Source organism: Rhodococcus sp. APC 3903 (assembly GCF_030407755.1).
GTDB classification, from domain to species: Bacteria; Actinomycetota; Actinomycetes; order Mycobacteriales; family Mycobacteriaceae; genus Rhodococcus_F; species Rhodococcus_F erythropolis.
The window spans coordinates 56314-113984 of sequence record NZ_JASDCV010000018.1 but is presented as its reverse complement, the minus strand read 5'-3'; the positions used below and the strand labels follow the sequence as shown (position 1 = coordinate 113984).

The following is a 57671-nucleotide window of genomic DNA, read 5'->3' as shown; positions in this document are numbered from 1 at the left end:
CCATGAAAGAGGAGATGCCGTTTGCGCCCTTGTCGGGATCGGTGACAGCCATGACGGTGTACCAGGTCGACTTGCCGCCGTTGGTGATCCAGCACTTGGAACCGTTGAGGATCCAGTCGTCGCCGTCAGCCTTCGCGCGGGTACGCATCGAAGCGGCGTCGGATCCGGCTTCACGCTCGGACAGTGCGTACGACGCCATTCCGCCGTTCACGAGGTCCGGGAGCACCTTGGACTTGAGCTCTTCGGAACCCTTGAGGATCAGGCCCATGGTGCCGAGCTTGTTCACGGCGGGGATCAGCGAGGAGGAGCCACAGACGCGGGCGACTTCCTCGATGACGATGCAGGTGGCGACGGAGTCGGCGCCCTGGCCGTCGTAAGCCTCGGGAACGTGGATTGCGTTGAAGCCCGACGCGTTGAGAGCGGTGAGTGCTTCCTCGGGAAAGCGTGCGTTCTCGTCGACGTCCTTGGCGTACGGCGCGATTTCCTTCTCGGAGAGTCCGCGGATAGCAGCCCGCAGTTCGTCGTGCTCTTCGTTCAACGCGAAGAGATTGAAATCCGGGTTTCCTGCCATGGGAACGCTCCTTGGTGAAGGTGGCTTGAAGGCGGTCGGTGCGGCTCCGGCGTTACCGACGAGATTCGCGGACAGACCGGTGCCAATGACCCCAGTCAAACACGGCACTGAGTGCCAGGTCAAGGGATGGGCGTGTGAAGTTCCGGTGCACGATCGGTGTCAGCCGAGTTGTTCGTGGATTTTTCTGCTGATCTCCTCGGCGGAGGTGCCCGGGGGAAATGCCACTACCAGCACAGACTTCGATTCTGGCGTGCTGGTCTTGGACCCGGGTGCCACGCCGTACGTCCGCCGAACGTCGAGCAATGCCTGGCTCAGCGCTTCGGCTGTGGCGTCTTCGTCGCCTTTGATCATGCTTCGCAAGAGGTAGTTGTGGCACGCGGTGACAGCTGCGGCAAAACCGACAACCTCGAGGACCGGTTCGCGGGGAACAGCGCTGCGCAGGTAGTCGACGAATAGGCGCTCATAGCGGAATCCGGTGACGAGTTCGCGGTCGCGAAGAGCTGGAACATGCTGTACGACGCGGTATCGCCGCATCGAAAGGTCACGGTTCCGGCGGAAGAAATCGAAGACCAGTCCCGCGGCCTCGCACACGGACGCCCAGGGGTCGGCGGAATCGGACGCGAGGAACTCGGCGACGTGTTCGAGGAGGGACTCGTGATCGGCGAAGATCACGTCTTCCTTGGAGCGGAACTGCCGGAAGAACGTCCGGCGCGACACACCGGCGGCAGCGGCGATCTGCTCGACGGTGGTGGCTTCGTACCCGTTCTCCGAGAACAACCGGATCGCTTGAGACGCGACGTGTACCCGAAACTGTGCGGGGTCAGTTCCGGGCAGGTCTGCGCGTTCACTCATGGGGACAAGTATTGCGCCTGTTCGCGCCATCCCGGTGTGGCGGGCAGCAACCGCATGCCGATCGGTTCCATCTCAACGGTGTGCGGTGGACGTGAATTGGTAGGTTGCCGCCTCGACGATCTCGTCAGGGGTAATAGCGATCTCCTCGTTCAGCCACGCGGTGACCAATTCGGCAAGGCCCCCGACGAAGAGCAGTCCGTTGATCTGACCTTGATGAGATGGCCAAGCTCGGTCGCCGTACATTCGCGAGGCTTCGTCCGCGACCATTTGCGCGAAGCCGTGCAGTACCGCGCGCCGGTGTGCGCGAAGGGGCTCGTATGCAGCGGATTCGATCATTGCCACACGCCCCTTGCGGGGATCGTCGGTGAGGAGGGTGACGAACGACGCGATGGCATCTCGTACGCGCTGCTCGAGCGTCCCGTCGCTCGCTCGTAGTGCGGTCAGGCCGGCGTCGCGAACCTCGTCGGCAATTCCGTCCAGGATTGTTTTCAGCAGTTCGTCTCTGCTGGAAAAACTTTCGTAAAAGTAGCGTTCCGTCAACTTGGCTCGCGCACAGATCGCGGTCATCGTGGCGCCTCGACTGCCTGCGACAGCGAATAGTTCCAGCCCTGCCTCTAGCAAGCTCTCGCGCCGCAATGCTGAGCGCTGGTCGCCGCTGAGGCCGGCATACCGCCGCGGCGTCGGAGAAGTCATAGGTCGATATTGACAGACGCAACCACTGTGACGCAGACTACAGTCCATCTGACAGGATGCACTGTCAGATTGAGCGAGAGTAGAGGTCGCAGTGTCCAAGATCCTGGCTCGTCCCCCCGTGAACTCGCAGTTGCACCCGATTTCGGGCCGTTCCGGGCTGCCTCTCGTCGGGCACGCTCTTGCATACATCCGCGATCCACTCGCATTGATGCAAGAGAACTGGGATCGATACGGCGAGGTCTCTTGGTTCTCGATGGTCGGTCGGCAGTGGATCGCTGTTCTCGGACCCGACGCGTGCCAGGAAGTGCTGCAGAACAAAGATCGGGCTTTTGTGAACAGCGACGGCTGGTCGGTGCTTATCGGCCCCTTTTTTCACGGTGGGCTGATGCTTCTCGATTCGGAAGAACATCTACGGCATCGTCGAATCATGCAGCAGGCGTTCACTCGGACTCGGATCGAGAAGTCTGTCGACGTTCTCAATCCGGCAATCGACTCGGCGCTCGACACATGGACCCCCACTGACGGATTTCGTGCATACACAGCACTGAAGACACTCACCCTCGATCTTGCCACCGACATCTTCATGGGCGGTGCGGAAGGAAGTACCGAAAGCGAAATATCTTCGGTGAAAAAGGCTTTCGTGGATTGTGTGCAGGCGGCTACTTCTCTGGTCCGCTACCGCGTGCCGGGGACCAGATGGAAGCGAGGACTCGACGGCCGCCGGGTCCTGGAAGACTTCTTTCGTCGCTACCTGCCGGCGCGTCGAGCTCGCGCAACCGATGATCTGTTCTCCGTGCTCTGTCACATCGAATCCGAAGCGGGACAACGCTTCAGTGACGACGAAGTGATCGACCATATGATCTTCCTCCTGATGGCCGCACACGACACTTCGACGATCACCCTTTCCACGATGATGCAATATCTAGGTCAACATCCGAAGTGGCAGGACAGGTGCCGTGCCGAGTCGCTCGCTCTGGGGACCTCGACGCCCAGCTATGCAGATCTCGACGGCCTGAGCAGCCTTGACCTGGTGATGAAGGAATGCCTCCGACTCGTCTCTCCCGTACCGGTCATGGCGCGGCGAGCGGTCCGCGACACTCAAGTACGGGGTCACTTCGTGCCTGCGGGAACGTATGTTTCTGTCGCCCCTCACTTCACGCACCACATGGCGCAGTACTGGCCTGATCCCGAGCGTTTCGATCCCGAACGTTTCGCCGAGAATCGACGCGAAGACAAGGTTCATCGGTACGCGTGGGAACCGTTCGGAGGTGGAGTGCACAAATGCCTGGGAATGCACTTCGCCGGCGCCGAGATCAAGGCAATCATGCACCACCTCCTCATGCGCTTCGACTGGAACGTCGACGCAGATTACGTCGCTCCGCTCGACTTCACGTCCTTGCCGTTCCCTTCGGACGGGCAACCTGTCGATCTGCGCCGGCGTCACACTTCGGTGCGCTGAGACCCTACGGCCGAATTACTTCGACGCACGCAATTGGAACTTGAGAACCTTGCCGGTCGGGGTGCGAGGAAGGTCGAGTGGAAAGACGATGTCGCGGGGAACCTTGTACCCGGCCAGCAATGCACGGGTGTGCTCGACGATGTCTTCGGCGGAAGCCTGTAATCCCTTGCCCAGCACCACGAATGCCTTCGGGCGCTCGCCCCACTTCTCGTCGGGAACGCCGACGACTGCCACGTCGATCACGGCAGGATGACTCATGATCGCCTGCTCCACCTCGACGGTGGAGATGTTCTCGCCGCCCGAGATGATGATGTCCTTCGCGCGGTCCTTGAGCTGGACGTAACCGTCGGGATGCATGACGCCGAGGTCGCCGGAATGGAACCAACCACCGGCAAATGCTTCGGCGGTCGCGGCCTCGTCACGGTAGTAACCGAGCATCACGTTGTTGCCGCGGAGCACGATCTCACCCATGGTCTGGCCGTCGGCGGGAACGTCGTTCATCTCGGCATCGACAACGCGAGCATTTTCGGCCTGCACCATGCCGACTCCCTGACGGGAGAGAAGTGCGGCGCGCTCGGACTGCGGCTTGTCGTCCCAGGCTTCCTGGTACTCGCAGATCGTGTAAGGGCCGTATACCTCGGTGAGGCCGTAGACGTGGACGACGGTGACACCGATGTCTTCGAGTTTTCCGATGATCGTCGGTGACGGGGGAGCGCCGGCGGTGGTGATGTGCAGGGCGTCGACCTTGTGGGCCTGGTCCGCGTCGGCGATGGTGGAGCAGACGGTAGGAGCGCCGCACAGATGCGTCACGCCCAGATTGTCGATGGCGTCCCAGATCGCGTCGGCGCGGACCGCGCGCAGGCAGATGTGTGTGCCTGCGGCCTGAGTGACGGCCCACGGCGTGCACCACCCGTTGCAGTGGAACATCGGCAGTGTCCACAGATACTTCGTCGCTCCGTCGAAGCCGTTGTGGAATGTCTCGCCGAGCGAGTTCAGGTATGCCCCGCGGTGGGAGTACATGACGCCCTTGGGTTTTCCGGTGGTGCCAGAGGTGTAGTTGATGGCGATGCACTGCTGCTCGTCGTCGACGCCCCAGTACAGTGGCTGATCGGCGAGAGCTTCACCTTCGGCAATCAGATCGGCGTACTGCCCGGTGACGATTCCGGTGGGGACCTCCGGGTAGGGCACGGTGGAGTCCGGGATCTCGATGATCTCGCGCAGGCTCGTCACGTTCGCCTTGGACGAGGTGACCGAGCCGACGAATTCGGAGTCGACGAACAGGATCGTGGTTCCCGAGTGATCGAGGATGTACTCGAGTTCGGGACCGGCGAGGCGTGAGTTCAGGGCGATCAGGACTCCGCCGGCGAGTGGGACGGCAAAATGCGCGAACAGCATCTCGGGAACGTTCGGCGCCAGGTACGCAACGCGGTCACCGGGCTGAATGCGTTGACGCAGGACGCGGGCCAGCGCTGCGACCTCGTCACCGAACTCTCGGTACGTGTAGCTCCGGTCGCCGTGAATGACGGCGGTACGATCGGGGAACACCGCAGTGCTGCGCTCGAGAAAGCGCAGCGGACTGAGCGGGGTGTTGTTGGCTGCGAGAGCTGTCGAGACAGACACGGTTCCTCCGAAGGCGACGTGACACGGTTGGTGTCACGGTAGTTGTGATCGGCACTACAAATGGCCTGGATGCACGCTATTGCCCAGTCAAAGGTGCCGCTACCCTCTGAATTGGGTATGTGGAGGTGAGAGTGAGCAGGGTACTGAGACCGAGCGACGACGACGCGTTGCGCGCCGAACTGCGTCGACTGCACCCCCGAACCGAGTTGCCGGTTCTGTTCGGCGGTTGTGTCGACGACCGGTCGCTGACCATCACCGGCTACGTCGGGACTCGTAGCAACATCCTGCGAAATTTGAAGATCGACGCCGAATGCGGACTCGGTGGTCGTGCGATCGCAGAACAACGACCGGGCGCGGTGCAGGACTACGCGAACTCGTCGCACATCACCCACGACTACGACTACGAAGTGGGCACCGAAGCCATCGAATCCTTGATGGCAGTCCCGATCGTCGTACGCGGGGTTACTCGCGGAGCGATCTACGGAGGACTGCGCGCCAACCTGCCGATCGGCGACGTGATCGCCGAGACGATGATGCGATCGTCGTACGCGTTGGCCCGCGAATTCGAGATTCGCGACGAAGTGGATCGTCGGGTGGCGATGCTCGATACCGCTGCGGTGGAACATGGTTCGAATCGCGATGCCCTGATATCCGAAGGGTTGACCGAGAGCGTCCTGGCGCTCGGCGAGATCGCGGCGAACCTCGAGGACATGGCTCTCAGCGCGCAGGTCCTCGCCGTCGAGGCAAAGTTGCGGGCGTTGGCGTCGCCGAACCCTTCCGCGAACACTCCAGTCGCGAACACCGTTGTCCTGTCGCCCCGCGAGCGGGAGGTGATGGGCTACGTAGCTCTGGGACTGCGCAATGCCGAGATCGCCGAGAGGTTGTCCCTGAGCGTCGAAACGATCAAGACGTACATGCGGAATCTGATGGGAAAACTCGACGTCCGCAGTCGGCACGAAGCAGTTGTGGAAGCGCGGCGGCAGGGCTTGATTCTGTAAGGCTGAATCGGTGGGCCGGTCCCGCCAAGCGGAATTTCAAAGCTACGCCTTCGCCATGGTTGGTATGACGGACCTCACTATCGGCAGAGTTCGACACGAGTGATGAGGGCATCGATGCAGGATTTGTTCGACAACAACGACATGACCGGCCTGGCCGAAGCGATCAAGAGCGGCGACGTCTCCGCCAAGGAAGTTCTCGAGTTCAGCCTGGACAGACTCGACGAGCGCAACCCGGCAGTCAACGCGGTGATCAGTGAGCGTCGCGAGGAGGCACGCAACGAGGTATCAGGCGGCTTGCCGGAAGGTCCACTGCACGGCGTCCCGTTCGTGATCAAAGACCTGGGCATGGACGTCGCAGGATTGCCGAGCACCAACGGATCTCGATTGTTCGCCGATGCTGTGGCAGAGAAAGATTCGACGCTCGTGGAGCGGTACCGTGAGGCTGGTCTGGTTGTCATCGGCAAGACGAACACCCCGGAGTTCGGTAAGAATGCGAGTACCGAACCTGCGCTGTTCGGGCCTACCCACAACCCTTATGCCCTTGATCGTTCACCCGGCGGATCTTCGGGTGGCACAGCTGTAGCTGTTGCCGTCGGGATCGTGCCCGGCGGCCATGCCAGTGACGGCGGTGGATCGATCCGTATTCCCGCATCGGCCTGTGGCTTGGTAGGCCTCAAGCCCAGCCGTGGACGTACTCCGACGGCACCGGCGCGCACGCTGTTCTCGTCGCCGATGAGTGTTCATCACGCACTCACCCGAAGTGTCCGCGACACTGCACTGCTTCTCGATCTCTCCGCCGGACCGACTGTCGGCGATCCTTACGTGATCCTGGCGCCGAAGCGGCCGTACGTCGAGGAAGTTGGTGCGGATCCCGGACGGTTGCGGATCGGTCTGAGTAACACTCTTCCTGATGGCACCCCGGTGGACCCGCAGTGCTCGGCCGTCACAACCAGTGTTGCCGGCCTGCTCGAAGACCTCGGTCACGATGTGACCGAGAGTGCCCCGAACTTTCCGCTCGATGCGCTCACTGCCGGGCTTTCCGTGTTGATGGGCATTCCGATGACGATCGAGGTCGACGAACGACTCGAGGCCCTGAACCGCGCAATCCGCGACGACGACCTCGAGCCGATGGCTCGGATGATCTACGACCGCGCGAAGTCCGAAAGTGCGACGAACGTAGTCAAGGCATTGCAGGAACTCGAGCGGGCCGCCCAGGTGATCGGTGCGTTCTTTGTCGATCACGACCTGTTGCTGACGCCGACGATGGCTCGACCGGCAGCTCCGCTCGGTCTGCTCGATACGGCAAATCCCATGTCGATCTGGGAGCATTCGGCCGGGTACAGCGGTTTGACCAGTCCGTTCAACAGTTCAGGTCAGCCCGCGATTTCCTTGCCGATGGGTCATGACACGGCCGGCGTTCCTATCGGCGTGCAGTTGGTGGGTGCGTTCGGGCGTGAAGATTTGCTGATCCGGGTTGCGTCGCAGCTCGAGGTGGCGCGCCCGTGGAGCATTGCCCCAGTGTGGCCGCCCGTCCCGGCGTAGCCCCGGCACCGTCGAAGAGTCGAGAACACCGTACTTTTCACCCGTCGAGGGTGAATGTGGGCCGTCCCGAAACGCATACAGTTCGGAAGGACAGCCCTATCCGGTATCGGTGAAGGAGTCTCTCGATGAGCCAGTTCCAACCAGACAGTCCGGCGACTCCCGCCGTCAATGCAAAACGACTGTGGGCGGGCGGGGCCGCAACTGCGCTCGTCGCGGCCCTGGCCGCGGTCGTCGGACTACTGATCGTGCGGGGAATCCTCGACACTCCGGTCATCACACCGGAGCGGATGCCGGGGAATTCCCAAGCCGGCTCGCTTGCTCTCAGCGCCGCGATCGCAGCGCTGGTCGCTACCGCACTTCTGCATGCGTTGATGGTGTCGACGCCACGTGCGTCGAACTTCTTCGCGTGGATCGGAATCCTCGCAACGATCGCCACCGCGCTGTGGCCGTTCACGATCGCAGCGACTACCGCATCGCGAGTCGCCAGCGCCGCAATCTACTTCGTCGTCGGCATCGCGATCGTCTCGTTGCTCACTGGGGTCGCAGGGTCAGCGCAGACCACTCGCCGTATCGGCGTGTGACGGAGTATCGACCGTGAACGGGGTGGTTCCGCAAGCACAACGGCGCACATTGGCGGAGCTCGACGAAAAGCTCAATTTTTCGGTGGGGGACCGAGATTCGAAGCGATCCGCCTTCTGGGTGATGCTGACGCTGTCTGCCGTGATCGCCGTGGCCGGTGTCGTGGGCGATTCCACGGCAACCGTCATCGGGGCGATGATCGTCGCTCCCTTGTCGACGCCGATTCTCGGGGTCGGGCTGGGTATCACAACTGGCCAAGGCGCTTTGGTCGGGCGGAGCCTGGTCTATGTGGTCGGTGGTATCTGCCTCGTCGTCGTATTGGGTGTCGCGTTCGCTCAGGTATTGCCGAATCCCTCCAACGTGCTGACCAATTCCCAAGTGCTTGGGCGTACTTCGCCGACGTTGATGGACTTGACGGCGGCACTTGCGACCGGTTTGGTCGGGGCCATCGCGATCGCGCGCAAAGATGTCGGCGACGTACTTCCCGGTGTCGCCATTGCAATTTCGCTTGTCCCACCGTTGGCGGTGGTAGGTGTCTGTCTCGGCTCGGGGTCACCGAGTTTGGCTGTGGGCGCGTTTGTACTGTTCACATCGAACGTGGTTGCCATGATCATCACTGCGACAGGCGTGTTCGTCGCAGCTGGGTACGCGCGCGACGCCGGGATCTTGAAGACGTCGCGGCGGCGGGCATACCTCGTGCTTGCCGCTCTGTTGATCGTCGTCGCGATTCCGATGGTCGGCAACTCCCTGTCGTCGTTGTGGGCGAGGCAGATCGGGAGCGCGGCGCAACAGTGGCTCGCAGACACTCCGGGAGCCGAGGTCACCGATGTCACCTGGCAGGGCAGCACCGCCACCATAGACGTGCTCGGCCCGGAAACCCTTCCCCCACTGGATGAACTGGAGGCGTCGATCGACGCGCTGATTCCGTGGAACCCGGACGTGCAGATCGTCCATACCGTCGGGACGAGGATCGCGGCGGGGTGAGGTCAGGCGATAACGCGAATCGGCCACTGACCGTTGACGTCTCCCACATCCCGGCCCTGGCTGAGTAGGTACTCGGCGAAATCACGCTGGCGCTCGGCGTGCCAATCGGCTTGATCGACCATGAGGTCGAGCCCCAGGAGGTCGGGGAACCGCACGGCCAACTCGCGGGCCAACGCCGCCGCCGCTTTGGCATCGGCCTCGGCTTCGTGCGCCGACTCCAATGAAATTCCGTAGTGCTCGCACACAGCCGCAAGCGTTCGCTTGCCCTTGCGGAACGTATCCATCGCCCGATCGATCACGTACGGATCAATCACCAACCCGGGAACGAATGCGGGCTTGCCGATGCGCAGACCCTCGGCATGCATGACCGTCAGATCATAGGAGGCATTGAACGCCACGACGGCGTGATCGCGCGCCCAGGAATTGTGCAGAGCATCGCGAATCTCTTCGTAGCCCTCGGCGTAGTTCTGGCCGTGCCGCGCCGCGTACTCGGTGCTGATTCCGTGAATAGCCGAAGCGTCGGCGGGGATATCGACGCCGGGATCGAGTAACCACGTGCGTGTTTCGACATCCGAACCGTCGATGACCGCGACGCAGGCACTGACGATGCGAGCATTCGACGGATCCCGCCCCGTGGTTTCGAGGTCGAACGCGCAGATCGGGCGATCGGACCAGCTACTCATCGGGGGCCTTTCGGTGCAGAACGTCATGTCCGAATCACTATGCACCTCCCTACCGACAGAAACGACGAACAGCCACCTCCGCCGGGTGAAGGTGGAGGTGGCTGCTGCGTGACTGTGTGGACCTACAGAGTCTCGGTTCCGACCGTGAAGCGATCCATGACGTCTTCACGTGGAGTCACACCGAAGCCCGGTCCCTGCGGCACGGCGATGTGGCCGTCCTCGATGACAAACGGTTCGGTGATGTCTTCCTTGTAGAAGCGATCGGACGCCGAGATGTCGCCGGGCAGCGTGAACCCGTCCAGCGCCGCGAGGGCCGCGTTGGCGGCGCGGCCGATTCCGGTCTCGAGCATTCCGCCGCACCACACCGCGATACCGTGTGCCGAGGCGAGATCGTGGATGCGCTTGGCTTCCAGATATCCACCGACACGGCTCGGCTTGATGTTGATGACCGAAGCGGCACCGAGCGTGATGGCATCCGCCGCATCCTTGGCCGACTCGACCGACTCGTCGAGGCAGATCGGAGTCGAGAGGGACTGGGCGAGCTTGGCGTGCTGCACCAAATCGTCCTCGGCCAGCGGCTGTTCGATGAGGAGCAGTGCGAATTCGTCCAGGCGACGGAGCAACTGCGCGTCGACGAGGGTGTACGCGGCATTTGCGTCGACCTGCAGAGGAACGTCGTAGCCGAACTCCTTGCGCACCGCAGCCACGGGAGCGATGTCCCAGCCCGGCTTGATCTTCAGCTTGATTCGCACGTACCCCTGCGACAGATAGTTGCCGACGGTCTCGAGCAGCTGAGGGATGCTGTCCTGGATGCCGACGGACACTCCCGAGGGAACTCGCGTGCGAGTGGCACCGAGGTACCGAGCGAAAGACTGTCCACGAGCGCGCAATTCAGCATCGAGAATTGCCATTTCGATAGCCGACTTGGACATCTGGTGACCCACGATGTGGTGAAGTACGCTGCCGACCGTCTCGGCGGTGAGCGGTTGATCCGACTGCGACTTACGTAGCGTCGGAACGAGATACTCGCGAAGCATCGCCCGTGCACCAGCTGTGTATTCGGAGTTGTAGTACGGATCGCTGAGCGAGCCGCACTCGCCCCAGCCGACAGTCTCCACCGGACCGTTGGGGCCGTCGGTGGTACCGCTCACCTTCAGGACGAGGGTGTTGCGCTCGAGCTGGGTGCTGAATGACGTGGTGAAGGGGGAGACGAGAGGGATGCGCAGTTCGCGCAATTCGACGGACTCAATGTGCATGGACTTGCTCTTCTCCGGTTGTCTCGCAGATTTTCGTGAACGTGTAATAGCCGCTGGGGTCGAAGCCGGTCGATTGCCATTCCTTCGAGGCGATCAGTGGTTCGAGGTACTCGCGAAGCGCGTGTCGCCAGGCAAAGGCAGAGGCGCGGTCGACTGTTCTCAGATGCTCTATGTCTCGGGGTATTCCGACTGCGATATCGATGCAGTCGGGCGGGATCGGGAGCATTCGAGGCGTACCGTCCTCGGTGGGTTGAAGCACCTTGAATGTATCATTCACGGCCACAGCAGAACTCGGAGATCCATCGACGTCGAGATCCCAACTGACGAGCATACGATCGCTGGCGTCGCCTGCGTTGATGCCGTCTGCCATCGAACCGTAGAAATCCGGGTTGTATTCGGTCGGTGCGGCACCGAGACGCTGAATGTTGAAATATGCATTTCGTGCGACCAGTGGATCGAAGGTCCACCGGATCGTCCTGACACCGCGCTCGATGCACCAGTCTCGCTGATGATGCTTGAGGGCGCGGCCGATTCCCTTGCCTGCGTGTCCCGGTAGTACTCCGGCGATGTGTGAGTGCAGAACCTCGCCGAGAGGCTCGACGAAGAATCCGACACAACCACCGATCATTTCGCCTTCGGAAAAGGCTCCCACCACGTAGTGACCACCGTGATGAAGCGCAACCAACATCGCCGTGCCGAAATGAGCCGGTCCGGGACTGGTAGCCCAGATCTCATCGAAAACGGCAGATAGATCGGCTATTTCGCGATTGTCGACCAGCTCTCGAAACTCAACCGCTTTGCTTTTCGACACGAGGGCCCCCTTCAGACGTGATCGAACGAATAAGGCCCGCAACCAACGCCGTCCTCGGGGCGATAGCGGACACGAGCGCATGCTCGGTCTCGGCGTGTGCACCGCCGCCGACGCCACCGAGGCCGTCGAGGGTGGGGATACCGATACCGGCAGTGAAGTTTCCGTCCGAGGCTCCGCCTACGGCGAGCCCGACGGGAGGATTCAGATCATGCTCGAGCGCAACACGTTCCGCCAACGCCAGCAACGGTGCGGACATCGTCGCTTCGAGAGGTGGACGGTTGACGCCACCCGAGACCGTGACTACGGCTTCGGGGTGGATTGCCTGCAGGGCTCGGATATTCGCATCGACCCGTTCCTGCTCGGCAGCGCTGGTTGCGCGCACGTCCACATCGACAAAGGCTTCTGCCGGAACGGTGTTGGTGGTGGTTCCGGCCGAAATGACAGTCGGGGTGACGGTGGTTGCCTGCGCAGGCGAGGACAAGTCGTTGACCGCGATCACGAGACGAGCCAGTTCTACTGCAGCATTGATGCCCTTTTCCGGCTCCAGCCCGGCGTGCGCGGCGCGACCGGCAACATGGATCCGATACAGCGACACTCCCTTGCGGACAGTCTTCAGTTCGCCGCCGTCACCGCCGGCCTCGAGAACCAGTACCGCGCCCGCCGCGAGTTTCTCGATCAGTGACCGCGACGTGGGCGAACCGATTTCTTCGTCACCGGTGACCAGGAGTGTGATTCCGTCGAGTGCATCGTCGCCGTGCAACTCTCGGACGATGGCGAGGGCGTGGATTGCCTGAACGACACCAAGTTTCATGTCGAGGCCACCCGGACCTCGAAGTGCGCCGTCGGTGACCGCTGCGGGTAGGCGCGTCAGGGTTCCGATCGGCCACACGGTGTCGTGGTGACCGAGCAGCATCAGCCGCGTCGGTGAGCTGCCGAAACGGGTCACCAGATGGGTTCGGCCTTCCGTCACTATCGACTCCGGTGTCACTCCGAGTCGTTCGTGGACAAGGTCTGACGTCCACTTCGCGCTGCGGGCAACAGCTTCGAGATCGTGCGACGGCGACTCGACTTCGATGAGCGCGATGGCGTCCTCGAGGATCTGAGGAAGTTGGCGCTCGGCCAGATCGCGGAGAATGGTCATCGGTTGTTCACTCGCGGATACGCGCGGCTTCCGACGTGTAGCAATTGTGTACTCCCGGTGTCGGAGAAAGTGATCCGGATCCAACCCGCTGATTGAGGTAGTTGGGTCGCGAATACTCCAGGCTGAACTTCGATCAGGCTGAGAGAGACGGACTCTGCGCTTTCGGCGTTGACCGAAGGGTCGATGTGGTCAGTGCGGCGGGCGGTCAAGGAACTCCCGGTTCTTTCCAGGACGAAATCGGCAGCAGCATCGCGGTACAGACCGCACAGCGCATCGAGTTCCTCAGGTGAGGACGTGGTGCGGGTGGCGGGGTCTCCAGGCGAAAATGCCGGTGTCACGGCGACGCCGCCGATGGAACCGATCACCTCGGCGAGAAGGTCGCCCGAGAGAGCGTCCATCGCACCGCCGTTGGCCATCAGGACTACCGCAATGCCGCAGGACGGGACCACCCGCAAGAAGGACTGCTGTCCGAGGGTTCCACCGTTGTGACCATGCGCCAGCACCCCGTCCCAATTGTGCAGCAGCCACGTGGTTCCCATGATGTCTGCAGATGACACCTCTCCGATCTGGCGGCGCTCCTCGAGCATCGCCAGATGGGTGGACCGCTGAAGCAGAATCGGATCCTCGCGCATCGAATCCTGCGCGAACAGAAGAAGGTCCTCGGCGGTGCTGTTGATGAGACCGGCGGGGCCCATCGAGCGAGGGATGAGGAATTGTGGTGTCTGCGCGAGATTGTCGGCACCGCCGACATGCCCGACCGCAGCGCGGTGCAGTGCCGTCTCCTCGGGCAAGGTCGTGGTCTTGGTCAGGCCGAGAGGCTCGATGATCCGCTCACGCAGAACCGCGTCCCAACTCTTGCCTCGGAGAACCTCGATGATTCGTCCGGCGATGACGAAGCCGGTGTTGCAGTACGACCAATCGGTACCGGGTGCGAAGAGCTGCACCGTCGATGTCAGGGCTGCGACGTATCGCTCGACGCAGTCGTCGCCGCGTCCGCCGTCGATGAAGACGTCACCGTCGATGCCACTGGTGTGAGTCAACAGGTGGCGAGTGGTGACTGTTTCGGTGGCTACCGCGTCGGCAACTGCGAAGTCCGGCAGAACATTCCGGACAGGCGAGTCGAGGTCCAGTAATCCTTCTTCGACGAGTTGCATGATCAGCGTGGCCGTCCAGACCTTGCTGATCGAACCCATCTGGAACAACGTGTCGGGAGTGGCCGCGACACCGGTGCGGGTACTGACGACACCGGACGTCACCACGGTGCGGTCGAAACCGCTGCGGGTAGTGGTCAGAATTCCGAGCGAAGCACCGGGTACCCCGTACTTCGCGCTCAGGGTGTCGAGTCGGTACTGCCAGTAGTCGGGATCGACCGTGGTCAGTGCCGGCGTAGGCGAGAGATGACGTTCGATCCAGTCGACGAGACGGGTGCTGTAATCCAGACGGTGGGAGGGCCGACCAGTCAACACAAAGGCATGCGACGCGTCCGGGAAGACCACCAGTTCGGTCGGGGTGCCGGTCAAACGCAGTCCACCGAACCACTGTTCTGCCTGGTTGACCGGGCAGCGGACGTCGCTACCGCCGTGAAGTATCAGTGTCGGTGTCGTCACCTGGGAGACTCGCCCCAGCGGCGAAAGTTCCTGTACCCGAGATGACTGCGGGTCGAATTCGACCGTCTGCAGCAAGATGCCCTCGTCCGAGGGGCCCGCCGTGTTCGCGATGTCGCAGACAAGGCCGCCAGCGACTGCGACGGCAAACCGATCGGTGACGGACGTCAGGGCGCACGTCATGAATCCGCCGTAGCTGTAGCCCGTGAGCACCAGTTGCTTCGGATCGGCCATCCCTTCGGCGACAAGGGTTTCGACCGGCTCGAGCAGGTCTGCGCGATCCGCCTCACCCCAACCGTCACGCACACCGTCGAGGAACTCGTTGCCGTAGCCGTCGCTTCCCCGCGGATTGATCATCAAGACCGTGTATCCGAGCGCGACCAGTTCCGCGTGGTACGCGTGCATCGGGGTGGGTGTACCGGTCCAGGCATTGTGTGGTCCGCCGTGGACGTCCAGAACCAGCGGACCGGCGCCCGTGACGTTCGGGTCGCGCAAGATCCAACCCTGAACACGGGTGCCGTCGCTGATGTCGAACCAACGCTCGGAGGCGACTGGAAACGCGACGGAAGTTGTCAGTTCCGTGTTCAATTCGGTGACGGTTTCGACTGCACGAGTCTCGAGGTCGATGACGGCGACCTCACCGAAGGACGTCGCCGTTGCAAGCGCGACGACGGCCTTCTCGGACGTCAGGGCAAGACCGAAGACCACTGTCTGTTCTCCGGTGAGAAGTGGTGAGACGGAGCCTGATCCGAAATCGACCTTGTGCAGTTCGGTGGAGCCGTGGTTGCGGATGCAGAAGACGATGTCGCCGTCGGCGGTGAAACACGGTGCGCCACCGGGATAACCGGTCCCGCCAGGCATGACGTTTCGGTCGAGTGCGGATGTCAGACTGCGGTCTTCCACTCGCTGGTCGCGGTGCAGGACAAGAAGTTCGTTGTTGTGAATGATCGGCGTGTGCCAACCGACTGCTACGACGGCGTCGCCGGCAGGTGTCCACGTAAGTGGTCCGGCGATGCCGCGTGCGTGCCCCAGCATCCGCGGAGCCGAGGCGAGATCAGTCAGCGATACGGTCCACGCGGAGCTCGCCCGTGTCAGATCGGCATTGCCGTCCATCGCCGCGGTGAAAGCAAGTTCGGTGCCGTCGGGACTGTACGCGGGATGCGAAGCGTCCCAATCGCCGTCCGTCAGTTGCCGAAGCGAGCTGGCGGCCAGATCGAACTCGAACAAGTGCGCCCGAACGCTGCCCCGTACACCGGATCCGTCGACCTTGTAGTTGAGGCGTTTCGCCACCAAGAGGTGTGACGATCCGGCGGCAGTGCGGTCGACCGGGGCACTGAAGGCGATTCGAGCACCGTCGGGAGAGAACACTGGTGCCCCAGCGCCGAGCGGGAGCTGCGCCGTGGTGGTCATCTGAACGGCGGGCCCGCCGGTGGCGTCGACCTTCCACAGTTGCGGTGTGCCCGAGGAATCCGGCCGAACGAAGACCAACAGCGTGGAAACGGGATGCCATGCCGGCGAGGTGTCGGCAGGTCCCGCGGTGAGCTGTAGTTGCGGGGAAGCCAACCAGATCGAGTGCTCGTTGGTATCCGCGGCCGGATTCGCTTCGGTACGTACGTATGCAATGCGTCCCGACGCCGATACGGCAATGCTGGTCGGTGTGACCACGGACGCGTAATCCTGGATTCTCGCCGAACGACGTTCTTCGGCACGGGCTACGGCAGCGGGGGAGTCGAGAGTGGTCGGCGTTGTCATTGGAACATCGGCTCCCCGAAGGTCGGGATCGCGGACAACAGCTTTGCCGTGTACGGCTCCTTGGGCGAATCGATCACGTCGAGAACCGGCCCGTGTTCGACGATCTCGCCGCCGAGCATGACTGCGACGTGGTCACAGACATAGCGGATCACCGCCAGGTTGTGACTGACGAACAGAACCGTCAGACCTAGCTGCTTCTGCAGATCCACCAACAGATTCAGAACCGCGCCCTGCACGGACACGTCCAGTGCGGAGGTGATTTCGTCGGCAAGCAGAACTGCCGGTGCGGCTGCCAAAGCCCGCGCGAGGGCAACGCGTTGGCGCTGACCACCAGACAACGACGACGGGTATTCGTGCGCCTTCTCCACCGGCAGTTGGACGGTGGTGAGGAGTCGAGCCACCTCGGCGGCGCGGTCGCCGCGGCTGCGGCGAGCTTTGTCACGACGCTCGGTGGACCGCAGCGCCTCGGCGAGTGACTGGCCGATGGTCATTCGCGGGTCGAGGCACGAGTACGGATCTTGGAAGACCATTTGGATCCGGTGGCGCAGACGAGCGGTCGCGCCGCGGGCGTGAGCGACGTCCACACCGTCGAGAAGGATCTGGCCGGAACTGGGCTCGGCCAAGCCGACAGTTGCTCGCGCCAGTGTCGACTTTCCGGAACCCGATTCACCGACGAGACCGACCACCGATCCGGAGGGGATGTCGAGATTGATGTTCTTGACGGCGTGGAATTTTTTCGAACCGCTACCGAGGTGGACGTTGACGTCACGGAATTCGAGCCTGCTCATCGGATCTCCTCTGCAACAGCCAACAGTTCTTCCAACTCGATGTCGGCGGTGCTCTCCTCGGCGTCGAGGCTCTCCACCTGCCAGGCTTCGTCGACGGTGGCAAGCGGCTTGTCGCGATCGGTGCTCATGGTGGGGACCGCGGCGATCAGCGCGCGGGTGTACGGATGCTTTGCACGACCGGCGATCAGATCGTCGACTGCGATGTCTTCGACGATTTCGCCGGCAAACATGACCAGGACACGGGTGCACATGCCGGTGATGACGGCCATATCGTGCGAGATGAGAAGGATTGCGGCGCCGGTTTCTTCGCGAACCTCGTGGAGCAACCCGAGAACCTCACGCTGAACGGTCACATCGAGCGCAGTGGTGGGTTCGTCCGCGATGATCAGAGCGGGCTTGCCCATCAGACCCATGGCGATCATCGCGCGCTGACGCATACCGCCGGAGAACTCGTGGGGGTACTGCTTCGCACGCCTGGGCGCGTCGGGGATCTTGACGGCGTTCAGTCGCTCGACTGCCGCCTTCTTCGCGTCGACCTTGCTCATACCTTCGTGGAGCCAACCGATCTCGGCGACCTGGTATCCGACCTTGAGAGACGGATTCATGGACGACATCGGATCCTGGAACACCATCGCCATACGTGTGCCGAGTTGGCGGGCAACCTTGCGCGAAGCCGCGTTGTCCGGCCGCTTCCCGTCCTTCATCAGCACGGTGCCGTCGAACTCGATGAGCCCGGCGTCGACCACGGTGGGGTGGTCGGTCAGCTGCGCGATTGCCATGCAACTCAGTGACTTTCCGGAGCCGGATTCACCGACGATGCCCACGGTTTCGCCGCGATGAACTGTAAAACTGATGTTGTCGACGGGGCGACGCCAGTCGTCACCCGCGGGGACTGCGACGGACATGTTGCGGACGGTGAGAACTGCGTCCTCGTCGCTGGGCGCCGAATCGGCCTGAGCAGTTTTCCGGTTGATCGGCTTCCACTTCGGCAGGCGACTGCTGATCGGGCTGCGAACTCCCGCGCCGCGAGCAATGGCCTCGCCGAGCAGCGTGAAGGTCAAGCCGGCGAGCACGACGGCGATGCCGGGGGCAAGTGCGGTGGCCGGGTTGACGAAGATCTTCGACAGACCTTCGTTGAGCATCCGGCCCCAGTCGAATGCAGGTGGCTGAATGCCCAAGCCGAGGAACGAGAGTCCGGCGAAGACCACCAGGCCGCTGCCGACAGCGATGCTGGCATTGACGATGAGTGGTTCACGGATATTGGGGAGAATGTGGCGGAACAGCAGCCCCGGCTTGGTGACCCCGAGGATGCGTGCTGCGTCGATGAAGTCGCGTCCGTTGACCGACGAAGCCAGTGCGTACGTCAACCTCGCGAACGGCGAGGCCAGGGCGAGGCCGATGGCGATCACCGCGCTGCCCGCACCCTGTCCGAGAACGACCAACAGGAAGATGGCCAGAAGGAGACCGGGGAATGCGATGGCGAAGTTGAGGAATGCCACGACCATGCGTCCGACCCAGCGGGGTGCGAGCGTCGGGAGCGTACCGAGTATCAGGCCAATTGTGACACCGAGTGCGACGGCTCCGAGAGCCATGAGCACCGACAGTCTCGCGGCGGTCATCGTGCGGGCGAAGACGTCACGCCCGCCGGCGTCGGTGCCGAAGATGTGCTCGGAACTCGGTCCCTGAGAGAGTGCCTTCGGGTTGGCTGCGACAGCGGCGTCACCCCAGATCATCGGTCCGAAGATGACGAGGGCGATCAGAGCGGTCAGGAAGGTGAGGGCCAGGATTCCCAATGGGGTGCGGAACGTTCCGACGATCCAGTGTCGTCGCGGGGGCGTCTTGGGGGCCGCAGTGGGGGCCGTAGGTGAGGTGCTCAACTCAGTTCTCCCGAATTGTGGATCGTGGGTCGATGAGAGCGAGCACCACGTCGACGATGAAATTGATGAGAAGGACGATGGCGCCGTAGATCACGACCAGTGTCTGGGCGAGCGGGTAGTCCTTCTCGGTGATGGACTTGACCAGCGCCATGCCCATGCCGGGCCAGGCGAAGATGCTCTCGATGAGCACGGTGCCGGCAATCAGACCGCCCAGGAGGAGTCCGGCGAGCGTCAGCGTCGACGTCATGAGGTTGGGCATTGCATGACGGAAGTAGATTCGTGCCACGGGCATTCGCTTGGCGCGCGCCGTACGGATGTAGTCCATGTCCAACACGCCGAGTGCCTCTGCACGGACGATGCGCGACATCGAGGCGATGGCACCGATCGACATGGCCGCGACCGGGAGGATGTAGCTTTCCGGTCCACCTCGGCCGGCGACGGGCAGAACAGGGAACGTGACGGCAAAGAGGTAGACCAGCGCCGTACCGAACATGAACTCGGGGATCACGGCGATGGTGCCCGACGTTGCGGTGTAACCGATCTCGACTCCGCGTCGTCGACCGTTGCGGGTCAGTGCAGCGAAGATGAGGCCGATCGGAATGCCCAGTAGCAGCACCGTGACCACTGTGAGTACAGCCAGTTCGAGTGTTGCCGGTAGGCGGGACGCGATCACCTCGAAGACCGGAGTCCTCAAGGTGATCGAGTCACCGGGATTCCCGCTCAGCAACCCGCCGACGAATCGGAAGTACTGCTGCCACAAGGGAAGGTCGTAACCGAGCTGAGACCTCGTTGTCTCGACCAGTTCGACCGGTGCGTTCATTCCCAGAGCCAACCGAACCGGGTCGCCCGGAATCAGTTGGAGCATCAGGAACGCCGCAGTCACCAGCGCCCAGAGTGAAATCACGAAGGTGCCGAAACGACGCAGAAGATATGCGGGCCAGCTGTCGGACTCGAGCCACTTTGCTCGAGCCTGAGGCGCCGCTTCTGGTTTCGCGGCTTCAATAGTTTGACTCATGGGCTGTCTTTCCGGAGGGCGGGAACAGATGCAGGGCGGGAAGAGATGCTGAGCGGGAAAACGACTTACTGGTAGAGACGCAACGCAGAACCGGTGAGCGTCTTACCGAATGAGAGTCCGGCCTTGTTGAAGTACACGTTCATGACGGAATCTGCGAAGGGCACGGCCGCGATCGTCTTGGTGAGCTCCGACTCGGCGTCGGCCCAAGCGTCACAAGCGTCGCTACCGGTCAGACCGGAAGCCTTGGTGGCTGCTGCTTCGTAGGCGGGGTTGCTGACCGATCCGAAATTCTTGCCTGCTGCGGGAACCGGCCCGGCAAAGTACGCGGTGAACGTGCTGGGCAGCGAGGAGTTGATCTGGACCCAGGCGATGTCCCAGGCAGAGTTGTCCTTGCCGCTCAGAATGACGTCGATGATCTTGTTCGAGTCACCCCCGGTCACCTCGACGTTTGCGCCGAGTTCGGACCACGCCGACTGAGCAAGTTCTGCCGCCGCGTTGCGCGGATCGTCGGTGCCGTCGTACACGAGGCGGAGATTGAGCGGCTTGCCATCCTTGCTTCGCTTGCCGTCAGCGCCGGCAGTCCAACCAGCGCCGTCCAGTGTTGCCTTTGCAGCTGTGAGGTCGAAGTCCGGAATGTTGCCTGCGACAGAGTCGTAGACACAGGCGCGCGGTTCGACGGCGACGAGACTGGTTGCCCGGACCCCGTTTCCGGCGGTGATGACCTGAGTGAGGTCGTCGAGATTGACCGCTTGGATCAGCGCCTTGCGCACTGCCGGATCACTGGTGGGGTTGCTGGCGATCTGGTTGAAGTACATCTGGCCTGCGGGCACCGGCCGGCCAACCGAGTCCAGATTGGCTGCCGCGACGCGGTCCTTGTCCGGCCCGGCGATCGGAGCTGCATTGAGTTCACCCGAGAGAAGCTGATTTGCGGCGGTGCTCACGTTCGGTGCCATGGCGGCGATGACCGTCTTGGGGACGCCGGGGGTATCGGAAGCGGTGCCGTCGGGGCCCCAGTTGTAGCCATCACGTCGCTGGAACGTGTAGTGGTCGTTGGCGGCGACTTCGGTGACTTCGAACATGCCGGTGCCGAGCGACTTCTTGTTCGATGCTGTCGGATCTTTCAGCCCGGCCTCGCACAGGATCGGCAGTCGACCGACGTTGAGAAGCAGGAACGGACTCGGCGCCGCAGTGGTCACCGTGACGGTGCGCGCTGCCGGATCGGCGGTTGCTGTGGCACCGGTCGGAACGGAGGACCCGCGCAACTGTGAACCGTTGTCCGGATTGGCGACGAAGTTGATGTTGTCCGCGACGGTCTGGGAAGTCAGCGTCGATCCGTCGGTACAGGTCACCCCGTCACGGATGGTGAAGGACGCCGAGGTCGGAGTCTCCTCCCACTTCTCCGCCAACCACGGTCCGACTTCGCTGGTATCGGGATCCTGGTAGATCAGGTAGTCGTAGGCCAAACGAGACAACTCGGCGGTTGCCTGAGAGGCCGACATGATCGGGTTGAGTGCGCCCGGATCGGCCTGCAGGGCGAAACGGAAGGTCCCGTCCGTGGCCGGTTCACCGCCACTGGCGCCCGAGGACGTGCCTCCCGAGCCACAAGCAGACAACACAAGCGTGAGCCCTGCGGCTGCCGCAAGTGTTGGATAGGAGCGGTGTTTCATGGTGCCTCCGGGATGGAGCTGGGGCCCGAGCGAAAAACGTGAGGGCGCGATTGAGTGTTGACTGCTAAATCTTGGCGCATGACGTGACGCGCATCTCTGTCGATCCTCACGAAAATCGGGTCGATTTTCGTCCGCTCCCACGAAAACCGCCTGGATCGGTGAATACCTGTCCGTATACCGACAGCGACCGGCGAAACACGACGATTTCCCCGGTCGCTACCGGCGGTCTACTGGTACAGGCGCAGGGCCGAACCGATGAAATTGCGGCCGAATGCAAGACCCGCATTGTTGAAGTAGAGAGTCGTGATCTTGTCGGCAAAAGGTACCGCCGAGTTTGCTTTGATGATCTCGGACTCGGCGTCTGCCCAAGCGGCACAAGCGTCCTCGCCCGTCAGCCCGGAAGCCTTGGTGACGGCTGCGTCGTAGGCAGGGTTGGAGATCGACGCAAAATTCATTCCCGCAGCGGGCACAGGACCGGAGAGGAAGGGGACCAGCATGCTGGGCAGCGCGACGTTGATCGGCTCCCACACAACATCCCACGCCGTGTTGTCCTTGCCGCTGAGTGCTACATCGAGAATCTTGTTCGAGTCGCCGCTGGTGAGTTCAATGGTGGCGCCCAGGTCGTTCCACGCGTTGACCGCGACGTCGGCGGCAGCATCGGTCGCGTCACCGAACGTCTCGTAGACCATCCGAATTCGGAGCGGTGTGCCGTCCTTGCTGCGCTTACCGTCCGCGCCGACCTTCCAGCCCGCAGACTCGAGAGTTGCTGCGGCTGCACTGGTGTCGAATTCCGGCAGGTTTCCGGCGACAGAGTCGTAGATGCAGGCCCGCGGTTCGATGGACACCATCGTGGTCGATCTGGTTCCGCGACCGGCCGTGAAGATCTCGGCGAGGTCGTCGAGATTGAGAGCCTGGACCAGAGCCTTGCGGACGGCAGGATCGCTCGTCGGATTGCCGGGACTGTGGTTGAAGAACATCTCGCCCGCCGGAGCGGGCTGCTTGACGGTATCCAGGTTCGCGGCGTTCATGCGATCCTGGTCGGGGCCCGAAACTGCTGCGGCATTCAGATCACCGGACAACACCTGGTTGGCCGCTGTGCTGTTGTTCGTGATGATGGACGCGACGACATTCTTGGGTACTCCGGCCGTATCCGAGGTGGTGCCGTCCGGTCCCCAGTTGTAGCCGTCGCGCCGAACGTAGGAGTAATGATCGTTCGCGACTGCCTCTGTCATCTGGAACATGCCCGACCCGAAGGTCGTCTTGTTTGCCGCCGTCGGATCCTTCAACCCGGCCTCGCACATGATCGGTATTCGCGCCAGGTTGAGAAGCAGGAACGGAGAGGGCTCCGGAGTCGTGACCGTCACTGTCCGTGTCGCCGGGTCGGCGGTGGCGCTCGCAGTTGCCGGTGCGTACACCCCGCGGAGAGCAGATTTGTTTGCTGCGTTGGTGATGAAATTGACGTTGTCGGCGACAGTCTGGGCAGTCAGAGCGGATCCGTCGGTACAGGTGACGCCGTCGCGAATGGTGAAGGACGCGGAAGTGGTTGTCTCTTCCCATTTCTCGGCGAGCCATGGCTTGGTGACACCGGTATCGGGATCCGGGTGGAGCAGATAGTCGTAGCTCAGACGCGCCAGCTGGTGCGCCGGCGATGCGGCCGTCATCAGCGGATTCAGAGCGCCGGGGTCGGCCACGAGAGCCAATTTGAAGGTGCCGTCCGTGACGGGTTCACTCCCACCCGAACCCGAACCCGACGAGCCACCCGATGAGCACGCGGTCAGGGCAAGAACGGTGCCAGTTGCCGCAGCCAGCAGTGCGTAGGACCGTTGTTTCATGGTGCCTCCGGAAGATGTAGTCCGGCCCGAGTGACGCGAGGTCTGTCGGGTCAGGAGCAATAAACGATTGCTTGAATCCTCACCCAACAAAAGGAGGAGAACATCGTCCGGATTTACGAATGTTTCGTGAGACTTGGTAGATCGCTACAACGCTGTCGGATAGAAGAGACGAAGCTGGAGCATCAGGCTGAATCGAGTTTCCGGATCATCAAGATCGATTCCGGCAATCCCGGCAAGCTTCTTGAGGCGGTATCGAAACGTGTTGACGTGGATGTGAACCAACGACGCAGCCGCCGGAATGTCGCCGAACGTGTCGAGCCAGGCTCGAAGGGTGTCCACGAGGTTGATGTCGTGAGTGCGGTCGTACTCACGCAGTACCGCGAGCGGACCCGACGCGGTCTCGTTCTCGTCCGCCAGGGCGTCGGAGAGGCGCAGAAGTAGGGAATTGATCTGCACGTCGTCGGCGCGCGCGACGGTCCGGCCCGAGGAATTCCACGTCGACCTCAGAACGCGAAGCGCTCGGTCGGCTTCGTCGCGTGACTTCTCCAGCGTCATCACGTCGGCCACTGTCGCACCGATTCCGATGACCACCGACTTTTCCGAACGGGAACGGTCTGCAAACTCCGACGCGATCCGACGCACGTAGTCGTCGTCGGTCTGGTGCCGGGTGTGTGGGATGACGGCGTAGACGGTGCCGCCGATCGCTGCCGCCACCGACAACGGAAATACTTGGTCGAGATAGGTATTGAGTGTCAGGGCCAGTTGATCGACGTCGGCTTCGGCCTCCAACGATGCGCCGGCGCCGCTACGGAAGCCGGCCGCAAGTACGTTTGCTTTCGAGCGGCCGTAGCCCAGTCGCTCGGCCGCTTCCTTGGCCGAAGTGCCGCCGCTCAGTAGCGTGATCACCTCGCCCAACCTCAGCCGTCGTGCGGAATCGGCGGCCAGCTTGGCGCGAAGCAAGCTCATCGCGGCTACGCCCGCCGCCTCGACGAGCGTTTTGACCTGCAATTCGTTCGGCTCCTCGTCCAAGATCACCCAGATCGAACCGAGGATCTGGGATGCCGCATGTATTCGCATGCCGACCCGGGGCCTGATGCCCGGCCCGATACCCGGTAGAAATACCGGCAGGGTAGAGCCGTAGATCTTGTTGAAGTACCCCATCGACCTGAGCCGGTCGGAATAGTGCTGCGGCACTTGATGTCCGAGGACGCTCTGCTTACGTGCCTCGTCACCGAAGGCTTGATCCGCCGAAAACGCGAGGATCCGGCTCGACTGATTCTCGATGGTGACCGGGCCGTTCAATACCTGAGCGATCGAGTTGGCAAGATCGAACAGGTCGGCGTCGGCGGCGGACGTGCGGTCCCCGTTGTTGCCGGATTCGAGGATCTCGTTGATCAGCGACGCACTTTGCAGCCAGCTTGCATCCTTGACCATTCCAAGTAGTGCGATATCGGCTTCGGCGACCGCCCGTGCGACGCTTTCGTCGACGGCCAATGGCTCCCTGACGATCAGCGCGACGGCTCCGGCCGAACCGTATTCTTTTACTGCAGTGGCAATGTCGGCCGAATCGGCCAGTCCTGCGCCGAGCACGACGGCGCCCGCGCTGCCTTGCGTAACTCCGGACCCTTCGTGCAGGGTCACTCGGCTGACAGTGCGGGCGTCGTCGACGGTGTCGCCTCCGCTGAGGAACGTCATTCCCAGTCTGTCGACGATGTCGACGATCGAAACTCCCGTTGGTGTGGTCACCACCACACCTTAGGGGGAGCAGGATCGATCAGTCGGCTGGTTGCCCTGCTCAGTTGGCAGGCTGCTCGGCTACAGCTTTCTCGACGAACCGGCGGGTCTGATCGAACGCCGCGGGCACCTGGACGGAATTGGTCATGTCACTGATCTCGGACCACCGTTCGGCGACGACCTCAGGGGAGAGTGCGCCTTCGGGGATGTACACACCCTGCGACTCTTCCATGCGAGCGATCGCGAAGACACCGGCACCGGCGCTGAGGATGGTCTTGGTCGGTGCGTCATCGGAGACCATGAACAGTGCGCCGGGTGAAATCGATTCGGGCGCAAGCAGAGCGAGAGTCTTCTCGTCGAGGAGGTCTTCGGTCATGCGGGTCGCGGCGGTCGGGGCCAGCGAGTTGACGCGGATGCCCTTGCGTTCGCCCTCGATAGCGAGAACGTTCATCAGGCCGACGACGCCGGACTTCGCGGCGCCGTAATTTGCCTGGCCGAAGTTGCCGTAAATTCCCGACGCCGACGTGGTCATGAGGATGCGTCCGTAGTTCTGTTCGACCATGTGCGGCCAGACTGCCTTGGAACAGATGACGGAACCGATCAGATGCACGTCGATGACTTTGCGGAAGTCGTCGAGCTCGGCCTTGATGAAGGACTTGTCGCGCAGGATTCCGGCGTTGTTGATCAGGATGTCCACGCGGCCCCACTTGTCCACGGCCGTCGCGACCATGGCGGCAACGGCGTCGACGTCGGTGATGTCGCAGTGGTCCGCGATGGCCTCGCCACCCAACTCGACGATTTCCGCCACTACCTTGGCTGCTGCGGTATCAGCGCCGCCACTGCCGTTGACCGAGCCACCCATGTCGTTGACGACGACGCGTGCGCCGCGTGCGGCGAGGGCCAATGCATGCGAACGGCCGAGTCCGCCGCCTGCGCCTGTGATGATCGCTACCTTGCCGGAAAAATCCAACGACATTGGAAAACCTCTCTGATCTGGGATACTACTCAGTATTACTATGCGATAGCGTGGAAACAGTCAAGGGCCGGCAGGCAGTGCGAATGGGAGTGGAAGTCGAATGAGTAGTGATCTTCCGGACGTGCGATCCGCGATCATCACCAGCGCCGCCGACGCCTTTGCCGAAGACGGTTACGCGGCCACGACCATGGATTTGCTGGCCGATCGAATCGGGGCCACCAAAGGTCTTGTCTACTACCACTTTCGTTCGAAGTTCGACATCTACCTGGCAATCTACGAGCGCGGGATGAGCCTGCTCCGCGCGGAGGTCGAGTCTCGGATCGACGGGGCAGACAGCGGCCTCGCGCGTCTCGAAGCGATGTCGCACGCCCACCTGGTCAATCTCATGACACATCTCGGGTACCACCACACGATCCACCAAGGTGTCCGGGGCCAGATGAACTCCGCGCTCAAGCCGAGGCAACAGCAAGTCCTCGTGGAACTGAATTCGCTGCGACTCGACTACGAGAATCTGTTCGTCGACGTGATGACCGAAGGTGTCGCGGATGGTTCCATTCGTGCGAGCTCGCCGCGAATGGCGGCAAAAGTACTCCTCAGCAGTCTCAACGGCATCGACCTCTGGTACCGAAGGCGTGAAGGGCAGACTTTGGCGGAGACGGAGTCGTTGGCGGACCAGATCGTCGAACTCTTGATCGGCGGATTGCGCGCTGCGAACTGACTGAAAGCTGCATTCGTCGAGCGGATTTCCTCCGACCGGTTCGTGCTGTCCTGCGGCTTGTCGTTCGGTTTGTCCCGCTCTGACAGTCGGGGTAGCATGTTGGCGTCGTGCGCGGACTTGCGTAGGAATTCAGGGAAGAGGAGGTGTGGCTGTAATGCGTGGCCAACCTCCGAGTACCAACTGAAGCTGTAGCCGCCCGGGTTGTTCCGGTATTTTGCTGCAGCTTCATCGTGTGTTCATCGGCTTCGGCTTTGCTGTGAAGCAAGCGTCGTCGTTCACTCTTCCCTCGAAAGCTGTTCAGCATGCGCGAATTTCGTCGTTCACGGTCGGTACTGCCACGTCGTTCCGCGGGTCTCGGTGACTCACATCCCGGGCACTCGCGTGCCGCACGCACCGTCGTCAAGGCTGCCCCGCCCGAGGCGGTGGCGCCCGTCGAATCGACCGTCGTCAACAGTGGCGTGTACCGCGACGGCGAGCGGATAGCGTCGCCGTCCACGCTGGCGGAAGCACTGTCATGCCTTCCGGATTCGCAGTCGATGGCGTGGATCGGCATGTACCGGCCCGACGACGCCCAGTTGTATGCCGCTGCACAACATTTCGACCTCCACGAACTGGCTGTCGAGGATGCGATTGTCGCGCACCAGCGCCCCAAGCTCGAGCGCTACGGCAAGACACTGTTCGTGGTCCTGCGTGCTGCGCGGTACCGCGACGAGACCGAGCGGGTCGAATTCGGCGAGTTGCACATCTTCTGTGGTCCGAACTTCATTCTGACCGTCCGTCACAGCGAATCGCCGGATCTCTCGGCGGTGCGGACTCGCATGGAGAACGATCCTGACCTGTTGCGGTTGGGTACCGAGGCTGTTCTCTACGCCATTCTCGACGCAGTCGTCGACGGGTACGCCCCGGTGGTGGCCGGCCTGCAGAACGACATCGACGAGATCGAAACCGAAGTGTTCAGTGGCGATCCCGGAGTTTCGCGTCGCATCTACGAACTGACCCGTGAGGTGATCGAATTCCAGCGGGCGACGCGTCCGCTGCTGGGAATGCTGCGTGGGTTGTCGGCGGGGTTCGACAAGTACCACACGGACGAGGAACTCCAGCGTTACCTCCGCGACGTCACCGACCATGCGACGACTGTGGTGGAGCGGGCCGACGGCTTTCGTCAGTTGCTCGGAAACATCCTCACGGTGAACGCAACTCTGGTGTCGCAGAACCAGAACGAGGAGATGCGCAATCTGACGCAGGCGAGCTACGCGCAGAACGAGGAGATCAAGAAGGTCTCGGCTTGGGCGGCAATTCTCTTCGCGCCGACGCTTATCGGAACCGTGTACGGAATGAACTTCGACGACATGCCGGAACTGCACTGGCACTTGGGCTATCCGTTTGCGCTCTCGATGATGTTCTTGACGTGTGGAAGTCTCTACACGATCTTCAAACGTCGGGGCTGGTTGTAGAAAGCGCCGGTTGTAGAAAGCGCCGGCTGTAGAAAACACCTGTGCGCCTTGCCAGCCGAGATCGGTTGACAAGGCGCACAGGTGTTTTCGGGAGGGCGCTCGAATCAGAGCGTTGCGACGCAGACCGTGAACTTACGTTCCGGGTGCTCGAATCCCGAGTCTGCCCCCGAACCGCATTCGTCGATCGAAGTGGAGTTCTGCAGGATTTCGACGACCTCGACTACATTGGTGCCGCTGGTATCCGAGCATTCGATGCGGGCGGGCTCGTCCATTCCGCTGCCGAGGTCCATGCATCCGCCGACTACCCAGTCGACGTCGAGACAGACAGCGCCCTGCTCGTCACCCGCGAGGGTCTCGTAGTAGTACGAGTCGACATCGGAGGCACACTGATCAGAGGTGGGAACCTTGGCGACCACCTTGTAGTTGGAATCCTTGCTACCGCAGTCCGCGTTGTCGATTTCCGCGGCCGTCGTGGTACCGCCGAGCTTGACGCAATCACCGATCGACACGTCGATGTCGACGTCGCCGCCGTCGTCCGAACCCTCCTGGCCGGTGATCTTCGAGGTGGTCGGGGCTGCGGAGGTAGTGGTCGAATCGGCAACCGAGGAAGATGATTCCGCAATGGCTTTCGGCTCGATGTCGGAACCGCAACCGACGGTGAAGGCGGCGATTGCAGAAGTTGCGATCACCGCAGTGCAAAGTCGCCGGACGATTCCGGACATAAGGACCCCTTTGTTGATTCTTGGATAATTCTGTTGGTTCGTAGATTGTTCGGGACCTATTCCAATACATCGGTAGTCGAATTGCCAACCGGACTGTCAGTATGGGTAGGTGGAGCTACCCCTGATGCCGCCGCTTGCCCCGATGCTCGCGAAGGCTGCGGCCACTGTGCCGCCTCAGCCCGAGTCCGGTGACCCGACGTGGTCGTACGAGCCGAAATGGGACGGATTTCGAGCAATCATCTTTCGTGACGGTGACGAAGTGGTGCTCGGATCGCGAGGAGGAAAGGACTTGGCGCGGTACTTTCCCGAGGCGGTGGAAGCCGTCAAGTCTGAATTGCCCGAAAAATGTGTGGTGGACGGAGAACTGGTGGTTCCCCGTGAGATCGACGGTGTGACGCGCCTGAGTTGGGAAGCGCTCTCCGAGCGGATTCACCCCGCCGCGAGCCGCGTCGCATTGTTGTCGGAACAGACGCCCGCGCAATTTGTCGGGTTCGATTTACTGGCGCTCGGGGATCGCGACGTCTCGATCGAGGACTTCGGTGTGCGACGTGCGCTGCTCCTCGATTGCGTCGGTGGCGGGCCGAGTTGCCACGTCACGGCAGCGACGGCCGACAGCGCCGAAGCAATGGCCTGGTTCGAAACCTTCGAAGGCGCGGGCCTCGACGGGGTTGTCGCCAAGAAGCTGGCGGGACCGTACCTGCCGAATAAACGCGAGATGATCAAGGTGAAACACGCCAGGACCGCGGATGTCGTACTGCTGGGCTACCGTCCACACAAGAGCCAGCCGGGTATCGGGTCGATGCTTCTGGGTCTGTTCGACGGTTCCGAATTGAAGATGATCGGTGGCGCTTCGGCTTTCACCGCGGCGCGGCGGATCGAGTTGTTGGCCGAACTCGAACCTTTGCGCCTCGGGGACGACGTTGTGGCCGAGGGAGAGGCCAGCCGGTGGAGATCGGCCGCAGACCGCTCCTGGATTCCGCTTCGTCCTGAGCGGGTGCTGGAAGTGGCGTACGACCAGATGGAAGGGGAACGCTTTCGGCACGCCGCGCGGTTCCTGCGCTGGCGTCCGGACAGGGTGCCCGACGAATGCACTTTCGATCAGTTGGAGGTTCCGGTGCGATACGACTTCGCGGATGTTCTTGCAGGTGGTAAGTGATGGCGAGTCCCGCAGAGGAACTGGACGTCGACGGGATCGCGGTCCGGTTGTCGAGCCCGGACAAGATCTACTATCCGCAGTTGGGTGAGGACGGCGGAACCAAACGGCATCTTGTCCAGTACTACCGAGCGGTGGCGCTGCAGGGTGCAGCGTTGCGGGCGCTCCAAGATCGGCCAACGCATCTTCAGCGATTCCCCGACGGCATCGAGGGCGAAGAGGTTTACCAGAAGCGGCTGCCGGCAAAGCGGCCCGAGCACGTCGAATCCTGCGAGGTCACGTTCCCGTCGGGTCGCAAGGCTGACGTCCTTCGAGTGCGAAGCGCTGCGAACATCGTGTGGGCCGCCAATCTCGGGACTGTCACGTTTCATCCCTGGGCCGTGCGGTGCCCGGACACCGACCACCCGGACGAACTCCGCATCGATCTCGATCCGCAACCGGGGACCGGGTTCGACGAGGCCGTTGCCATCGCGGACGAGGTCCTTCACCCTCTGCTCGCCGAGTTGGGATTGGAAGGATTTCCCAAGACGTCCGGTGGCCGAGGCCTTCACGTCTACATCCCGCTCGAGGCGCGCTGGGATTTTGTCGAGGTCCGCCACGCGGGTATCGCCCTCGCCCGTGAAGTCGAACGTCGTAGTGCCGATCGCGCCACAACCGCGTGGTGGAAGGAAGAGCGGGGTGAACGGATCTTCATCGACTTCAATCAGAATGCCCGTGACCGGACGATCGCGGCGGCGTATTCCGCTCGTAAGACGCCGATCGCAACTGTGTCCACGCCGGTGACCTGGGACGAACTGCGCGACGTGCATCCAGACGACTGCACCATCGCCACGGTTCCCGGCTTGCTCGCCGATCGTGGTGATCCGATGGAAGCGATGCACGACAAGGCCTTTGCCCTCGACGTTCTGTTGGAGATGTGGGAGAAGGATCTGGCGGCGGGACTTGGCGATCTGCCGTACCCGCCGAACTATCCCAAAATGCCCGGTGAACCCAAACGTGTTCAACCGAGCAAGGACCGCGATCGGAAGAACAAAGACGGGTAGCGTCAGAGGCGGACATATCGGGTAATTCGATTAGACGTCGAATGTACGGTCACGTCGAATGCACTGTGGGGGTTGGATATGGATCGCCGGAAAATGCGAGCAGCAGGCTTAGCGGCGGGTGGCGTGATTCTTGCCGCCTTCGGATTGTCACTCGGTAGCGGAACAGCGTCGGCCGCGACGTTGGATTGTTCGGCGCGCGGCCAAGATCAGACGATCGTCGACGGGTCATCCGCATGCCGAGCGGTGGCAGATCCCTCCAGTTACGCGATTTCACACGTGGAGGGCGATGGCGTCGGCGTCGCCGATTCGCGAGACGGTGGCCGGTCGGCGGGCGTCGGACTCTTCGGCGGCGTTGCTGCAGCGGAGTCGCGCGGTGGGCTGCTTGCCGCCGTTGCGTACGGCCCGGGTTCGCTCGCACTCGGTCGCACAGACTCCTCACCCTTTGCCGTGGTGCTCAGCGGACCTGGCGGCAGAGCGGCGGTGGGTGACGCGGACGTCGGGGCGATCTGCTCGGGTGGTCCCACCCTTGTTTTCAACCTTGCCACAGGTCAGGGATGTGTCAGCGACGGCACTTCGACGTGGGTCACCCCGTGAGTGCACCCCGGTCCTGAGCCTCTTGCGTGACAGTGGTCACAATGGTGTCAAGCTCCTGCCACCGATCCGGTGACCGGACAACTTGAATCAGCGGGGATCGGAGGACGCGATGGCTCCCAATGCACGACGGGGTTCGCTCGCCCGGGTGGAGGTGCCGTCGCGCACCGAGCTGTATGTGGACCGGCGATTCCTTCCCTTGGCCGACCGCTTCTTCGCGATGTATCGCCAACCGCAACAAGGCGGCGGCGCGCTGGTCGTGTACCTGGGCGGCGAGAAAGTTCTCGACATCTGGGCCGGCAATGCCGACCGCGACAGGCGCTGGGACCACGACACGGTGTCGCTTTCCTTCTCGACCGGCAAGGGCGTGGCCAGCACCGTCGTTCACCGACTGGCCGAACGCGGGCTGATCGACTACGACTCTCCGGTTGCTCAGTACTGGCCCGAATTCGCAGCGGCCGGCAAGGACAAGATCACCGTCCGGGAACTGATGTCACATCGCGCGGGCCTTCACCGCGTTCGCGGGCTCATGCCGCATCCCCTCGACCTGATGGACTACGACGCGGTCGTTGCCGCCCTGGCTGCCGAGAAGCCGGATCCGCGTCGGCTTCGAGGCCCCGGCTATCACGCTGTGACCTACGGCTGGTTGGTAGCCGAACTTGTGGCCAGGGTGTCCGGTCAGCCGTTCATCGACGTCGTACAAGCTGAGGTAGCGAAGCCCCTCGGCGTCGACGAGTTCTGGTACCGCGTACCCGAAACCGAGCGTCCACGGATCGCGAAGCTGTTCCCACATATCAACCCTGCCGGCTTGAACTGGGCCTTCGCGTCTACCGTGCTCTCACACGTCGGTCCGACTCGCGGACTCGCGGAGGCCGCGATGCCGGACGGTTTCGACGTCATGGTGCGCAACCCGGCTGTCCACGACGCCGTCATGCCGGGCTGGAACGGAGTGTTCAGCGCGCGTGCTCTCGCGAAGATGTACGGCGCCATCGCGAACGGCGGCGTGATCGACGGGAAGCGGTTCCTGAAGGAATCGACCATCGACCAGATGTCGACCATCCAGACTCGCGATCGGGATTACGTGCTGGCGGTGCGGCCCAACTGGACTCTCGGTTACCACCCGCCGATCATTGCCGCGCGGCGGCAGCCGCGGAATGCGATAGGCCACTACGGAGTCGGCGGTTCAGGCGCGTATGCGGACCTGTCCAGCGGACTCTCGCTCGGTTTCACCACCAACAGGTTGGGTAGTGCTGTGACAGCTCTCGGTGATCTTCGCCTTGCGAGGCTCGGCGCCGAGGCGCAGGAGTTGGTTCGTCGAATCTGACACGAAGGGAATGCCATGAGCAGCAACGTGTACCGGGTGACCGAGATCGTCGGCTCGTCCACCGAGAGCAGTGACGCGGCAATTCGCACCGCCATCGCCCGGGCGAACGAGACGGTGCGCAACCTCGAATGGTTCGAGGTGGTGGAAACTCGCGGCCACATCGAGAACGGCGCCGTGGCGCATTTCCAGGTCACGTTGAAGGTCGGCTTCCGGCTCGACGGCGACGAATCCTGAACCGTTCTTCATGAGTGTTGATCTCACGGCAGCCGTCGGGTTCATGGCGGGACATGCCAGGACTCTCGATCGGCATCGGCTGAATTTGATTCTCGGACAGGGTGACCGGGCCGCGGCTTGTGCGGCCGTGGACGGTTATCGCAACCCGGACGGTGGGTACGGCTGGGGACTCGAACCGGATCTTCGCTCGGCAACCAGCCAACCTGGCGGAGCGCTGCATGCCTTCGAAGCCTTTGCCGACATCGGAACGCCGACGCCCAGATCGGTCGAACTGTGCGACTGGTTGCAGACCAATTCGCTGGCAGGCGGCGGTTTGCCCTTCGCCTTCCCGATTGCCGACCCAGCCGGGTGTGCGCCCTTCTGGGTGAGCGCGGACCCGTCGGCGCCGTCGTTGCAGATCACCAGCATTGTGTGTGCTGCAGCGGCTCGCGTTGCCGAATTCGACGAGGCCGTCGCCGGACATCCGTGGTTCGCCTCTGCCGTTCGATATTGCCTCGACGCGATCGACGGGGCGGATTCTCTGCATGCCCTCGAGCTCGCCTTTGCCTTGCAGTTTCTCGACGCGGTTCACCGGAACAGTCCCGAAGCGTCGTCGTTGGTGAGCACTCTTGGTTCGCGTATCCCGGCTGACGGCTTGGTTCACGTGGACGGGGGAGCCGAGGGCGAATTCATGCGGCCCCTCGATTTCTCACCGCTTCCTGGCGGTCCGACCCGCACGTTGTTCGATGCAGCGGTGATCGACTCCGAACTGTCCGCGCTCGCTGCACGGCAAGACGACGACGGCGGTTGGGCGGTGGATTTCGACAGCTATTCGCCCGCCGCGGCGTTGGAATGGCGAGGTCACGCCACCGTGCAGGCGGTATGGCTGCTGAAGCGCAATGGGGTGATCTGAAAACGATTCTCGCGCCAAATTGGAACACGTTATAGTCTGGGAATCAGTTCGTGCTTCGTGTTTCAGGGATAGGGGAATGTCATGGCGTATGTGATCACGCAGCCGTGCTGCAACGACGCCTCGTGTGTTGACGTGTGTCCGGTCAATTGCATTCACCCGACACCGGACGAAGCTCCGTTCGCGACCACCGAAATGCTCTACATCGATCCCGACACCTGCATCGATTGTGGTGCGTGTGTGGACGAGTGCCCGGTCGAGGCGATCTTCCCGGACAACGAACTCGACGAGGACGACGCGCCGTACCTGCAGATGAACGCGTCGTACTTCGAGAAGCATCCGATGGGCCCGGATTGGCCCGAGCCGATCACGATGGCCAAGATCGATCCCGAACTGGGAACGCTGAAAGTGGCGATCATCGGCTCCGGCCCCGCAGCCTGCTATGCGGCGATGGAACTGACCGGCAAGCCTCGCGTGGAGGTCGACATGTTCGATCGGCTTCCCACTCCCTACGGATTGGTGCGCGCCGGCGTGGCGCCGGATCATCCCGGAACCAAAGGCGTCACCGACCAGTTCCGCGCCGTGGTCGCGAAAAAGACCGTGCGCTGCCACTTCAACGTCGAGGTGGGTACCCACATCTCGCATTCGGAACTCTTGGACCATCACCACGCAGTGATCTACGCGGTCGGCGCTGCCGGGGATCGCAAGCTCGAGATCCCGGGCGAGGAACTGCCGGGAAGTCACGCTGCCACCGAGTTCGTCGCCTGGTACAACGGCCACCCGGGATATGCCGATCGGACTTTCGATCTGTCCGGCGAGCGAGCGGTGATCGTCGGAAACGGCAACGTCGCACTCGACGTCGCTCGCATCCTGGTGACCGACCCGGACCAGCTCGCGAAGACGGACCTCGCCGAGCATGCATTGGAAGCGCTGCGTAACAGCAAGATTCGCGAGGTCGTCATTCTCGGGCGGCGCGGGCCGGCGCAGGCCGCGTACACCAATCCCGAACTGTTGGCCCTCGGACAGATGGCAAACGTGGACGTAGTCGTCGACCCGATCGAAGCCGAACTCGACGAGGCCAGTCAGGCGTTCGTGGACAGCGATGCCGCGGAGCCGTCCGTGCTGCTCAAGGTCAAGCAGGCGCAGGAATTTGCTTCCCGTACCGCAGATCCTTCTCGCAAGCGGATCGTTCTCCGGTTCCTCACCTCTCCCGTCGAGGTCCTCGGCGACGGTGCAGTCTCACAGGTGAGGATCGTGAATAACGAATTGGTGGCAACGCCGACCGGTCAGCTCTCCGCCCGGCCTACCGAAACCGAGGAGACGATCGACACCTCCCTGGTGCTTCGGTCGGTCGGATACCGCGGCACACCGATGGCCGACTTGCCCTTCGACGACGCTCGCGGCGTGATCCCCAACGAGAACGGCCGCGTGATCGACACCGACACCGGCACGCCGATCCCGGGTGTCTACGTCGCGGGTTGGATCAAGCGCGGACCGACCGGCGTGATCGGCACCAACAAGTACTGCTCCGCCGAGACTGTGTCGATGATCTTCGACGACTTCGCTGGTGGGCGCCTCGCCACGCCGACCGAGGACGCTGACAAGTTGCAGGTTCTGCTGGCAGATCGGTCGCCGGATCAGGTGGACTACCAAGGTTGGCAGCGGATCGACAAGGCAGAACGAGCATCCGGTGCCGCCGCCGGTAGACCGCGAACCAAACTCATCTCCATCGAATCGATGTTGGCGGCTGCTCGCAGCGAGGGATAGCAACGATTGGGCGAACATCCGAATTGCTCGATTGCCGCATTTGTGTGTTAATGACTATGGAAATGTGCGGTTTGCTCTCTTTGGCGTGCTCGGGCGTGTAGGTGTGCGCCCGGCGGGCGCGTCCGGATGGTGCATCGGCATCGGTACCAGGCGGGTATCGATGCCGGCCGCGCAAACTCCACGTGAGTACGTGGTCATTCGAGCGAAGGTAGTGACATGGGCAGCAAACAGGGTCGTCGGACGTCACGGGTTGCCGTGGCAATCGTCGGAGCGGTGGCTGCCGGCCTGGCTCTCGCCGGACCTTCCGCGGCCGTTCCTCTCTTCCCCGGTGGACCGGACATTCCATTGCCCGTCATTCCCGGCGTTCCGTACCTCGATCCGGCGATTCCGGTTCCGGGCATCCCGGGTACACCGATTCAGGCTCCCATCGGCGCTCCCAACTTCTCCGCGCCGTCGCTCAACCCGTTGGCGGGTGAGACAGTCGGCATCGCGCAGCCGATCATCATTCGTTTCAACGAGGCAGTCGGCGACCGTGCCACGGCCGAGCGCGCGATTCGCGTGACCACCGATCCTCCGGTCGATGGCAGCTTCTACTGGATCAACGACAGCCAGGTCCGTTGGAAGCCGGCACAGTTCTGGCCGGCGAACATCTCCGTGACCGTCGACGCCGGTGATTCGCACTCCACGTTCAACATCGGTGACGCACTCGTCACCGTCGCGGACGACAACACCAAGCAGGTCACCGTCACCCGCAACGGTGAGGTCGTGCGCACCATGCCGACGTCGTTCGGCAAGCCGGGGCACGAAACACCGAACGGCACGTACATCGTCGGCGAGCAGCTGCGCGACATGTACATGGATTCGTCCACGTACGGCGTTCCGATCGATTCTCCCGAGGGTTACCGCACCTACGTCGAGTACGCGACACGAATTTCCTACAGTGGCATCTTCGTCCATGCCGCTCCGTGGTCGGTAGCGCAACAAGGTTTCACCAACGTCAGCCACGGCTGCCTCAATGTCAGCACCGAGGACGCCAAGTGGTTCTTCGAGAACGCAGGCAAGGGTGACCCGGTGATCGTGCAGAACACTGCAGGTGGAGTCCTCAGCGGCGCCGACGGATTGGGTGACTGGAACCGCTAGACATCGACGAGGAAGGCCCTGCGCGAGAAGTATTCGCGCAGGGCCTTTTTCGTGTCGCGTTCAGCTCGAGTGTCTTGTACGTTCACCATTCATTCGTTGCGAGCGGTCAGACTGCCTCAGTGAGATCGAGTCCGGAAAGAACGCTGCCCACATCAGGCAAGCCAGGTCTGTGGGGCAGACCATGGCGTGATTACGCGCTCTTTGCGCTCTTGGTAGGTCCCAATCTCGCGTTGCTGATCTTGTTCACCTATCGCCCGCTGGTGGACAACATCCGACTTTCGTTCTTCGACTGGAACATTGCGGACCCGAAGGCGACGTTCATCGGGCTGAGCAACTACCGCGAGTGGTTCGGACGAAGCGACACCTGGCAGATCGTCACCAACACAGTGGTATTCACATTGGTCACAGTGGTGGGTTCGATGGTCATCGGTCTGGCGTTGGCCATGCTGCTCGATCGCAAGCTCGTCGGGCGAAACCTGGTCCGGTCGGCGATCTTCGCGCCGTTCGTGATCTCCGGTGCAGCGATCGGTGTCGCGTTTCAGTTCGTCTTCGACCCCAACTTCGGTCTGATCCAGGATCTCCTGCACCGCGTCGGACTCCAATCGCCCGACTTCTATCAGGACCCCCACTGGGCGCTGTTCATGGTGACGGTGACATACATGTGGAAGAACCTCGGCTACACGTTTGTCATCTACCTCGCTGCGTTGCAAGGAGTTCGGCAAGAATTGAACGAAGCAGCCGAAATCGACGGCGCCAAGCCGTGGACCAAGTTCCGCCGGGTTCTCCTACCTCAGTTGCGCCCGACGACGTTCTTCCTCTCCATCACCGTCATGCTCAACTCGCTCCAGGTCTTCGACATCATCAACGTCATGACCCGTGGTGGCCCGCTGGGTACAGGGACGACGACGATGGTCTACCAGGTGTACAACGAGACATTCCGAAACTTCCGGGCGGGCTACGGCGCGACGGTTGCCACCATCATGTTCTTGATCCTGCTGATCATCACCGTCTACCAGGTTCGTGCCATGGATCGGGGAGAAGAAAAATGACAGCGGTAGAGGAAAAGAAAAGCGCTGCTCCGACTTCCGTCGTCCGACCCGGGCCGGATCGCAAGAACGTGGACCGGCGTGAGGTCGGTGTGAAGATCCTCGGCTACGCGGCAATGGTGATCGCCTTGGTCATCATCGTCCTGCCGCTCTACTGGATCGTGATGACCTCGTTCAAGGAGCGTCCGGAGATCTACACGCAGCCTGCAACGTGGTGGCCGTCATCGCTGCATCCCGAAAACTATTCCGAAGCAACGACATCGGTTCCGTTCTGGATGTTTTTGCGGAACTCGATAGTGATCACGACGATACTGTCCGCGGCGAAGTTCGTTCTGGGGACTCTCAGCGCCTATGGGCTGGTGTTCCTGCGCTTCCCGGGGAAGAACTTCGTCTTTCTCGGAATCATCGCCGCATTGATGGTTCCGAACCAGATCACCGTGATCTCGAACTACGCGCTCGTGGCAGAGTGGGGCTGGCGTAACACGTTCCAGGGCATCATAGTTCCGCTTGCGGGTGTAGCCTTCGGTACGTTCCTCATGCGCAACCATTTTCTCTCGATACCTTCGGAGATCATCGAGGCAGCGCGGATGGACGGCGCCGGCCACTGGCGGCTTCTCTGGCGCGTGGTGCTCCCCGTTTCCGGGCCCACGATGGTGGCGTTCGGCATCATCACGGTGGTCAACGAATGGAACGAGTACCTGTGGCCGTTCCTCATGTCCGACGATTCCTCGGTGGCGCCGCTGCCGATCGGATTGACCCAACTGCAGAACAACGACGGACTCACCAACTGGGGTCCCGTCATGGCAGGAACGGTACTGACGATGCTACCGATCCTGGTGATTTTCCTTCTGCTGCAACGACACATGATCAAAGGCCTCACCTCCGGTGCGGTCAAGGGCTGACAGCTTTTCCCGTCACATTTCTTTCTCGAGGAGCAGTAATGGCAAACATGAACAGGCGCGGATTTCTGAGCCTCGGCGGTGCAATCGCCGCCGGCGCAGCACTGACCGCGTGCGCGGGATCCGGTGGTTCCAGCGCTGATGCTGCGGGAACATCCGGTGCGTCGGGTGAGTCCAACACCATCACCTTCTGGTCGAACCACCCGGGTAAGTCCACCGACGTGGAGAAGGAATTGATCAACCGCTTCCAGACCAAGTACCCGGACTTGAAGGTCAACTTGGTGGACGGCGGCAAGAACTACGAAGAGGTGGCGCAGAAGTTCAACGCTGCTCTCTCCGGCGGAGATGTTCCCGATGTGGTTGTGCTGTCGGATGTCTGGTGGTTCAACTACGCACTTGCCGGGGCAATCGAGCCGCTCGACGGACTCTTCTCCGAGGTGGGCGTCGACTCGGCCGACTACGTCGACTCGTTGCTCGCCGACTACCTGTTCCAGGGCAAGCACTACGCACTTCCCTATGCGCGGTCGACGCCGTTGTTCTACTACAACAAGGCGGTCTGGTCGCAGGCCGGACTTCCCGACCGTGGGCCTGCAACGTGGCAGGAGTTCGACGAGTGGGGACCTGAGCTGCAGAAGGTCGTGGGCAACGGCAAGTTGGCACACGGGTGGGGCAACGCGAAGGATTACCTCGGCTGGACCTACGAAGGCCCCATCTGGACCTTCGGCGGATCGTACTCCGACCAGTGGAATTTGCAGCTCGACAACGAGAAGACCATTGCCGCAGGGCAGTTCCTCTCCAACATGATTCACGACAAGAAGTACGCCGCGGTCTCCACTGACATCGCAAACGAATTTGGTACGGGCATCCTGGCGTCGACCATCGCGTCGACGGGTGACCTGTCCGGCATCAAGAAGACTGCCAACTTCGACTTCGGCACCGCTTTCCTCCCGGCGGTGGACGGAACTCCCGGTTGCCCCACCGGCGGCGCCGGGCTCGCCATCCCGTCCAAGATCTCCGATCAGCGTAAGAAGAACGCGCTCAAGTTCATCGACTTCATCACCAATGGTGAGAACACGGCGTACTTCTCGCAGAACGTCGGCTACATGCCGGTCCGCAAGTCGGCAACGTCGGAGCCGAGCATGAAGGCATTCCTCGACGCGAATCCGAACTCCCGTACCGCTGTGGATCAGCTTTCGCGTACGCGCTCGCAGGACTACGCACGCGTGTTCGTCCCGGGTGGCGATCAGATCATCGGCACCGGACTCGAGCAGATCGCTCTCCAGAAAGCCGACGTCGCATCGACATTCGCCGTCGTTGCCACCCAGTTGCAGCAGATCATCGACCGGCAGATCACCCCAAAGCTGCCGAAGTAGTAGGAGAGAACACTCATGGCCAACGTGCAATTCGCGGGAGTCACGCACCGCTACGAAGGAACCGATCGACCGGCAGTCGACCGTCTCGACCTCGACATCGCCGACGGTGAGTTCCTGGTACTCGTAGGGCCTTCCGGTTGCGGTAAGTCCACCAGCCTGCGAATGCTCGCCGGTCTCGAATCCGCGTCGGACGGCCGGATCGAGATCGGCGGCACGGACGTCACGCATCTCGCGCCGCGAGCACGTGACGTCGCCATGGTGTTTCAGAGTTACGCGCTGTACCCGAACATGACCGTCGAGCAGAACATGGGTTTTGCGCTCCAGAACGCGGGAGTGGGAAAGTCCGAACGGCGCGAGCGGGTACTCGAGGCAGCACGGATGCTTGAACTCGAACCGCTGCTCGGACGTAAACCGGCCAAGCTGTCCGGTGGGCAACGTCAGCGAGTTGCCATGGGTAGGGCCATCGTTCGCCATCCCAAGGTGTTCTGCATGGATGAGCCGCTCAGCAATCTGGACGCCAAACTACGCGTGAGCACGCGGTCGCAGATCGCTGCCTTACAGCGTCGACTCGGCACCACGACGGTCTACGTCACCCACGATCAGGTCGAGGCGATGACGATGGGGGACCGGGTGGCGGTGATGCTGGACGGTCGTTTGCAGCAGGTGGCGAAGCCGCGGGAACTTTACGACAACCCCGTCAACACCTTTGTGGCCGCCTTCATCGGATCGCCCGGCATGAACCTGATCGAAGCGCCGGTCGAGGGTACCGTCGCAGTGCTCGGTGACCTGCGGATTCCGCTGCCCACCGGGGCGTCCGAGCGGGAGCGGGTCGTCGTGGGAGTGCGTCCCGAGTCGTGGGATCTGGTGGGAGCGTGGCGAAAGGGCTCGCTGGCCGTGGATGCCGACCTGCTTGAAGAGCTGGGCGCCGAATCGTTCGTCTATGCAAAGGGTGCCCCGGATTCGCAGTGGCAGAGCCGATCCGGCCGAATTGTCATTCGCGTCGATCGGAAGATGTCGGTGGCACCGGGGGAGTCGCTTCATCTGCTGCCCAAGGCCGGCGAGGTGTACTTCTTTTCCGCGGAGACCGGGGTACGTCTGTAGCGATACTGTGTGCGGCATGACCGTCGCACGTTCGCTATTGCTGTTCGTACTCGCCGCGCTGCTCGAGATCGGGGGCGCGTGGTTGGTGTGGCAGGGAATTCGCGAGCACAAGGGCTGGATCTGGGTAGGGCTCGGCGTCATCTCGCTCGGTCTCTACGGTCTGGTCGCGACCATGCAACCCGATGCGAACTTCGGGCGCATCCTCGCCGCGTACGGCGGGATCTTCGTAGCGGGTTCACTGCTGTGGGCGGTGGTGATGGACGGATTCCGCCCGGATCGTTTCGACATCGCCGGTGCGCTGATCTGTCTGGTCGGCGTCGGGGTGATCATGTACGCCCGGTAGGGCCTTCGGCCCCGTGCGCGCTCAGGGAGTCCAGGGGGTCCTTAAGCGCGCACAGGGGCTTGCCCTTGCTACCAGATCTTCACACGCTTCTCCGGCTCCAAATACAGTGCGTCACCTGGCTTGACGTCGAACTCCTCGTGGAACGTGTCGAGGTTGCGGACGACGCCGTTGCACCGGAACTCCGGCGGCGAGTGCGGGTCGACGGCCAGACGGCGAAGCGCTTCGGCCTCACGGGCCTTCGTGCGCCATACCTGCGCCCACCCGAAGAACACGCGCTGCAGACCGGTGAGTCCGTCGATGACCGGAGGTTCGGTACCTTCGGTCGCGATCTTGTACGCCGCGATCGCGATCGACAGCCCGCCGAGATCGCCGATGTTCTCGCCGATCGTGAATTCACCGTTGACGTGGTGGCCCGGCAGTTCCTTGGGCTCGAACTCGTTGTACTGCTCGATGAGAGCCTTTGTGCGCTTGCCGAATTCGCTACGATCCTCGTCGGTCCACCAGTCGACCATGTTGCCGTCGCCGTCGTACTTGGCACCCTGATCGTCGAAGCCGTGCCCGATCTCGTGGCCGATGACGGCGCCGATACCCCCGTAGTTGGCGGCATCGTCGGCTGCGGCGTCGAAGAACGGCGGCTGGAGAATGGCTGCGGGGAACACGATTTCGTTCATGCCCGGGTTGTAGTAGGCGTTGACGGTCTGCGGCGTCATGAACCACTCGTCACGGTCCACGGGGCCACCCAGCTTGGCCAGGTCACGGTCGTACTCGGCGGCGTATCCACGACGGTAGTTGCCCACCAGGTCGGTAGCCGAGATATCGAGACCGGCGTAGTCACGCCACTTGTCGGGGTAACCGATCTTCGGGGTGAACTTCTCGAGCTTGGCCAACGCGGCCTCACGAGTCTGCGGGCTCATCCACTCGAGGTCGGAGATGTTGCGGCGGTACGCCTCCTGCAGGTTGGCGACCAGTTCCAGCATGCGGGTCTTCGCCTCAGCGGGGAAGTGACGGTCGACGTAGAGCTTGCCGACGGCCTCGCCGAGCAGATCCTGAACCAGGCTGACCCCGCGCTTCCAGCGCTCACGGTTCTCTTCGGTACCCGAGAGCGTGGTGCCGTAGAAAGCGAAGGTCTCGTCGACCAGCGCGGAATGCAGGTAGGGGGAGCGAGCGTGCAGCACCTTCCACGCTGCCCATGCTTTCCAGTCGTCGAGTGACTCCGACGCCCAGAGTGCGGTGAAGGTGTGCAGGAAATCGGGCTGACGGACCACGATCTCAGCGAACTTCTCCGAATCGGCGCCGAGACCGGACAACCATGCCGCCCAGTCCAAACCGGGGTTCTGTTCGGTCAGTTCCTCGAAGCCCACAAGGTTGTAACTCAGATCTGCGTCACGACGCTTGACGACGTCCCAATGCCCGGCCGCGATCTTCTTCTCGAGTTCGAACACACGCTGTGCGTCGTAGCCGACGCCGGCGAGGGTGAACATCTTGTCGATGTGCGCGACGTACTTCTCGCGGATCTCCGCGTAGTTGTCCTCGCGGTAGTACGACTCGTCGGGCAGGCTGATTCCCGACTGGCTGAAGTGGATCAGGTACCGCTCGGAATTCTTGGCATCGGTGTCGACGTAATGCGAGATGGCACCGCCGACGCCGACGCGCTGGTGGCGTCCGATCACGGTGGCCAACGACGACCGGTCCGGCGCATCGGCGACGGCGTCCAGCTCGTCGTCGATGGGGCTGAGGCCCGCGGCCTCCACGGCGTCGGCGTCCATGAAGCTCGAGTACAGGTCGCCGATGCGCTGTGCATCGGTACCGGCGGCAGAGTTGGACTCCGCGGCTTCGGTGATGATGGTCTGTACGTCTTCTTCGGCCTTGTCGTAGAGCGTCCGGAAGGCCCCGTCGACTGCGCGGTCTGCCGGAATCTCGTATTCGGCGAGCCATTTTCCGTTGACGTGGACGAACAGATCGTCCTGCGCCCGTGTGTCGCCGTCGAGGTGGGTGAGGTCGATGCCTGAGCGATGAGCCGTGGTCATTTCTCCATCCTTACACGATCATGACGAACTGCTCGGTGTGTGCGTGATCGCTCCAGGCCCCAGTTCATCTCTTGTGCTGGGCAACGTCGGTACCGCATGGCACGATCGAATACGTGACCAGCAGACCTGCCGCAGATCCGCACCTGCAGGACCTCGCGCGACTACGACGCGTGCGTGACCGTATCGACCGGGAGTACGCGCGGCCTCTGGACGTGGAGGCGCTCGCGCGGGGAGTGAACATGTCTGCGGGGCATCTCAGTCGCCAATTCCGTCAGGCGTACGGCGAACCGCCGTACGCCTACCTGATGACCAGGCGAATCGAGCGCGCAATGGCGTTACTGCGCCGCGGGGACCTCAGTGTCACGGACGTCTGCTTCGAAGTCGGCTGCAGCTCTCTCGGCACTTTCAGCAGTAAGTTCACCGAATTGGTAGGGGTCCCGCCCAGCGTCTATCGGCGCGAGGCCGAGCAGTCGACGGCCGGAATGCCGTCCTGTGTGTCCAAACAAGTCACCAGACCGATCAGGAATCGAGAAGCGCAGAACCCACAACCGCAATTAACGTGATCGCCATGGACATCACCATTCACTCGAGTTTCCTTCCGCAGGACGACCCTGACGCCGCCCTGAACTTCTACCGCGACACCCTTGGGTTCGAGGTGCGCAACGACGTCGGATACGACGGGATGCGATGGATCACGGTGGGGCCGCCCGGCCAGCCCGGCACCTCCATCGTGTTGCATCCGCCGGCCGTCGATCCCGGAATCACCGACGACGAGCGCCGCACCATCATCGAGATGATGGCCAAGGGCACGTACGGCGGACTTCTTCTGGCCACCAAAGATCTGGACGATACGTTCGAGCGGCTTCAGGCCGGCGACATCGACGTCGTCCAGGAACCGACCGAGCAGCCGTACGGCGTTCGCGATTGCGCCGTCCGCGACCCAGCGGGAAACCTGATCCGTATTCAAGAACTGCGCTGAGACCGTCAACTGCGCTGAGACCGTCGGCGATCGACTGACAGATGGAGACACGATGACTGCCCTGCACACTGCAGACAGCCACGATTTGATCCGCGTGCAAGGCGCGCGGGTGAACAATCTCGAAGACATCAGCGTCGAGATCCCGAAGCGGAGGCTGACGGTATTCACCGGCGTCTCCGGTTCGGGAAAGAGCTCGCTGGTGTTCAGTACGATCGCCGCGGAATCGCAGCGGATGATCAACGAGACCTACAGCGCTTTCGTTCAAGGATTCATGCCGACGCTCGCGCGGCCGGACGTCGATGTTCTCGACGGCCTGACCACCGCGATCATCGTCGATCAACAGCGGATGGGCGTCGACCCGCGCTCGACAGTCGGAACCGCCACCGACGCCAACGCGATGCTCCGCATCTTGTTCAGCCGTCTCGGAAAGCCTCACATCGGTTCGCCTCAGGCGTTTTCGTTCAACGTGGCCTCGATCTCCGGAGCAGGCGCGGTCACGATGGAACGCGGCGGACGTCAGACGAAAGAGCGTCGTAGCTTCAAGATCACCGGCGGCATGTGTCCGCGATGTGAGGGACGAGGGGCGGTCAACGATTTCGATCTGACCGCGTTGTACGACGACACCAAGTCGCTCAACGAGAGTGCGATCACGGTCCCCGGCTACAGCATGGAGGGTTGGTACGGCCGGATCTACCGCGGCTGCGGTTTCTTCGATCCCGACAAGCCGATCAAGAAGTACACCAAGAAGGAACTGAACGATCTGCTCTACAAAGAGCCGACCAAGATCAAGGTCGAAGGCATCAACCTGACGTACACGGGTCTGATTCCGCAGATTCAGAAGTCGTTCCTCGCCAAGGACATCGACGCGATGCAGCCCCACATCCGGGCGTTCGTCGAGCGGGCGATCACGTTCACCACCTGCCCCGAATGTGATGGGACGCGTTTGAGCGAGGGTGCGCGGTCGTCGAAGATCAAGGGCGTCAACATCGCCGACGCCTGCTCGATGCAGATCAGCGATCTCGCGGAATGGGTCAGCGGTCTGAAGGAACCATCGGTCGCGCCTTTGCTCACGACGCTCGGCGAAACGCTCGACTCCTTCGTGGAGATCGGACTCGGCTACCTCAGTCTCGACCGTCCGTCGGGAACGCTGTCCGGTGGTGAAGCTCAGCGCACCAAGATGATTCGTCACCTGGGTTCCTCGCTCACCGACATCACGTATGTATTCGACGAGCCCACTACCGGCCTGCATCCGCACGACATCGCGAGGATGAACGATCTTCTGCTGCGCCTGCGGGACAAGGGCAACACCGTGCTCGTTGTCGAGCACAAGCCGGAGACGATCGTGATCGCCGATCACATCGTCGACCTCGGTCCAGGCGCGGGTAGCGCCGGCGGAAACGTCTGCTTCGAGGGCACAGTCGATGGCTTGCGAGCTAGCGATACGGTCACCGGGCGTCACTTCGACGACCGGGCCGCCCTCAAGGAGACCGTGCGGGAGTCCACCGGAGCAATCGAGATTCGTGGAGCGAACTCACACAACCTCCAAGATGTAGACGTCGACGTACCTCTCGGCGTACTGGTCGTGGTGACTGGTGTGGCCGGATCGGGTAAGAGTTCGCTGATCCACGGCTCGCTCGCGAAACGCGAAGACGTGGTGTCGGTCGATCAGAGTGCGATCCGCGGCTCGCGTCGGAGCAACCCGGCAACGTACACCGGGCTGCTCGATCCGATCCGCAAGGCATTTGCCAAGGCCAACGGCGTGAAGCCGGCGCTCTTCAGTGCCAACTCCGAAGGTGCCTGCCCGACGTGCAACGGCAACGGCGTCATCTACAGCGACCTGGCGATGATGGCCGGCGTTGCCACTCTCTGCGAGGAGTGCGAGGGCAAGCGCTTCCAGGCGGAAGTTCTCGAATACAAATTCGGTGGCAAGGACATCAACGAGGTTCTCACGATGTCGGTGGCCGAGGCCGAGGAGTTCTTCGGCGACGGTGAGGCGACGACGCTCGCTGCGCACAAGATCCTCGTCCGACTGGTCGACGTGGGGCTCGGGTACCTCACGATCGGCCAGCCGTTGACGACGCTGTCGGGCGGTGAGCGTCAGCGCATCAAGCTGGCGACGCACCTCGGCGAGAAGGGTGGCGTGTACGTCCTCGACGAGCCGACCACCGGACTGCACCTGGCCGACGTCGAGCAGTTGCTCGGCCTGCTCGATCGACTCGTCGATTCCGGTAAGTCCGTCATCGTCATCGAGCACCACCAGGCCGTGATGGCGCACGCCGACTGGATCATCGACCTCGGCCCTGGAGCCGGTCACGACGGCGGTCGGATCGTCTTCGAAGGCACTCCCGAGGAGCTCGTCGCCGACGGCTCCACCCTCACCGGAAAGCATCTCGCGGCATACGTCGGCGGCTGACCTGGCTCCTACCTCAGGCGTCGATACCCAGGTTGATGACGGCGAGGTAGGAACCGTCCGACTGCTTCTCGACGGTCATGAGGCCGGTGTCGTCGTAGATACCGTCACTGGCGTTGTTCGTGTTGTTCTCACGACCGGTGTGCTCGCTGTACGGGGACTGCGAGTACACCTCGTCGAGAAGGGTCTCGTCGAAGAAGGTCTGCGACGTGAGGACCGTCTTCTTGTCGATGTGAACCTTGACGTGGATGTGGGTGGTGCGGCCCATGTACCAGCCGGGGAAGATCGTTGTGAACTGTGCGATGCCGTTTGCATCGGTGGTCTGGGCGCCGCGCAGGTAGGTGCCGTCGTCGGTGGTGGTGGCTTCGGTGTCGCCGACGCTGTACGAACCGTCGGAGGTCTCGCCGGAACCACCCATGCCGCCGCCCATTCCTCCGGGGGCGCCTGACGGAGGTTCGCCCATTCCACCTCCGGGTGCACCTGACGGAGGTTCACCCATCCCGCCGGCCGGGGGAGTTCCGCCGCCACCACCGCCGCCGCCGCCGTTGGCGCTCAGCGAACCGGATTCGAAGCCGGAGTACACGCCGCCGGCGTCGCAGTGCCAGATCTCGACGACGGCGTTGGAGACCGCGCCGATGCTGCCGTCGACGTTGCACTGGCTGTTGTCCTGCACGCGCATTGCCACCTGCAGTGTGGTGCCCGGACGGTCTTCGCGGATGTCGCCGCGAATGGAGTCGACGTCGAACCAGTAGGGGCCCTGTGTCTCTTCCTTGCTCATGACGCACTGCGGTGCTTTGGCCAGAAGTGCGGTGACGGCATCGCCGGACGTGGCCGCTGCAGAAGCGCCGGAAGTGGTTGTCGCCGATGCAGCCGCGGCCGAAGTTGTCGTGGCGGTGCCACTGTTACCGGAACAGGCTGCGATGAGCCCGCCGAGACTGATGGTTCCGCCGAGAGCGAGGGCCCGTCGACGGCTCACGCGTAGCCTGCTCGCTTCGATGTCTTTGTTCACGCCGCTGTACCTCCATTGTGTGGGCTGTTGTCTCAATGGTGGACGGGCGACCTGGTGCGGAACTGGTTATCCGCTGTGAACTTGCTGGGAGAGCATCTGGATGCTCGAGGTGGCCCGTACGTAGACCTGCCCGCCGGCGTCGACGATGCGAGTTTCGATCAGGGCGAGCCTGCGCCCGGCGCGAATCACGGAGGCTTCGGCGCGCAAGACCGGCCCACCGATGTCGGGTGAGCGCAGGAAGTCGATCTTGTGGTCGAGGACGCGATAGTCCTGATCGGCGCTGGTCAGGGTCTGTGCTGCCAGTCCCGTAACGGCGTCGACTGCCGAGATGAGGACACCGCCCTGCACGGCGCCCAGCGGGTTGGCCATCCAGGCGACGGGTGCGAACTCCCCGACGACGGAACCTGGCGTCACGTCGACGACAGCAAGATCGAGTAGTCCGGCGAGCGGTCCGCGTTCGAGCGTGCCGCCTCGGATACCTTCGACGACGTCGGACCCCGACAACCCACTCAGGTTGCTCGTTTTCTCCGGCGTCGGGACCGGTAGCGGCTCACCGTCCACGTAGTCGTCGATTCCGACGACGGGTGGACGCGAGACCACCATTGCGCGGCCGGCCATCACGGCCAGCAGGGTGCCGTTCTCGTCGCGAAGTTGACCGGACGCGAGCCCGACGCCGTCGTCGAGATGCACGAGCGTGCCGGTGGCGCCGACGTCTGCGAGAGCGGGAATGTCGGCGCCCGCGCTGACCGTGACCTGCGCGAGCACGGATTGATGGCCCGAGGTCAGTCCCGAGTACACCGCGCCGCCCATGGCACCGTCGATCATGACGCCGATGGAACCGAGCACCGTCTTGCCACGGTGATCGTGGAAGCGCGGGCCGACTGCCTGCGCGAAGGCCAAGTCGCCAGGCACGACCGATACGGCGCGCACACCCATCAAGGTGTTGAGGGGGTCAAGTTGTGTGACGGGTGCGGCGGAGTTGTCGATGCTCATCCGTCGAGTATCTCCAGCGCGCCCAGTCCTGCCGAGACCGGGTCTCAACCACCGATACGTGAATGCATCTCCCAGACGAGGACTTCCGCCCCGGCATCGGAGGTCAGTTGCTGCCCACCCGAATCGCTCAACCGGACGGCATCACCCTCGTACAGTGTGCCGACGCCCTCCATCTCGGCAGTGCCCTGCGCAACGAAGACGTGCAGGAACGGTGCGCTGGGAAGATTCACGGAGGTGCCGGGCAGAATCCGCGCGACGTGCATGGCGGCGTTCTTGTTGTTGATGCGAATCGCCGAGTGATCCTTGTAGCGCTCCATTCCGGAGGCCACCGGGATCAGTCCGCCGCGCAGCAGTTCGTCGTCGATCTCGAGTTGTTCGTAGCCGGGAGTCAGTCCACCTTCGTCGGGTACCACCCACATCTGGATGAAATGCACGGGGTCGGAATGCTGTTCGCCGCCAATACGCCACGAATCGTTCTTCTCGCTGTGCATGATTCCGGTGCCGGCGCTCATGCGCTGGGCGAGGCCTGGATAGATGACGCCGGTGTGGCCGATGGAATCCTGGTGCACGAGCGAACCGCGAAGTACCCACGTCACGATTTCCATGTCCTTGTGCGGATGGGTATCGAAACCGGTTCCCGCCAGTACGGTGTCGTCGTTGTTGACGAGCAGCAATCCGTGATGAGTGTTGTCCGGATCGTAATGCTGTCCGAACGAGAACGAATGTTTCGAATCCAGCCAGGAGACGCGGGATTTCAAGCGATCACCGGAGCGGTGCACATCGATGTGCGGTGTCGTCCGTGGGGCCTGTGCTCGACCAGATGCCATGGCTCCTCCTTCTGTGCCACCGGGATCCATCACTACCGGATCCACCACTACCGGCATCCACCCTACGACGAACCTGCTGTGTAGTCCGAACATTGGGCGTACTCGGTGGTGTCGTCAGTTCGTCGACGCGTGCATCTCCCACACGAGTATCTCCGCATCGTCGATTCCCTCGACTCGTTGACCGCCAGTGTCCTTGAGTCGCAACGAATCTCCTGGTCCCAGCAATCCGACTCCCTCGACGTCGACAGTGCCGCTGGCGATGAACCCGTGCACGTACGGCGCATCCGGAAGAGATACCGACCCGCCGGTCTCGAGGCGAGCAACATGTAGTGCCGCATGTTTGTTGTGCAGGCCGATGGCGCTGTGACCGCGATGCGCAGGCATCCCCGATGCCAGGGTGATCAGGCCACCGCTGTCGAGTTCGGAGTTGATGTCGAGTTCCTGATAGCTCGGGGTCACTCCGGATTCGTCCGGCGGTATCCACATCTGAACGACGTGAACGGGTTCGGTGACGCGTGAGCCGTCGGCCCGGAAGCGATCGTTGCGCTCGGAGTGCAGGATTCCGGTACCGGCGCTCATTCTCTGCGCGAGTCCGCGATGGATGACGCCGGAGTGCCCAGCGGAATCCTGGTGAACCAGAGATCCGCTGAGCACCCACGTCACGATCTCGGTATCGCGGTGCTGATGAGTGTCGAAACCGGAGCCGGCTTCGATGATGTCGTCGTTGTTCACCAACAGAAGCCCGTGCGCGTACGCGGCGTGATCGAAGTTTCCGGCGAAGGGGAAACTGTGACGCGCGGTGAGCCAGCCGTAGTTGAGGTGCGCACGTTCGGCTGCTCGTTGGACGACCACCGACGACATGTCAGCTCAGCTTTTCGTGTGCTGCCGGGATGGATCCGAGGCGTCCGGCCTGGAAGTCCTCGAAGGCCTGCATGACCTCGGACTTGGTGTTCATGACGAACGGCCCGGCCATCGCGATGGGCTCACGAATCGGTTTGCCACCGAGGATGAATACCTCGAGGGATTCGGTCCGCGAATCCTGGCGATCGGAAGCGGCGACGGTGATGGAGTCACCGCGTCCGAAGACAGCCGTCTGCCCTACTCGAATGGGTCGACGCTCGGCTCCGACCGTTCCTTCGCCGGCGAGCACGTAGACGATGGCGTTGAACTCGGGGTTCCAGGGCAGAGTCAGGCTCGCACCCGGGGCAATAGTGGTGTGGGAGAGCGCGATGGGTGTGCACGTCGATCCGGGTCCGGCGTGGCCGGCGATGTCTCCGGCGATGACGCGCACCAAGGCTCCGCCGTCCGGCGAGGAAAGCAGGGCCACCTTGTTGCCCGTGATGTCCTGGTACCGCGGAGATGCCATCTTGTTGTCGCGAGGCAGGTTGACCCACAGTTGGACGCCGTGGAACAGGCCGCCGCTGAGGACGAGGTGCTCCGGCGGAGTTTCGATGTGAAGGATGCCGCCACCCGCGGTCATCCACTGAGTGTCGCCGCCGCCGATTACACCGCCGCCACCGTTGGAGTCCTGGTGCTCCATGATGCCGTCGATCATGTAGGTGACGGTTTCGAAGCCGCGGTGCGGGTGCCACGGAGTGCCCTTGGGCTCTCCGGGTGCGTAGTTGACTTCGCCCATCTGGTCCATGTGGATGAACGGGTCGAGGGCGGAGAGGTCGATGCCGGCGAACGCGCGGTGAACGGGAAAGCCTTCACCTTCGTATCCGACCGGCGCGGTGGTGATGCTCTTGACGGGGCGGTCGACTGCTGACTCTGCCGGCTCGTCGAGGCGGGGCAGGGCCAAGATGTTCTCGACTGTCACAGCAGGCATGTCGTACTCCTTGTATCCGTGAAGCTGATGTCAGGTAGTTGATTGTTCAACTATCTCATTCGGAGTCAACAAAGTCGAGCCCCGGGTATTCCCGGGGCTCGGCTGGTGTTCGGATCAGCCTGTTGTCTGGATCAGCGCAACATGCTGCCGAGGGTTTTTGCCGCTGCCATGACCTCGGCGCCCAGGGTTGCTTGATCCTCGGAGTCGAATACGGAGATTCCGAGGCTGGAGATGGCGTCGCGGCGTCTGCCGGGGATGACTGCCGAGATTCCGAGGACGGACGGGATGACCTCCCCGACGGTCACTGCATAACCCCGTGCGCGGGCAGCCGTCACTTCCTCTCGTTCCCCGCTCACCGGTGGGAGTGAGGCAAGAATGGAAAGCCCGGCGGAGCCGCGGTCGATCGGATCAACCTGCCCCGGATGAAACGCGACGTGAACCTTGGCGCTGCGCGGTTCGACCACCATCAGTGCGCGCACTTCGGTGTCGCTCTCGCGGACCACCAGGTGTGCTGTCGCCTCGGTGGCCTCGGCAAGTTCTTGAAGTATCGGGCGGGCCAGGGTTCGCAAATCTTGTTCCACCGGTTCGGCGAGGGTGACCAGTCCGGCGCCGAGAGTGACGCGCTTGAAGGAGTCCTTGCGGCACAGGTGATGAGCCTCGAGTGTGCGGATCAACCGATGTGCGACAGTCCGGTGGACTCCCACTCCGTCGGCAATGTCCGTGACTGACAAACCGTGCGGATAGGACGTCAGGAGTTCCAAGATCTCGAGTCCGTGGTGCAGCGTTTTCGACATGCTCGAGTCCACTTGAACTGCGCTTTTGCGCGGACGGTGTTCCTCGCTCAGCTCTGACATCAAATCCCTTTCTTGACGTTTGTGAGGTATGCCACCTACGCTTTGAACATATCGCACAGTGTGTGCGATTATCGCACACTTTACGGAGCTGCACAACCTTCGGGTGGATGCAGCGCAGCGTGTTCGGAGAGAACCTTCATGAGCAACTACCGCGTCGTGGCAACGGAGGATGTTGTCGCAATCCACCAGCTGTACGGCCACCAGAGTCATTGCATAGACTCTGGGCGCCAGCAGGATTGGGCGCAGACATTCACGGACAACGGTGAATTTCATTCAGCCAGTTATCCGGAACCCGTGGTCGGTTTCGACGACCTTGCAGCGTTTGCTGCTCGCTTTTACGCTGCTGCGGAAGCTGTCGACGAGGTGCATCGGCACGTTCTGACCAATCTCGTCGTCGAGGCGGTGGACGAGAGTGCTCTCGCAGTGCGCGGGTACCTGCAGATCGTTGCCACCGCTCGCGGCGGTGAATCGCGACTGGTGCGGATGACGACTGTCGATGACCGCGTGGTTCGGGTCGGTGAGGAATGGAAGATCGCCCGCCGCACCGTCTCCCGAGACGACGCACCTCGAGTGTCCGAACAAGGCTGAAGTACCGAAAAGTTTCTTGCACAACAATATTCAGTAGGAGAAGTACATCATGACCGAAAGCTCTGACCAGACGAACCCGGGCCGCACCGTTGTGACGCAGATGTCGGCGGTGTACCCGGAGTTGGCAGGCAAGGTCGCAGTGGTGACCGGCGCGGCTCAGGGTATGGGTGCGACGTTCGCCGAAGGGCTGGCAACACGCGGCGTACATGTCGTCGGTGCCGACATCAACGAAGAGCAGATGCTCGCCACGGCCGCACGAATCAATACGGACCTGGAATCGAATGCACTGGCGGACAAGCCGGGTCGCGTCGTTGGAGCTCGGGTCGACGTCACCAAGCCGGACGAGCACGAACTGCTTGCGCAGTTGGCGTTGAAGGAGTTCGGCCGGGTCGATTTCTGGATCAACAATGCGGGTATCTTCCCGTTCGCGCTGGCCGAGGAGATTACCCCGGAGCAGATCGGCGCAACGCTGAGTGTCAATGTCGAAGGAGTGCTCTACGGTGCTCAGGCAGCGGCACGCCACCTCGGTCCCGGTGGCGCCATCGTCAACATGTCCTCGGTATCTGCGCTGCGTGTGCGGAAGGGGAGAGGCGCTTACTGCACGTCGAAAGCTGCCGTCGCGCACCTCACTGAGTCGCTCGCAGTGGAGTTCGGAGACAAGGGTATTCGTGTGAACTCCATTGCGCCCGGCTACATCGACACGGCGATGACGAAGTGGGTTCAAGAAGATCCGATCGCGCTCGCGAACGCACTCGACGCGGTGCCGCTGCATCGTCTGGGCTCGCCCGAAGAGGTCTTCGGCCCGCTGCTGTTCCTGCTCTCGGACAGCGCGCGCTACGTCACCGGGCACAGCATTGCGGTGGACGGTGGTTCGCGGCATGTCTGAGTCCACGAAATATCCCGGCGTCGTTCTCGTTACCGGCGGTGCTGCCGGGATGGGAGCGCATCACGCGCGCACTCTCGCCGCGCGCGGTTCGCATGTCTGCATTGCCGATGTTTCGGATTCATCCGGCGTGGTCGACGACATTGTCTCCGCCGGCGGATCGGCGTCCGCTCATCTTCTAGACGTCACCGATGCCGAGGCCTGGGACCGGGTTGTCGACGAAATTCGCACCACCCGTGGGGAACTCGGCGGACTGGTCAACAACGCCGGCATCTCGCGTCGGCTCGAATTCATGGACACCCCGAACGGCATCTGGGAACTGACCATGAAGATCAACCTCTTCGGTCCGTTCTACGGTATGAAGGCGGTGGCGCCGCTGATGCGCGAGAGTGGTGGCGGATCGATCGTCAACATCTCGTCCATCGCCGGTCAGATCGGATACTTCTCTCCGGCTTACTCGTCGAGTAAGTGGGGTTTGACCGGTCTGTCGAAGTCGGCCGCAGGCAACTTCGCGCAGTGGGGGATTCGCGTCAACTCGGTACACCCGGGACTGGTCGGCACGGCGCTGCTCGGCGGCGCAAACGACTTCGTCGCCGCGTCACTGAAGTCGGTTCCCTTCGGACGCATGGGAACTCTCGACGAGATCACCGAAGCAGTGCTGTTCCTGCTCTCGAACAGTTCGACCTACACCACCGGTACGGAGCTCACCGTCGACGGCGGGTTGGTGTCGAACGGTCTTTACCACCGCATCATCGCGGAGACTGGAGAACTTTCATGACCGAGCACTGGGACGTCGTTGTCATCGGTGGCGGCGGAGCAGGCCTCGCGGCTGCGGTGTCCGCGGCAGAAGAAGGTGCATCCGTTCTGCTGTTCGAGTCCGAAACCGAACTCGGTGGTTCCACTGCGCTCTCGGCCGGAATCTTCACGGCCGCCGGAACAAGCGTGCAGGCCGGACTCGGCGTCGACGACTCGGCGGAGAAGTTCTTCCAGCACTACATGGACCTCAACCAGTGGATGCTCTCACCCGGATTGATTCGTGCGTTCTGCGAAAACGCCGGTCCGACACTGGAATGGCTCATCGGACTTGGCGTCGAAATTCCGGCGGCAATCTCGGGTAACGCTCACCAACCGGGACTCGCCCAGGCCGGCGTCGAGGACGTCTGGCGCGGCCATGTGCCCAAGGATCAGGGATACGGACTGATTCAGGTGCTGGACAAGGCTCGTCGTAAGCACGGGATCGAGGTCATCTTCGGAACACGGGTGCAGAAGCTGATCGAGGAAGACGGTCGGGTTGTCGGTGTTGTCGCCGACGACATCGAGGTACATGCGGGCGCCGTCGTTGTTGCTTCCGGTGGATTCGCGCAAGATCCTGGCTTGGTGGCGCGCCACTTCCCGGACGCGAACAAGGCCGGAGACGCCTTGTTCGTCGTCGCAGCCGAGGGGAGTCGCGGAGACCATCTTCGTTTTGCCGAGGACCTCGGTGCTTCCGTGGCGGGCGACGGCTGGGGTCTGATGCTGCCCACGGTCTACTTCCAGCGACTCCATCACTGGCAGGCCGGTTTCCCGCCGAAGTCGCGGATCTACGTCAACCAGGACGGCCGTCGATTCATGGACGAGGACAGCTCGTACGCCGTCTCGACCGGCATCATCGACCATCAGGGTGGATACGGTTGGATGATCTTCGACGAGAACGCTCGCGTGAATCTGGCTCCTGGATATGCGGATTGGAATCCCGAACGCATCGAGGAAGAAGTTGCCGCCGGTGGCACGATTCGTGCGGACACGATCGAAGACCTCGCAGTGGCGACGGGTGTTCCGGTTGCGACGTTGGCGCAAACCCTGCGTCGATGGAACGACCAACTGCCCAGCGGTCACGACGACGACTTCCTCCGTCATCGCACGTTGCGGAACAAGGGTGCCGTCGGCAATCCGGATCCTATTGCGACAGCACCGTTCTATGCCGCGAAAATCCTTCCGGCGGAGCTCGTATGCACGCACGCGGGAATGGAGATCAACACCGATGCGGCCGTACTCGGCAGCACCGGAGTACCTATCGAGGGTCTGTACGCGGCCGGTGAGGCCGGCGCCGGAATCCTCGGACTGAGATACGTGGGCGGCGGCAATGCAGTTGCCAACGCTTTGACCATGGGCCGCGTAGCGGGACGTAATGCGGCGAATTACACCAGGACCAGCGCTGAGAGCGCACCGGTCCATTCCATCGCGCACTCCTGACGTCCGACGTCTGCGCGGCACCGAATCCAGTCAGTATCCAATCCAGGCAGGGAACAACATGTCAGAGAATGAGACCATGGCGAGAGCCGAATTCACCGAGGGCAGCAGCGTGGCAACCGAACGACAGTCGACGACGAAGGTAATTCGCGCGGCCATCGTCGGTACCGTCGTCGAGTACTACGACTTCGGTATCTACGGATACATGGCCACGACAATCGCCGCGCTGTTCTTCGTTTCCCACGACCCGAACGCAGCACTGCTCGGTACCTTTGCAGCATTTGCCGTGGCCTTCTTTCTACGCGTGCCCGGCGGAATCTTCTTCGGCCACATCGGCGACAAGTACGGCCGAAAGAATGCTCTCTCCTGGACCATCCTTCTGATGGTTCTGGCGACAGCAGGCATGGGCTTGCTACCGACGTACGCCACGCTGGGTGTGTGGGCCACGTCCATCCTCGTTCTGGCTCGTTGCCTTCAGGGCTTCGCGGCCGGCGGTGAACTCGGCGGTGCCAACGCGTTTGTCTCCGAGTCCGCTCCCAAGCGGTGGCGTGCAACGCAGACCTCGATGGTCAATACCGGCACCTACCTGGGTTCGCTGGCTGCTTCGCTCATGGCCCTCGGCCTGACGTCGGTATTCTCGCAAGAGCAGATCCTCGAGTGGGCGTGGCGTATCCCGTTCCTGCTCAGCCTGCTGATCGGTGGCATCGGTATCTGGATCCGTAGCCAGATGGAAGACACTCCTCAGTTCGAAGAACTGCAGGACAAGGGTGAGACCAAGAAGCTTCCCATCCGTGAGCTGCTCAGTACCTCCGG

At 62.4% G+C, this 57671-nt stretch carries 52 protein-coding genes (2 of these 52 only partly in view); 28 read left to right on the top strand and 24 right to left on the bottom strand.

The window, feature by feature from the left end:
* From QMA15_RS23945 to QMA15_RS23935, 3 genes are all read right to left on the bottom strand, one after another.
* On the bottom strand, window positions 1-571 hold the beginning of the coding sequence (locus QMA15_RS23945; protein ID WP_003939784.1) for an acyl-CoA dehydrogenase. It extends 587 nt beyond the left edge of the window; the window shows 571 of its 1158 coding nt (coding positions 1-571); it begins with the start codon at window positions 569-571; its stop codon lies beyond the left edge, outside the window.
* A gap of 159 nt (window positions 572-730) precedes the next feature.
* A complete protein-coding gene (locus QMA15_RS23940; RefSeq protein ID WP_024487439.1) occupies window positions 731-1423 on the bottom strand; it encodes a TetR family transcriptional regulator in 693 nt (230 codons plus the stop codon).
* Between the two features lie 72 nt (window positions 1424-1495).
* On the bottom strand, window positions 1496-2116 hold the full coding sequence (locus QMA15_RS23935) for a TetR/AcrR family transcriptional regulator (protein ID WP_024487440.1): 621 nt from the start codon (window positions 2114-2116) through the stop codon (window positions 1496-1498).
* A 91-nt stretch (window positions 2117-2207) separates the two neighbouring features.
* Between QMA15_RS23935 and QMA15_RS23930 the strand changes: the two genes are divergently transcribed.
* Window positions 2208-3575, top strand: a complete 1368-nt coding sequence (locus QMA15_RS23930) for a cytochrome P450 (RefSeq protein WP_113682533.1) — start codon at window positions 2208-2210, stop codon at window positions 3573-3575.
* A gap of 15 nt (window positions 3576-3590) precedes the next feature.
* Here QMA15_RS23930 and QMA15_RS23925 read toward each other — a convergent pair whose 3' ends face one another.
* The gene (locus QMA15_RS23925) at window positions 3591-5195 is read right to left on the bottom strand and encodes an acyl--CoA ligase family protein (protein ID WP_290286913.1); all 1605 of its coding nucleotides are present in this window, start codon (window positions 5193-5195) and stop codon (window positions 3591-3593) included.
* Between the two features lie 131 nt (window positions 5196-5326).
* Here QMA15_RS23925 and QMA15_RS23920 point away from each other — a divergent pair, with 131 nt between their 5' ends.
* The 4 genes from QMA15_RS23920 (at window position 5327) to QMA15_RS23905 (ending at window position 9298) form a co-directional block, all read left to right on the top strand.
* The gene (locus QMA15_RS23920; RefSeq protein ID WP_290286911.1) at window positions 5327-6193 is read left to right on the top strand and encodes a response regulator transcription factor; all 867 of its coding nucleotides are present in this window, start codon (window positions 5327-5329) and stop codon (window positions 6191-6193) included.
* Window positions 6194-6307: 114 nt separating this feature from the next.
* On the top strand, window positions 6308-7735 hold the full coding sequence (locus QMA15_RS23915) for an amidase (RefSeq protein WP_290286909.1): 1428 nt from the start codon (window positions 6308-6310) through the stop codon (window positions 7733-7735).
* A gap of 125 nt (window positions 7736-7860) precedes the next feature.
* On the top strand, window positions 7861-8316 hold the full coding sequence (locus QMA15_RS23910) for a DUF6069 family protein (RefSeq protein ID WP_019745239.1): 456 nt from the start codon (window positions 7861-7863) through the stop codon (window positions 8314-8316).
* Window positions 8317-8329: 13 nt separating this feature from the next.
* Entirely contained in the window at window positions 8330-9298 is a 969-nt protein-coding gene (locus tag QMA15_RS23905; RefSeq protein WP_019745238.1) for a TIGR00341 family protein, read from the top strand.
* Window positions 9299-9300: 2 nt separating this feature from the next.
* On the opposite strand, the gene QMA15_RS23900 is transcribed toward QMA15_RS23905, so the two are convergent.
* The 12 genes from QMA15_RS23900 to QMA15_RS23845 form a co-directional block, all read right to left on the bottom strand.
* The gene (locus QMA15_RS23900; RefSeq protein WP_290286905.1) at window positions 9301-9981 is read right to left on the bottom strand and encodes a 3'-5' exonuclease; all 681 of its coding nucleotides are present in this window, start codon (window positions 9979-9981) and stop codon (window positions 9301-9303) included.
* A 122-nt stretch (window positions 9982-10103) separates the two neighbouring features.
* On the bottom strand, window positions 10104-11237 hold the full coding sequence (gene menC / locus QMA15_RS23895; protein WP_019745236.1) for an o-succinylbenzoate synthase: 1134 nt from the start codon (window positions 11235-11237) through the stop codon (window positions 10104-10106).
* The gene (locus QMA15_RS23890; protein WP_029256203.1) at window positions 11227-12048 is read right to left on the bottom strand and encodes a GNAT family N-acetyltransferase; all 822 of its coding nucleotides are present in this window, start codon (window positions 12046-12048) and stop codon (window positions 11227-11229) included. Before QMA15_RS23890 ends, menC begins: the two co-directional genes overlap by 11 nt.
* The gene (locus QMA15_RS23885; protein WP_290286901.1) at window positions 12026-13189 is read right to left on the bottom strand and encodes a M20/M25/M40 family metallo-hydrolase; all 1164 of its coding nucleotides are present in this window, start codon (window positions 13187-13189) and stop codon (window positions 12026-12028) included. Before QMA15_RS23885 ends, QMA15_RS23890 begins: the two co-directional genes overlap by 23 nt.
* Window positions 13186-16545: a serine hydrolase gene (locus QMA15_RS23880; RefSeq protein ID WP_290286899.1), complete on the bottom strand. Its 3360-nt coding sequence runs from the start codon at window positions 16543-16545 to the stop codon at window positions 13186-13188. The genes QMA15_RS23885 and QMA15_RS23880 overlap by 4 nt, the downstream gene beginning before the upstream one ends.
* A complete protein-coding gene (locus QMA15_RS23875) occupies window positions 16542-17333 on the bottom strand; it encodes an ATP-binding cassette domain-containing protein (protein WP_003940215.1) in 792 nt (263 codons plus the stop codon). Before QMA15_RS23875 ends, QMA15_RS23880 begins: the two co-directional genes overlap by 4 nt.
* Window positions 17330-19210 (bottom strand): dipeptide/oligopeptide/nickel ABC transporter permease/ATP-binding protein, encoded by a 1881-nt coding sequence (locus QMA15_RS23870; protein WP_020909058.1) that lies wholly within the window; start codon window positions 19208-19210, stop codon window positions 17330-17332. Before QMA15_RS23870 ends, QMA15_RS23875 begins: the two co-directional genes overlap by 4 nt.
* Window position 19211: 1 nt before the next feature.
* A complete protein-coding gene (locus tag QMA15_RS23865; RefSeq protein ID WP_019745232.1) occupies window positions 19212-20225 on the bottom strand; it encodes an ABC transporter permease in 1014 nt (337 codons plus the stop codon).
* A gap of 65 nt (window positions 20226-20290) precedes the next feature.
* Window positions 20291-21892, bottom strand: coding sequence for an ABC transporter substrate-binding protein (locus QMA15_RS23860; RefSeq protein WP_019745231.1), 1602 nt, complete (start codon window positions 21890-21892; stop codon window positions 20291-20293).
* Window positions 21893-22119: 227 nt separating this feature from the next.
* Complete coding sequence (locus QMA15_RS23855) at window positions 22120-23724, bottom strand: ABC transporter substrate-binding protein (protein ID WP_290286895.1); 1605 nt, start codon at window positions 23722-23724, stop codon at window positions 22120-22122.
* A 144-nt stretch (window positions 23725-23868) separates the two neighbouring features.
* Entirely contained in the window at window positions 23869-25470 is a 1602-nt protein-coding gene (locus tag QMA15_RS23850; RefSeq protein ID WP_041816203.1) for a helix-turn-helix domain-containing protein, read from the bottom strand.
* A 49-nt stretch (window positions 25471-25519) separates the two neighbouring features.
* The gene (locus tag QMA15_RS23845) at window positions 25520-26434 is read right to left on the bottom strand and encodes an SDR family NAD(P)-dependent oxidoreductase (protein WP_113682525.1); all 915 of its coding nucleotides are present in this window, start codon (window positions 26432-26434) and stop codon (window positions 25520-25522) included.
* 100 nt (window positions 26435-26534) lie between these two features.
* Here QMA15_RS23845 and QMA15_RS23840 point away from each other — a divergent pair, with 100 nt between their 5' ends.
* A complete protein-coding gene (locus QMA15_RS23840; protein WP_020970727.1) occupies window positions 26535-27152 on the top strand; it encodes a TetR/AcrR family transcriptional regulator in 618 nt (205 codons plus the stop codon).
* Window positions 27153-27454: 302 nt separating this feature from the next.
* Window positions 27455-28606, top strand: a complete 1152-nt coding sequence (locus tag QMA15_RS23835) for a magnesium and cobalt transport protein CorA (protein WP_007731382.1) — start codon at window positions 27455-27457, stop codon at window positions 28604-28606.
* 104 nt (window positions 28607-28710) lie between these two features.
* Here the strand turns inward: QMA15_RS23835 and QMA15_RS23830 are convergent, their stop codons facing one another.
* A complete protein-coding gene (locus QMA15_RS23830) occupies window positions 28711-29328 on the bottom strand; it encodes a hypothetical protein (RefSeq protein WP_019745226.1) in 618 nt (205 codons plus the stop codon).
* A gap of 109 nt (window positions 29329-29437) precedes the next feature.
* Here QMA15_RS23830 and QMA15_RS23825 point away from each other — a divergent pair, with 109 nt between their 5' ends.
* The 13 genes from QMA15_RS23825 to QMA15_RS23765 all read left to right on the top strand — a co-directional run bounded on the left by QMA15_RS23825 (window position 29438) and on the right by QMA15_RS23765 (window position 42231).
* On the top strand, window positions 29438-30484 hold the full coding sequence (locus QMA15_RS23825; protein WP_019745225.1) for an ATP-dependent DNA ligase: 1047 nt from the start codon (window positions 29438-29440) through the stop codon (window positions 30482-30484).
* Complete coding sequence (gene ligD, locus QMA15_RS23820) at window positions 30484-31524, top strand: non-homologous end-joining DNA ligase (protein ID WP_020909052.1); 1041 nt, start codon at window positions 30484-30486, stop codon at window positions 31522-31524. Before QMA15_RS23825 ends, ligD begins: the two co-directional genes overlap by 1 nt.
* A 93-nt stretch (window positions 31525-31617) precedes the next feature.
* Entirely contained in the window at window positions 31618-32118 is a 501-nt protein-coding gene (locus QMA15_RS23815; RefSeq protein ID WP_019745223.1) for a DUF6764 family protein, read from the top strand.
* Window positions 32119-32227: 109 nt separating this feature from the next.
* Window positions 32228-33439: a serine hydrolase domain-containing protein gene (locus tag QMA15_RS23810; RefSeq protein WP_084324845.1), complete on the top strand. Its 1212-nt coding sequence runs from the start codon at window positions 32228-32230 to the stop codon at window positions 33437-33439.
* Window positions 33440-33454: 15 nt separating this feature from the next.
* Window positions 33455-33673, top strand: a complete 219-nt coding sequence (locus tag QMA15_RS23805; protein WP_003939815.1) for a dodecin — start codon at window positions 33455-33457, stop codon at window positions 33671-33673.
* A 10-nt stretch (window positions 33674-33683) separates the two neighbouring features.
* On the top strand, window positions 33684-34565 hold the full coding sequence (locus tag QMA15_RS23800; protein WP_290286881.1) for a hypothetical protein: 882 nt from the start codon (window positions 33684-33686) through the stop codon (window positions 34563-34565).
* A gap of 81 nt (window positions 34566-34646) precedes the next feature.
* The gene (locus QMA15_RS23795; protein WP_290286879.1) at window positions 34647-36329 is read left to right on the top strand and encodes an FAD-dependent oxidoreductase; all 1683 of its coding nucleotides are present in this window, start codon (window positions 34647-34649) and stop codon (window positions 36327-36329) included.
* Between the two features lie 216 nt (window positions 36330-36545).
* Complete coding sequence (locus tag QMA15_RS23790) at window positions 36546-37469, top strand: L,D-transpeptidase (RefSeq protein ID WP_283384080.1); 924 nt, start codon at window positions 36546-36548, stop codon at window positions 37467-37469.
* Between the two features lie 74 nt (window positions 37470-37543).
* Entirely contained in the window at window positions 37544-38518 is a 975-nt protein-coding gene (locus QMA15_RS23785; RefSeq protein ID WP_019745218.1) for a sugar ABC transporter permease, read from the top strand.
* Window positions 38515-39417, top strand: a complete 903-nt coding sequence (locus tag QMA15_RS23780; RefSeq protein ID WP_097386916.1) for a carbohydrate ABC transporter permease — start codon at window positions 38515-38517, stop codon at window positions 39415-39417. Before QMA15_RS23785 ends, QMA15_RS23780 begins: the two co-directional genes overlap by 4 nt.
* Before the next feature lie 38 nt (window positions 39418-39455).
* Window positions 39456-40787, top strand: a complete 1332-nt coding sequence (locus tag QMA15_RS23775; protein ID WP_205906822.1) for an ABC transporter substrate-binding protein — start codon at window positions 39456-39458, stop codon at window positions 40785-40787.
* A 15-nt stretch (window positions 40788-40802) separates the two neighbouring features.
* A complete protein-coding gene (gene ugpC / locus QMA15_RS23770; RefSeq protein WP_019745216.1) occupies window positions 40803-41888 on the top strand; it encodes a sn-glycerol-3-phosphate ABC transporter ATP-binding protein UgpC in 1086 nt (361 codons plus the stop codon).
* Window positions 41889-41904: 16 nt separating this feature from the next.
* On the top strand, window positions 41905-42231 hold the full coding sequence (locus tag QMA15_RS23765) for a YnfA family protein (protein ID WP_003940244.1): 327 nt from the start codon (window positions 41905-41907) through the stop codon (window positions 42229-42231).
* Window positions 42232-42299: 68 nt separating this feature from the next.
* Here QMA15_RS23765 and QMA15_RS23760 read toward each other — a convergent pair whose 3' ends face one another.
* On the bottom strand, window positions 42300-44258 hold the full coding sequence (locus tag QMA15_RS23760; protein WP_019745215.1) for a M13 family metallopeptidase: 1959 nt from the start codon (window positions 44256-44258) through the stop codon (window positions 42300-42302).
* Window positions 44259-44371: 113 nt separating this feature from the next.
* Here QMA15_RS23760 and QMA15_RS23755 point away from each other — a divergent pair, with 113 nt between their 5' ends.
* From QMA15_RS23755 to QMA15_RS23745, 3 genes are read left to right on the top strand one after another with little or no spacing between them, the layout of a single operon-like run.
* Window positions 44372-44821: a helix-turn-helix transcriptional regulator gene (locus QMA15_RS23755; protein ID WP_019745214.1), complete on the top strand. Its 450-nt coding sequence runs from the start codon at window positions 44372-44374 to the stop codon at window positions 44819-44821.
* 5 nt (window positions 44822-44826) lie between these two features.
* Window positions 44827-45237 carry a VOC family protein gene (locus tag QMA15_RS23750; RefSeq protein ID WP_020909044.1) on the top strand — a complete coding sequence of 137 codons (411 nt, stop codon included), beginning with the start codon at window positions 44827-44829 and terminating at the stop codon, window positions 45235-45237.
* A gap of 52 nt (window positions 45238-45289) precedes the next feature.
* On the top strand, window positions 45290-47650 hold the full coding sequence (locus QMA15_RS23745) for an excinuclease ABC subunit UvrA (RefSeq protein WP_290286866.1): 2361 nt from the start codon (window positions 45290-45292) through the stop codon (window positions 47648-47650).
* Window positions 47651-47663: 13 nt separating this feature from the next.
* Here the strand turns inward: QMA15_RS23745 and QMA15_RS23740 are convergent, their stop codons facing one another.
* From QMA15_RS23740 to QMA15_RS23715, 6 genes are all read right to left on the bottom strand, one after another.
* Window positions 47664-48656, bottom strand: coding sequence for a protocatechuate dioxygenase (locus tag QMA15_RS23740; protein WP_279164280.1), 993 nt, complete (start codon window positions 48654-48656; stop codon window positions 47664-47666).
* 66 nt (window positions 48657-48722) lie between these two features.
* The gene (locus QMA15_RS23735; protein WP_047889660.1) at window positions 48723-49649 is read right to left on the bottom strand and encodes a hotdog fold thioesterase; all 927 of its coding nucleotides are present in this window, start codon (window positions 49647-49649) and stop codon (window positions 48723-48725) included.
* A gap of 44 nt (window positions 49650-49693) precedes the next feature.
* Window positions 49694-50476, bottom strand: coding sequence for a pirin-like bicupin family protein (locus QMA15_RS23730; RefSeq protein WP_020970714.1), 783 nt, complete (start codon window positions 50474-50476; stop codon window positions 49694-49696).
* 114 nt (window positions 50477-50590) lie between these two features.
* The gene (locus QMA15_RS23725; RefSeq protein WP_019745208.1) at window positions 50591-51337 is read right to left on the bottom strand and encodes a pirin-like bicupin family protein; all 747 of its coding nucleotides are present in this window, start codon (window positions 51335-51337) and stop codon (window positions 50591-50593) included.
* Window position 51338: 1 nt separating this feature from the next.
* A complete protein-coding gene (locus QMA15_RS23720; RefSeq protein WP_290286862.1) occupies window positions 51339-52304 on the bottom strand; it encodes a pirin family protein in 966 nt (321 codons plus the stop codon).
* Window positions 52305-52435: 131 nt separating this feature from the next.
* Complete coding sequence (locus tag QMA15_RS23715; protein WP_060938028.1) at window positions 52436-53158, bottom strand: helix-turn-helix domain-containing protein; 723 nt, start codon at window positions 53156-53158, stop codon at window positions 52436-52438.
* 138 nt (window positions 53159-53296) lie between these two features.
* Here QMA15_RS23715 and QMA15_RS23710 point away from each other — a divergent pair, with 138 nt between their 5' ends.
* The 5 genes from QMA15_RS23710 to QMA15_RS23690 form a co-directional block, all read left to right on the top strand.
* A complete protein-coding gene (locus tag QMA15_RS23710) occupies window positions 53297-53746 on the top strand; it encodes a nuclear transport factor 2 family protein (RefSeq protein WP_279164283.1) in 450 nt (149 codons plus the stop codon).
* A gap of 49 nt (window positions 53747-53795) precedes the next feature.
* On the top strand, window positions 53796-54632 hold the full coding sequence (locus QMA15_RS23705; protein ID WP_007731420.1) for an SDR family oxidoreductase: 837 nt from the start codon (window positions 53796-53798) through the stop codon (window positions 54630-54632).
* Window positions 54625-55407 carry an SDR family oxidoreductase gene (locus tag QMA15_RS23700; protein ID WP_290286857.1) on the top strand — a complete coding sequence of 261 codons (783 nt, stop codon included), beginning with the start codon at window positions 54625-54627 and terminating at the stop codon, window positions 55405-55407. Before QMA15_RS23705 ends, QMA15_RS23700 begins: the two co-directional genes overlap by 8 nt.
* The gene (locus tag QMA15_RS23695) at window positions 55404-56861 is read left to right on the top strand and encodes an FAD-dependent oxidoreductase (RefSeq protein ID WP_290286855.1); all 1458 of its coding nucleotides are present in this window, start codon (window positions 55404-55406) and stop codon (window positions 56859-56861) included. Before QMA15_RS23700 ends, QMA15_RS23695 begins: the two co-directional genes overlap by 4 nt.
* Window positions 56862-56937: 76 nt before the next feature.
* On the top strand, window positions 56938-57671 hold the 5' portion of the coding sequence (locus tag QMA15_RS23690; protein WP_113682873.1) for an MFS transporter. It continues 580 nt past the right edge of the window; 734 of the gene's 1314 nt are visible here — the first part of the coding sequence; its start codon is at window positions 56938-56940; its stop codon lies beyond the right edge, outside the window.

What these genes read in the sequence shown, in the direction of transcription:
- QMA15_RS23940 (WP_024487439.1), bottom strand. Translation starts at nt 1,423, where the DNA reads ATGAGTGAACGCGCAGACCTGCCCGGAACTGACCCCGCACAGTTTCGG.
- QMA15_RS23935 (WP_024487440.1), bottom strand. Translation starts at nt 2,116, where the DNA reads ATGACTTCTCCGACGCCGCGGCGGTATGCCGGCCTCAGCGGCGACCAG.
- QMA15_RS23915 (WP_290286909.1), top strand. Translation starts at nt 6,308, where the DNA reads ATGCAGGATTTGTTCGACAACAACGACATGACCGGCCTGGCCGAAGCG.
- QMA15_RS23910 (WP_019745239.1), top strand. Translation starts at nt 7,861, where the DNA reads ATGAGCCAGTTCCAACCAGACAGTCCGGCGACTCCCGCCGTCAATGCA.
- QMA15_RS23900 (WP_290286905.1), bottom strand. Translation starts at nt 9,981, where the DNA reads ATGAGTAGCTGGTCCGATCGCCCGATCTGCGCGTTCGACCTCGAAACC.
- menC (WP_019745236.1), bottom strand. Translation starts at nt 11,237, where the DNA reads ATGCACATTGAGTCCGTCGAATTGCGCGAACTGCGCATCCCTCTCGTC.
- QMA15_RS23885 (WP_290286901.1), bottom strand. Translation starts at nt 13,189, where the DNA reads ATGACCATTCTCCGCGATCTGGCCGAGCGCCAACTTCCTCAGATCCTC.
- QMA15_RS23880 (WP_290286899.1), bottom strand. Translation starts at nt 16,545, where the DNA reads ATGACAACGCCGACCACTCTCGACTCCCCCGCTGCCGTAGCCCGTGCC.
- QMA15_RS23875 (WP_003940215.1), bottom strand. Translation starts at nt 17,333, where the DNA reads ATGAGCAGGCTCGAATTCCGTGACGTCAACGTCCACCTCGGTAGCGGT.
- QMA15_RS23865 (WP_019745232.1), bottom strand. Translation starts at nt 20,225, where the DNA reads ATGAGTCAAACTATTGAAGCCGCGAAACCAGAAGCGGCGCCTCAGGCT.
- QMA15_RS23860 (WP_019745231.1), bottom strand. Translation starts at nt 21,892, where the DNA reads ATGAAACACCGCTCCTATCCAACACTTGCGGCAGCCGCAGGGCTCACG.
- QMA15_RS23855 (WP_290286895.1), bottom strand. Translation starts at nt 23,724, where the DNA reads ATGAAACAACGGTCCTACGCACTGCTGGCTGCGGCAACTGGCACCGTT.
- QMA15_RS23845 (WP_113682525.1), bottom strand. Translation starts at nt 26,434, where the DNA reads ATGTCGTTGGATTTTTCCGGCAAGGTAGCGATCATCACAGGCGCAGGC.
- QMA15_RS23840 (WP_020970727.1), top strand. Translation starts at nt 26,535, where the DNA reads ATGAGTAGTGATCTTCCGGACGTGCGATCCGCGATCATCACCAGCGCC.
- QMA15_RS23835 (WP_007731382.1), top strand. Translation starts at nt 27,455, where the DNA reads ATGCGCGAATTTCGTCGTTCACGGTCGGTACTGCCACGTCGTTCCGCG.
- QMA15_RS23830 (WP_019745226.1), bottom strand. Translation starts at nt 29,328, where the DNA reads ATGTCCGGAATCGTCCGGCGACTTTGCACTGCGGTGATCGCAACTTCT.
- ligD (WP_020909052.1), top strand. Translation starts at nt 30,484, where the DNA reads ATGGCGAGTCCCGCAGAGGAACTGGACGTCGACGGGATCGCGGTCCGG.
- QMA15_RS23815 (WP_019745223.1), top strand. Translation starts at nt 31,618, where the DNA reads ATGCGAGCAGCAGGCTTAGCGGCGGGTGGCGTGATTCTTGCCGCCTTC.
- QMA15_RS23810 (WP_084324845.1), top strand. Translation starts at nt 32,228, where the DNA reads ATGGCTCCCAATGCACGACGGGGTTCGCTCGCCCGGGTGGAGGTGCCG.
- QMA15_RS23805 (WP_003939815.1), top strand. Translation starts at nt 33,455, where the DNA reads ATGAGCAGCAACGTGTACCGGGTGACCGAGATCGTCGGCTCGTCCACC.
- QMA15_RS23800 (WP_290286881.1), top strand. Translation starts at nt 33,684, where the DNA reads ATGAGTGTTGATCTCACGGCAGCCGTCGGGTTCATGGCGGGACATGCC.
- QMA15_RS23795 (WP_290286879.1), top strand. Translation starts at nt 34,647, where the DNA reads ATGGCGTATGTGATCACGCAGCCGTGCTGCAACGACGCCTCGTGTGTT.
- QMA15_RS23790 (WP_283384080.1), top strand. Translation starts at nt 36,546, where the DNA reads ATGGGCAGCAAACAGGGTCGTCGGACGTCACGGGTTGCCGTGGCAATC.
- QMA15_RS23780 (WP_097386916.1), top strand. Translation starts at nt 38,515, where the DNA reads ATGACAGCGGTAGAGGAAAAGAAAAGCGCTGCTCCGACTTCCGTCGTC.
- QMA15_RS23775 (WP_205906822.1), top strand. Translation starts at nt 39,456, where the DNA reads ATGGCAAACATGAACAGGCGCGGATTTCTGAGCCTCGGCGGTGCAATC.
- ugpC (WP_019745216.1), top strand. Translation starts at nt 40,803, where the DNA reads ATGGCCAACGTGCAATTCGCGGGAGTCACGCACCGCTACGAAGGAACC.
- QMA15_RS23765 (WP_003940244.1), top strand. Translation starts at nt 41,905, where the DNA reads ATGACCGTCGCACGTTCGCTATTGCTGTTCGTACTCGCCGCGCTGCTC.
- QMA15_RS23760 (WP_019745215.1), bottom strand. Translation starts at nt 44,258, where the DNA reads ATGACCACGGCTCATCGCTCAGGCATCGACCTCACCCACCTCGACGGC.
- QMA15_RS23750 (WP_020909044.1), top strand. Translation starts at nt 44,827, where the DNA reads ATGGACATCACCATTCACTCGAGTTTCCTTCCGCAGGACGACCCTGAC.
- QMA15_RS23745 (WP_290286866.1), top strand. Translation starts at nt 45,290, where the DNA reads ATGACTGCCCTGCACACTGCAGACAGCCACGATTTGATCCGCGTGCAA.
- QMA15_RS23735 (WP_047889660.1), bottom strand. Translation starts at nt 49,649, where the DNA reads ATGAGCATCGACAACTCCGCCGCACCCGTCACACAACTTGACCCCCTC.
- QMA15_RS23730 (WP_020970714.1), bottom strand. Translation starts at nt 50,476, where the DNA reads ATGGCATCTGGTCGAGCACAGGCCCCACGGACGACACCGCACATCGAT.
- QMA15_RS23725 (WP_019745208.1), bottom strand. Translation starts at nt 51,337, where the DNA reads ATGTCGTCGGTGGTCGTCCAACGAGCAGCCGAACGTGCGCACCTCAAC.
- QMA15_RS23720 (WP_290286862.1), bottom strand. Translation starts at nt 52,304, where the DNA reads ATGCCTGCTGTGACAGTCGAGAACATCTTGGCCCTGCCCCGCCTCGAC.
- QMA15_RS23715 (WP_060938028.1), bottom strand. Translation starts at nt 53,158, where the DNA reads ATGTCAGAGCTGAGCGAGGAACACCGTCCGCGCAAAAGCGCAGTTCAA.
- QMA15_RS23710 (WP_279164283.1), top strand. Translation starts at nt 53,297, where the DNA reads ATGAGCAACTACCGCGTCGTGGCAACGGAGGATGTTGTCGCAATCCAC.
- QMA15_RS23705 (WP_007731420.1), top strand. Translation starts at nt 53,796, where the DNA reads ATGACCGAAAGCTCTGACCAGACGAACCCGGGCCGCACCGTTGTGACG.
- QMA15_RS23700 (WP_290286857.1), top strand. Translation starts at nt 54,625, where the DNA reads ATGTCTGAGTCCACGAAATATCCCGGCGTCGTTCTCGTTACCGGCGGT.
- QMA15_RS23695 (WP_290286855.1), top strand. Translation starts at nt 55,404, where the DNA reads ATGACCGAGCACTGGGACGTCGTTGTCATCGGTGGCGGCGGAGCAGGC.